Source organism: Mangrovicoccus sp. HB161399 (assembly GCF_013184745.1).
GTDB lineage: Bacteria > Pseudomonadota > Alphaproteobacteria > Rhodobacterales > Rhodobacteraceae > Mangrovicoccus.
This window is the reverse complement of record NZ_JAATVU010000048.1, coordinates 1-45,646: the sequence shown is the minus strand read 5'-3', so window position 1 is coordinate 45,646 and position 45,646 is coordinate 1. Positions and strand designations below refer to the sequence as shown.

Below are 45,646 nucleotides of genomic sequence, written 5' to 3'. Positions count from 1 at the left end.
GTAGACCTGGACCGGAAGGCCCACGGCCGGATCGAGGATGCCCTCGGGAAATTCGCGCACGAAGGCCACCATCCCGATCAGCAGCAGCGGCGCGGTCTCGCCGAGCGCCTGCGCGAGGCCGATGATCGTGCCCGTCAGGATGCCCGGCATCGCCAGCGGCAGAACGTGGTGGAACACCGCCTGCATCTTCGAGGCGCCGACGCCGAGGGCCGCGTCGCGGATCGAGGGCGGGATGGATTTCAGCGCGGCACGGGTCGCGATGATGATCGTGGGCAGCGTCATCAGCGTCAGCACCAGGCCGCCCACCAGCGGCGAGGAGATCGGCAGGTGCATGAAGTTGATGAAGACCGCGAGGCCGAGGATGCCGAAGACGATCGACGGGACAGCCGCGAGGTTCGAGATGTTCACCTCGATGATGTCGGTCAGCCAGTTCTTCTTCGCGAATTCCTCGAGATAGATCGAGGCGCCGACGCCGATCGGGACGGCGACGAAGAGCACGATCAGCATCATGTAGGCCGAGCCGATCAGCGCGACGCCGATGCCTGCGGCCTCGGGGCGGTTCTCGGAGGCGTCCGGTCCCAAGATGAAGTCCCAGTTGAACCGCTTCTCCATCTGGCCGAGCGCGACCAGCTCGTCCGCGGCGTTCAGCTGGGCGATGTCCACGCGGCTGTCGAGCGCGGCGGATTCGCGGGTGACCTTGCCCTTGAGATATTGGTCGATCCGGGCATTGGCGAGGAAGTTGAACTCGATGGTTTCGCCCACCTGGTCCGGATTGGCCAGCACGTAGTCGCGCAGCGTCGCGGGCGCCGCGGAGGATACCATCGCGGCCAGGAGCTGCGGGGTGATTTCCGGCGCCGGACCGGCAGCCAGTTCCTCGGCCTGTGCCTGCAGCGAGCCCTGGATCAGCGGCTGGTAGCCGAAGGTGAAGACCTTGGCCATTTCCTCGGGGTCGCGGTTGCCCTGCGGGTCCACCACGGCCGGGTCGAGGTAGATCTCGGCGGTCAGGTAGGTCTGCTTGAACGCGCTGAGGCCGCTCGTCAGGATCGAAGCCAGAAGGCAGACCAGCGCGACGACGCCGACGCCGACGGCCAGCATGCCGTAGATCTTGAAGCGCTTCTCGGCGGCGTTGCGGCTCTTGGTGCGCTCGCTTTCGGTGTAGAGCGAGCTCTTGCCGGGCACGCCTGCGGGGGATGCGGAGATATCGGCCATTAGTCGTACTGCTCCCGGTACTTGCGCACGATGTAGAGCGCCAGGATGTTGAGGCACAGCGTCAGCACGAAGAGCGTGATGCCGAGCGCGAAGGCGACGAGCGTCTCGGGCGAGGCGAAGTCGGTGTCGCCGGTCAGCTGCGAGACGATCTTGACGGTGATGGTGGTCATGGCCTCGAACGGGTTGAGGCTGAGCTGGGCCGCGGCCCCTGCTCCGAGCACCACGATCATTGTCTCGCCGATGGCGCGCGATGCCGCCAGCAGCACGGCGCCGACGATGCCGGGCAGCGCGGCGGGAACGATCACCTGCTTGATGGTTTCGGACCGCGTGGCACCCAGCCCGTAGGAGCCGTCGCGCAAGCTTTGCGGCACTGCGTTGATGATGTCGTCGCTGAGCGAGGAGACGAAGGGGATCAGCATGATGCCCATGACCAGACCGGCCGTCATCACCGAGCGCGAGCTGTCGCCGATGCCCAGCGGCCCGGCGAAGTAGTCGCGCAGCAGCGGGCCGACGGTGATCAGCGCGAAGAGGCCGTAGACGATGGTCGGGATGCCTGCCAGCACCTCGATCGCGGGCTTGGCGACCGCGCGGATGCCGGGGCTGGCGTATTCGGACAGGTAGATCGCCGCGAAGAGCCCGATCGGAACCGAAACGCAGAGCGCGATGAAGGAGACGTAGAGCGTGCCCCAGAGGAGCGGCAGCATCCCCAGTTCGGAATTGCCGGAAAAGCGCGGCGTCCATTCGGTGCCGAAGAAGAAGTGGCTCCAGGAATACTGCGAGAAGAAGGTGCCGGTTTCGAACAGCATCGACAGCACGATGCCGAGCGTCGTCAGGATCGCCACCGAGGAGCAGAAGATCAGGATGCCCTTGACCTTGGCCTCGACGCTGTTGCGCGCGCGGAAATCGGGTGCGATGGCGGCGAAGGCTGCGAAGGCGCTAGCAGCAGCCCCGGCAAGGGCGAGCACCCCGCCGAGCCAGGACAGGCCGCCCGCCAGCGAGCTTCCGAACAGGCCCCAGAGAGCGAGAATGACGATGCCCGGCAGGAAGGCGGCAAGCGCGACGTTCCAGCCGTAGAAGGACAGGAGGGAATGGAGGGCCCGGGTCTCGCCGCCGGCAGCGGCCAGCGCCTTCCGGCGCCCCAGGACGTAACCCGCGGCCGAGAGAGCCAGGAGAAGTATCACGAAATACGAAAGAGCCATATGCCTACCGTCTGGACTGTCATGGACCCGGAAAAGGAAGCGGCCGCGCTGGTTCGCGGCCGCTCCGTCATGTCATGGCTGCCGCGCGATTACGAGCCGGAGCCCATGGTCACTTCGTCGGCGACCGCCTTCTGGGTACCGGACAGCTCGGGGTCGGAGACCAGGCCGTAGGCCGCCAGCGGGCCCTGCGGACCGGCAACCATGTCGGAGACGAAGAACTCGGCGTATTCCTTCAGGCCGGGGATCTCGCCGATATGCTGCTTCTTGACGTAGAAGAACAGCGGGCGGGACACCGGGTATTCGCCCGAAGCGATGGTCTCGGTCGAGGGTGCGATGCCGGACATGGTCGCAACCTTGATGATGTTGGTGTTGTTCTCGTAGAACGCCAGGCCGAACACGCCGAAGGCACCTTCTTCGCCCTGGATCGAAGTCAGGGTCTCGGTGTAGTCGCCGTCGATGTCGACCGCGGCGCCGTCGGTGCGGATGTTCATGCAGGCCTCTTCGGCCGCCTTCTCGTCGCCGCCGTTGATGCCCATGATGGCTTCCATCGCGCCGGACTCTTCGCAGCCTGCGAGGATCACCTTCTCTTCGAAGACTTCGCGGGTGCCGTGCTTGGTGCCCGGGATGAAGGCCTTGATCGCCAGATCGGCGAAGTCGGGGTTCACGGTGTTCCAGGAGGTGTTCGGGTTGGCGACCATTGCGCCGTCGACCGGCAGCTCGGCTGCCAGCGCCTTGTACCAGTCGGCCGGGGCGAAGGCGAATTCCGGATCGGAGATCTCGTTGGCGAAGACGATGCCGTCATAGCCGATGCGGACTTCCATGATCTCGGTCACGCCGTTGTCGGCGCAGGTCTTGATCTCTTTTTCGCGGATGGCGCGCGAGGCGTTCGCGATGTCGATGGTGTTCTCGCCCACGCCTTCGCAGAACTGCTTCAGGCCGGCCGAGGAGCCGCCGGACTGCACGACCGGAGTCGGGAAACCCATGTTCTCGCCGAAGGCCTCGGCAACGATGGAGGCGTAAGGCAGAACGGTCGACGAACCGGCAATCTGCACGGTGTCGCGTGCGGCAGCGGCGGTTGCGGACACGGCAGCGATCGCCAGGATGGAGGCGCTCAGCTTCACGGTTTTCATGTGGATGCTCCAGCTAGGAAGTATGGCACGCTCCCGCAGGAAACGCGTGACCGCCCTTAAAGGCGCCCGATATCCCTTTTGTGACACTTTTGTAACCGTTTTATGACAGCCGCCGGTTCCGTCGCGGAAATCCGCCACGACGGCTCAGCCGGCGGGAAGGAGCACCGAGAAGCAGCTGCCCTTGCCGATTTCGCTTTCGATTCTGAGCCGTCCCTTGTGGCGGTTCACGATATGCTTGACGATGGCCAGGCCAAGTCCGGTTCCCCCCACCGCGCGCGAGCGGTGGCTGTCGACCCGGTAGAACCGCTCGGTCAGCCGGTGGGTGTGCATCTCGTCGAATCCCTGGCCGAAATCGCGCACGTCGACGCGCACCGCGCCGCGCCCGAGGATCGGGTCCCGCGCCACGTCATGGACCGACAGCACCACCTTGCCGCCGTCGCCGCCGTACTTGACCGCGTTCTCGGCGAGGTTGGTGAAGACCTGCACCAGCTGGTCGGGATCGCCGCGCAGCCACAGTTCCTCCGTCCCGCCCTCGATTGCCATCTCCACGCCTGCGGCATCGGCCACTGGGCCGAGCGAGCGGATGACGGATTTCAGGATGCCGTGCAGCTCGACCCGTTCGGTCGGTCGGATGCGTTCCTCGCCCTCGACCTGGCTGAGCGAGAGCAGGTCGCTGACCAGCCGGATCATCCGCTCGGCCTCCTTCGCCATGGTCGCCAGGAACCGCTCCGCCGCTGCCGCGTCGCCGCGGGCCGGGCCCTGCAGCGTCTCGATGAAGCCCTGGATCGAGGTCAGCGGCGTGCGAAGCTCGTGGCTGACGTTGGCGACGAAATCCCGACGCATCTGCCCGGCGGTCTCCTGCGAGGTGACATCCTGGAAGCTCACCAGCACGCCGCCGCCCTCGACCGGCGTGCAGATCACCCGGTAGAGCGTCTCGTGCACATGGTCCTTCTGGACATAGCGCGCCTCGGTCTGCAGCCCCTGCCCCAGGCATTCGCTGATCGCGTGCAGGACGGGCGGCTGGCGGATCACCGTCACGACATGGTGGCCGACCTGGTTCTTCCCCAGAAGCTCGGTTGCGGGCGGGTTCACCGCGAGCACGCGTTCGCGCGCGTCGGTGACGACGATCGGCATCGGCACGGCCGAGAGGATGGCGAAAGGCGGCTGGGCGGTCATGGGCGGTCCCGTCTGTTGTCCCCGCCGGACTTAGCCGAGCCGCGCCCGCGGGACCAGTGCGACACGCGCCGCGGCCATGGCGGCCGGGTCCCCAGGTGCGAAACGAACATATATATTGTATATGTTTCGCATTTGCGCGACAATGTGTCCTCTCACCCTGCCCGCTGTTTCGCGGGGCCGGTTGCGGAGGGTCCGGGAGCCGCCCCGGGAATGCACTGCTTGGAGCCGCAAATCATGGTCAGGACTGCGAAAATTGTTGCCTTTGTCCGGCCTGCGGAAATCGACCCAGAGGCGGGACTCCCGCCCCGCGGCATCCTCGTCGGCGACCCGGCGCTCTCCGAGGAACTGGCGCAGCTGCGCCCCGAAGTAACTGGCCTGCGTGAAATTCCCTTCGCGGCGCTGACGCCTGCGCTGCTGAAGGCGCTGCGGCCGCCGATCCTCATCTGCCGCCCGATGGCCGAGGACCACGATTGCTACGATCTGGCCCGGATGATCCGCATGGCGGGACTGAAGACGACGCTGTGCCTGATGGCGGCGGATCTGCCCGATCCGGAGGTCGTTCGCCGCGAGATGGCCAGCGCCTTCCCGAAGCAGGCGCTGCAGCTGTGGATCCTGCCCTGCCTGGGTCAGAGCGGGCGTAGCCCGTCGCGGTAGACCCGCATCCTCGCGGCATAGCTCTCGGCGGATTTCAGCAGGCCCGCGATCTGCACGGGCGTCAGGTCCCGCACGACCTTGCCCGGCATGCCCATCACCAGCGAGCCGTCCGGGATTTCCTTGCCCTCGCCGATCAGCGCGCCTGCGCCGATCAGGCAGTTCCGGCCGATCTTCGCGCCGTTGAGGATCGTCGCCCCCATGCCGATCAGCGACTGCTCGCCGATGGTGCAGCCATGCAGCATCGCCTTGTGGCCGATCGTGCAGTTCGCCCCGATTGTCAGCGGATAGCCCATGTCGGTATGCATCACGCAGTTTTCCTGCACGTTGCTGCCGCGGCCCACCGTGATCGTCTCGTTGTCGCCCCTGAGCGTGCAGCCGAACCACACCGAGGCGCCCTCTTCCAGCACGACCTTGCCGATCAGGTTGGCATCGGGCGCGACCCAGAAATCGCCGTTTTCCGGAAAGCGCGGTGCGTGGTCGCCAAGGGCGTAGAGCGTCATAGGCTGGCCTCGAATTCCTCGTTCAGCGCGCGCACGCGGTGGATCAGGTCGGGCTGGCGCGACCGGCGCAGCCGCTCGGCGGTGACGATGGCGCGCAGTTCCATCTCCGCCTTGTCGATGTCGTTATTGATGAGCACGTAATCGTATTCGGCCCAATGGCTGATTTCGTCGCGGGAGCGCGCCATGCGCTTGGCGATGGTCTCGGCGCTGTCCTGGGCGCGCGCCTCCAGGCGCCGGTGGAGCTCGGCGATCGAGGGCGGCAGCACGAAGATCGACACCACGTCCTCGGCGCGGGCCGAGTTGCGCACCTGCTGTCCGCCCTGCCAGTCGATGTCGAAGAGCACGTCATGGCCTTCGTTCATCGCGTCGAAGACCGGCCCGGCTGGCGAGCCGTAGAGATTGCCGAAGACCTCTGCATGCTCCAGCATCTCGTTCCTGTCGACCATATCGCGGAATTCCTCGCGCGAGCGGAAATGGTAGTCGACGCCGTCGGTCTCGCCCGGGCGCGGCGCGCGGGTGGTCGCCGAGACCGAGAATCCGATATTGGCGTCCCAGGCCCTCAGCCTGCGGGCCAGCGTCGATTTCCCCGCGCCCGAGGGCGAGGAGAGGATGATCAGAAGGCCGCGGCGAATGGGGCTTGGCATCGGTCCGGTCTACTCCACGTTGTCTATGTGGACGCGCAATTGGTCTATGGCCGTCTTGAGGTCAAGCCCGAGCCGGGTCAGTTCGGCGAAATGGGCCTTCTCCCGCAGGCGGTCTGCCTCGCGGTCGAGCTCCTCCGCGACCAGCTGCAGCCGCCGCCCGGCGGGACCGGCCTGCCCCGCCAGCCCGCGCGCCTCCAGCGCATGCGCCTCGAGCCGCCCCAGCTCCTCGCGGATGTCGGCGCGGGCGGCCAGCGCGGCCAGCTCGTGCTCCAGCCGTCCCGGATCGGCTTCGGACGCTTGCTGCAGCACCCGCCGGACGGCGGCGGCGAACTGGTCGGCCAAGTGCAGCCCGCGTTCCTTGTCCAGCACGCGGGCGCGCTGCAGCAGCGCGTCGAGATGGTCGAGCTGGATCGCCAGCTTGCGCGCCAGTCCCCGTCCCTCGGCGCGGCGCATCCGCCCCAGCGCGGCCAGCGCGGATTCGAGCCCGCCCAGCAGCGCCTCCTCGGCCGCGCCGCCGGGGGACAGCCGCGGCCGCCTGCGGCCCGCCGTGCAGTTGAACAGCAGGTCCGAGGCGCTGGCGCGCGACAGCTTCACCCCGGCCTTGAGCGCGGCCATCTCCAGGGCGGCGATGTCCGAGAGCATCCGCGACAGTTCCTGCGCCTCCGGCATCCGTGCCGCGGCGGCCGGAGGCGGGCGCAGCGCGATGTCGACATGGCCGCGCTGCAGTGCGGCCGCGGCCAGGCTGCGCACCGCCGGTTCCAGCGACTCGCAGCCCTCCGCCAGGCGCAGCTCCAGCGAGATGCCGCGCCCGGCCGCGGAGCGCAGGCTCCAGCTCCAGATCTCGTCGCCGATCGCAACGTCCTGAACCGCAAAGCCGGTCATCGAGGAGAGGGTCATTGATTAACCAATCCTTAGGATAGCAAGGGCAATTGTCTCAAATTCATGCCATATTCGGTTCAACCTGATGCGTCGCGCCGCAACCGCGCAAATCTCCTTAGGCGTCGCATCGCATATGTGTTAAATTCAAGCGGAACGGGCAGGACATGGCGAACGACGGGACCCAGGATCAAGACATCGTATCTCTGAAATCCTACAAAACTACGATGCAGCACAGCGCAATCTCACAACTCGAAGCCTACTGGCACGGCCTGCGCAACGGCCGAGTAGTTCCCAACCGCTCGGATGTGGATCCCCGCGGCATCGACCGTGCGCTGGAATACGCCTTCATCCTCGAGCGGATCGCCCCCGGAATGGCCCGCTTCCGCCTGGCCGGCATGCATCTCAACGACCTGATGGGCATGGAAGTCCGCGGCATGCCGCTGACCAGCTTCTTCGTACCTGATGCGCGCCGGCAGGTATCCGACGCGCTGGAACACGTATTCGAGGAGCCGTCCATTGCACGGTTCGACCTTCTTGCCGAGCGTGGCATCGGCAAGCCGCAGAACGAAGCCCAGCTTCTGATCCTGCCCCTGAAATCCGATCTCGGCGATGTCAGCCGCGCCCTTGGCTGCCTGGTCTATGACGGCGAAATCGGACGCACCCCCCGCCGCTTCTCCGTTACCGAAATGAGCGTCGAGCCCCTGATCGCAGGCATCGAGCCCGCCAGCGCTCCGCTCCTGAAAACCGGCCTCACGCTGAAGAACCGCCGCGCCGAGGACGCGCCGAAACCGGCCCTTCCGCTCAGCGGCTTCGCCGAGGACAAGGCTCCCTTCGGAAATTCCGCCACCGGCAGCGACGGCAAGCCGGGCAAGCCGACCCGCGTGCCGTGGCTGCGCGTGGTGACGTCCGAAGACTGATCTTCCCTTCCGCGCCGCCATGCGGCGGCCGTTCCCGCAGGCTGCTGTCCTTCACCTGGGCGGCCCGAGGACGGTTGCCCGGACGGCGCGCCTCCGGAGCCGTGCAGGCAGGCTCCGGCCGCGCCCTCCGCCCCGTGACGGAGGGCGCCGCTGTTTCCGCAGCAGCCCAGAAACGCAAGGCGCCGCCCCCGAAGGGACGGCGCCTGCATGTTTCGGTGCTGCGGTCCCGGGATCAGGACACGGCGGCAGTGCGGTGGCGCTCCTGGTGGAGCGTGTTCAGCTCCTCGGCGACGAGGAAGGCCAGCTCCAGCGACTGGCTCGCGTTCAGGCGCGGGTCGCAGGCGGTGTGGTAGCGGCTAGACAGGTCCGCATCGGTCACGGCGCGCACGCCGCCGGTGCATTCGGTCACGTCCTTGCCGGTCATCTCGAAATGCACGCCGCCCGGGATGGTGCCCATCTCGCGGTGCACGCGGAAGAAGTCCTGCACCTCGCCCAGCACCGCCTCGAAGGGACGGGTCTTGTAGCCGGAGGCCGACTTGACCGTGTTGCCGTGCATCGGGTCGCAGGACCAGACGACATTGGCGCCCTCGGCGCGGACGGTCTCGATCAGCCGCGGCAGGTGGTCGTCCACCTTGCCCGCCCCGAAGCGCGCGATCAGGGTCAGGCGGCCCGGATCGTTCAGCGGGTTCAGCTTCTCCATCAGGACCTTCAGATCCTCGGAGGTGGTGGTGGGCCCGCATTTCAGGCCGATCGGGTTGATCACGCCCTGGCAGAACTTGACATGCGCGCCGTCCGGCTGGCGGGTGCGGTCGCCGATCCAGATCATGTGGCCCGAGCCTGCCACCGGCTTGCCCGAGGTAGAGTCGATCCGGCAGAGCGCCTCTTCGTATTCCAGCAGCAGCGCCTCGTGGCTGGTGAAGAAATCCACCGTGCCGACGGCCTGGGTGGCTTCCTTGGTGACGCCGGCCGCGTCCATGAAGGCCAGCGCCTCGGAGATGCGCTCCGCCATGGCGCGGTACTTCTCGGCCTTCTCGCCGTCGGTGAAGCCCAGCGTCCAGGTGTGGACCTGGTGCATGTCGGCATAGCCGCCCTGGGAGAAGGCGCGCAGCAGGTTCAGCGAGGCCGCGGCCTGGGTGTAGGCCTGCAGCATCCGCTGCGGATCGGGAATGCGCGCTTCCGGCGTGAAGTCGATGTCGTTGATGATGTCGCCGCGGTAGCTCGGCAGCTCGACGCCGTCCACGGTCTCCATCGGAGCAGAACGCGGCTTGGCGAACTGGCCCGCGACGCGGCCGACCTTGATCACCGGCACCTTGGCGCCGAAGGTCAGCACCATCGCCATCTGCAGCATCACCTTGAAGGTGTCGCGGATCGAATCCGCGCCGAACTCCTGGAAGCTCTCGGCGCAGTCGCCGCCCTGGAGCAGGAACGCCTCGCCCTTCGCGGCCAGGCCCAGCTTCTGGCGCAGCGTGCGCGCCTCGCCGGCAAAGACCAGGGGCGGATACTTGGCGAGCCGGGCCTCCACGGCCTCCAGCGCGGCCGCGTCGGGATAGTCCGGCATCTGCACCCGCGGCAATGCTCTCCAGTCCGACTTGTTCCAACCCTTGGTCATGGTTCTCTCCCTTTGTCCATGGCCTGCGCGGGTCACGCAGGGTCCGCATCCTCTGCGGGCAGATGCCCCCAGTGTCAACCAAAACATGGCCGTGCCAGGCGTGCCGCGTGCCGCTGGATCTTGCGCCGCCGCGGCAAACCTGCTTCGCTGCCGCATCGTTTTTCCCACCGGCATCAGACCCATGGCGCGCACCCCCCCTTCCCGCCCCGCACCTGCGCAGGACAGCCCGCAGCGCATCGTCTTCGTGCTGGTGCCCGAGTTCACCCTGATCAGCCATGCCGGCGCGCTCGAATGCCTGCGCATCGCCAACATGGTGGCGGGCGAAACGCTCTACAGCTGGACCATGGTCTCCTGCGGCGGGGCGGACACGGCCTGTTCGGCGGGCGCGGTCTTCCGGGTGGACGGCCCCCTGCCCGAAACCCGCCACGGCGACATGATCGTGATCTGCGGCGGGCTGGACATCCGCGAGCATGCGCCGCCCGCGCTGATCTCGTGGCTGCGCCGCGAGGCGCGCCGCGGCGGCACGATCGCGGGCATCTGCACCGGCGCCTACGCGCTGGCGCGCGCGGGGCTGCTCGACAACCGCCGCGCGACCATCCACTGGGAGAACAACGAGAGCTTCGCCGAGGAATTCGCCGACGTCCTGCTGTCGAAGGCGGTCTTCGCCCATGACGGCAACCGGCTGACCTGCGCGGGCGGGACCGCCGTCATCGACATGATGCTGAGCCTGATCGCCCGCGACCACGGGCCCGAAACCGCCGCGGCGGTCGCCGACCAGATGATCTATTCCGCGATCCGCACCGACCAGGACGTGCAGCGCCTGTCTGTGCCCTCGCGGATCGGCGTGCGCCATGCCAAGCTCTCCGAGGTCATCCAGCGGATGGAGGCCAATATCGAGGAGCCGGTCAGCCCAACCATCCTCGCCCGCGACGCCGGGCTCTCCACCCGCCAGCTGGAACGGCTGTTCCGCCGCTATCTCGCCCGCTCGCCCAAGCGCTACTACATGGAGCTGCGCCTGCAGAAGGCGCGCAACCTGCTCCTGCAGACCGACATGAGCGTGATCAACGTGGCGCTGGCCTCGGGCTTCGCCTCGCCCTCGCATTTCTCCAAGTGCTACCGTGCCCAATACGGCGCCACCCCCTACCGCGAGCGCGGCGCCCATGGCGCGGCCCGCGACGCCGAGGCGCCGGAAGGGGCCGAGGACTGGGAGGCGGGCGCCGAGGGCCTGCCCGACTGAGCGCGCCCATTCTGCCGCATGTCCGGCCGCAGCGGCATCCGCGCGAAAGCCTTTTCTTCGCGCAGGCTTGGGTCTAGCCTCCGGCCAAACATGCTGAAAACAGGGAGTCAGCCATGAAATCGCTTCTGTCCGCCAGCGCCATGCTCGCGCTGCTTGCCGGAGCCGCCCATGCCGAGGTCAAGATCGGCGTGCTGCTGGGCTTCACCGGCCCGCTGGAATCCGTTGCAGGCCCGATCGCGAGCGGCGCGGAGATGGCCCTTTCCGAGGCGTCGGACAGCGGCAAGCTCCTCGGCGGCGAGACCGTGACCCCGGTGCGCGGCGACTCCACCTGCGTCGACGCCTCCGCCGCCACCGCCGCGGGCGAACGGCTGGTGACCGCCGAGGGCGTGGCCGGCATCGTCGGCGCGATGTGCTCGGGCGCGACCGGCGCGGTCCTGGCCAACGTCGCCATCCCCAACGGCGTCGTGATGATCTCTCCCTCCGCGACCTCGCCGGGCCTGTCGACGGTCGAGGACAACGGCCTGTTCTTCCGCACCGCGCCCTCGGATGCGCGCCAGTCTGTGGTGATGGCCGACATCATCAAGGAACACGGCCTGACCGAGGTCGCCGTGACCTATACCAACAACGACTACGGCAAGGGCCTGGCCGACAGCTTCCAGTCCGCCTTCGAGGCGGCCGGCGGCACCGTGACCATCGTCGCGCCGCATGACGACGGCAAGGGCGACTATTCCGCGGAGGTCGGCGCGCTGGCCTCGGCCGGCGGCGAGGCGCTGGTCGTGGCGGGCTATGTCGACGAGGGCGGCTCGGGCATCATCCAGTCGGCGCTCGACACCGGCGCCTTCGACACCTTCGTGCTGCCCGACGGCATGGTCGCCCCCTCCCTGACCGAGAAATTCGGCAGCGACATCGACGGCTCCTTCGGCCAGCTGCCGGGCTCGGACTCCGAAGGCGGCGCGACCTTCGACAGCCTAGCCGAGGCGGCAGGATTCGACGGCTCGCAGGTCTATGCCAAGGAAGGCTATGACGCCGCCGCGCTGATCATGCTGGCGATGCAGGCCGCGGGGTCCGCGGACGCCTCGGCCTACAAGGAAAAGGTCATGGAAGTCGCCAACGCGCCGGGCGAGAAGATCTATCCCGGCGAGCTTGCCAAGGGCCTGGAGATCCTCGCGGGCGGCGGCGACATCGACTATGTCGGCGCCTCCGACGTCGAGCTGATCGGCCCGGGCGAAGCCTCCGGCCGCTTCCGCGAGGTCACCATCGAAGGCGGCGAGATCGTCACCGTCGGCTACCGCTGACGCCACGTTCCGGGGTCCGGGCACCTTGCCCGGGCTCCGGACTGCTGCTAGCGGCCAGCGATCACGCGTTCCGGGATGGGGCCCGCACATGATATCCGTCGACAATCTCGTCATGCGCTTCGGCGGCTTCCATGCCGTCAACGGCGCATCCCTGACCATACGGGAGGGCTCGATCACCGGTCTGATCGGCCCGAACGGCGCAGGAAAGACAACGCTTTTCAACTGCATAGCGGGCGTTCTTAAGCCAACCTCGGGCACCGTCTCCATGGGCGGCGAGGACATTACCGGACTTGCCCCGCACCAGCTGTTCCACAAGGGGCTGCTGCGGACCTTCCAGATCGCGCATGAATTCTCCTCCCTGACCGTGCGGGAAAACCTGATGATGGTCCCGGCGGAACAGTCGGGCGAGACGCTCTGGAACACCTGGGCAAACCGCCGCCGCATCGCCGCGGAAGAGCGGGCTAACATGAAGAAGGCCGACGAAGTCCTTGAATTCCTGACAATCGACCATCTCGCAGATGAGAAGGCCGGCAATCTCTCCGGCGGCCAGAAGAAGCTTCTGGAACTCGGCCGCACCATGATGGTCGATGCCAGGATCGTCTTTCTCGACGAGGTCGGCGCCGGGGTGAACCGCACGTTGCTGAACACCATCGGCGACGCCATCCTCCGCCTCAACCAGGAGCGCGGCTACACGTTCTGCATGATCGAGCACGACATGGATTTCATCGGCCGCCTCTGCGACCCGGTCATCTGCATGGCCGAGGGCACGGTGCTGGCGGAGGGCACGATCGCCGAGATCAAGGCCAATCCGGACGTGATCGAGGCCTATCTCGGCACCGGGCTCAAGAACAAGGTTGCCGCCTCATGAGCGAACCCTTCCTGAACGCCGCCGGCATGCGCGGCGGCTACGGTTCGGCCGACATCCTGCACGGCTGCAACCTGTCGGTGGACAAGGGCCGGATCGCGGTGATCGTCGGCCCGAACGGCGCCGGGAAATCGACCGCGATGAAGGCGGTCTTCGGCATGCTGCCACTGCGCGAGGGCCGGGTCACGCTGGGCGGCCGGGACATCACTGCCCTCAGCCCGCAGGCCCGCGTTGCCGCCGGCATGGGCTTCGTCCCCCAGACCCACAACATCTTCCCGTCGATGACGGTCGAAGAGAACCTGGAGATGGGCGGCTTCCTGCGCCGCGACGACATCCGCCCGACCATCGAGCAGGTCTACGACCTGTTTCCGATCCTCCGCGACAAGCGCTACCAGGCCGCGGGCGAACTCTCGGGCGGCCAGCGCCAGCAGGTCGCCGTCGGCCGCGCGCTGATGACGAAGCCGCAGCTGCTGATGCTCGACGAGCCCACGGCCGGGGTCAGCCCGATCGTCATGGACGAGCTTTTCGACCGGATCATCGAGGTTGCCCGCACCGGCATCTCGATCCTGATGGTCGAGCAGAACGCGCGGCAAGCGCTCGAAATCGCGGATACCGGCTTTGTCCTCGTGCAGGGCGCGAACCGCTTCACCGATACCGGCGCGGCACTGCTGGCGGACAGCCATGTCCGGCAGAGCTTCCTCGGGGGCTGAGATGGACGTGCTCTCCGCCCTTGCCGCCTCCGGCATCGCCTGTTCCTTCGTCACTGCCTCGGTCGACGGCCGCAACCCCTTCGACAGCCGACTCGACCTGGAGCTGACCGCGGCCGCGGTCGACGGCTTCGCCCTGATGCGCTCCGACAGCGAACGCGACGCGCCCTTCCGGATAGAGAGGCGTGGTGTCTGGACCAGCTTCTCCAGCGACGAGATCTTCGAATTCGGCCGAAACGCGATCATCGACATCGGCCCGGACGGCAAGGCCGTGATGGTCGTGAACCAGCCCGAGATGGCGGCGCAGGTGCTATCGCGCGAGGGCCGGTGCCGCCCTGCCGAGGCAAGGTGATTGCACATGAAAACCGTCTGGCAGCCTTCTGATTTCATTCTATTCACGCGGAAAGGACCATTCGGATGGACCTTCTGAACGCGCTGGTGGCGCTGACCAATTTCGTGATCGTCCCGGCCACGGCCTATGGCGCGCAGCTGGCGCTCGGCGCGCTCGGCGTGACCTTGACCGTCGCCGTGCTGCGCTTCACCAACGTGGCCCATGGCGACACGATGGCCTTCGGCACGATGGTCACGATCCTCGCCACCTGGGGGCTGCAATCGATCGGCATCACCGGCGGCCCGGTGCCGACCGCGCTGATCGCCCTGCCCGCCGGCATCGCCGCCACCGCCGCGCTGCTTCTCGCGACCGACCGGCTGGTCTACCGCTTCTACCGGCAGCAGCGCGCCAGTTCCGCCATCCTGCTGATCGTCTCGATCGGCGTGATGTTCGTGATGAACGGGCTCGTTCGCTTCATCATCGGCGTCGATGACCAGCGCTTCGACGACGGCGCACGATTCCTGGTGTCGGCCCGCGACTTCAAGGCCTGGAGCGGCCTCGACGAGGGCCTCGCCATCAAGACCAGCCAGGGCATCACCGTGCTGACTGCGGCGGTGGTGATGGCAGCGCTCTTCTGGTTCCTCAACCGCACGCGCACCGGCAAGTCGATGCGCGCCTTCGCCGACAACCGCGACCTGGCGCTGCTCTCCGGCATCGACCCCGAGCGCGTCGTCGCCATCACCTGGATCCTCGTCGCCGCACTCGCCACCATCGCGGGCACGCTTTACGGGCTCGACAAGTCCTTCAAGCCCTTCACCTATTTCCAGCTGCTCCTGCCGATCTTCGCCGCAGCCATCGTCGGCGGCCTTGGCTCGCCGGTCGGTGCGATCGTCGGCGGTTTCATCGTCGCCTTCTCAGAGGTCGGCCTGACCTATGCCTGGAAGAAGGTCTTCTCCTATCTGCTGCCGATGGGGCTCGCGCCCGACGGGCTCGCGCAGCTCCTGGGCACCGAATACAAGAACGCCGTCAGCTTCCTGATCCTCGTCCTCGTCCTGCTCATCAAGCCCACCGGCCTCTTCAAGGGGACCTCGACATGACCCTGCGCACCATCTTCCTGTTCCTTCTGGTAGCCCTGCTCATCGTCCTGACCGGCGTCCTCCAAAGCTGGAACACCGCGCTCTACATCCTCAACATGGGGCTGGTCTCGGCCATCATGGCGTTGGGGCTGAACACCCAATGGGGCTTTGCCGGGCTCTTCAATGTCGGGATCATGGGGTTCGTCGCACTCGGCGGGCTGGCCGCCGTTCTGGTCTCCGAACCACCCGTGCAGGAGGCCTGGGCCGCGGGCGGTACCCGACTGATCTTCGCGCTTCTGGTCGGGATCGGCGCAATTGCCGCGGTGGTTGCAATCCGCAAGCGCCTGCACGCAGGATGGTTGCGCGCTGCAACCACGGCCGTTCTGGCCATCGCTGGATTCGCGCTCTACCGCACGCTTTTCGATCCGGCCCGCGACGCCGTGGAGGCCGTGAATCCGGCTTCCACCGGTTTTCTCGGCGGTCTCGGACTGCCCGTGCTCCTCGCCTGGCCGGTCGGCGGATTGCTCGCGGCGGGCGCTGCCTGGGTGATCGGCAAGACCGCGCTGGGGTTGCGCAGCGACTATCTCGCCGTGGCGACGCTGGGCATCTCGGAAATCATCATCAGCATCCTGAAGAACGAGGACTGGCTGGCGCGGGGCGTGAAGAACGTCGTCGGCATCCCCCGGCCGGTTCCCTACGAGATCGACCTGCAGCAGGATCCGGGCTTCGTCGAGGCCGCCTCCGGCCTGGGACTCGACCCGGTTACAGCCTCCACGCTCTACGTGAAGCTGCTCTATACCGGCCTCTTCGCAACGGTGCTGGTCGTTCTCGTGGTTCTGACGCAGCTGGCGCTGAATGCGCCTTGGGGCCGGATGATGCGGGCCATCCGCGACAACGAGGTCGCCGCCGCGGCCATGGGCAAGGACGTGACCCGGCGCCATCTGCAGGTGTTCATCCTCGGCTCCGCGATCTGCGGGATCGCCGGCGCAATGATGACGACGCTCGACAGCCAGCTGACCCCGGGCACCTACCAGCCGCTGCGCTTTACCTTCCTGATCTGGGTGATGGTGATCGTCGGCGGCTCCGGCAACACGCTTGGCGGCGTGCTGGGCGGCTTCCTGATCTTTTTCCTCTGGGTGGAGGTCGAGCCTTTGGGCCAGATGCTGCTGAACGTCGTCACCATGCCCCTGCCGGACGGTGCCCTGAAGACGCACCTGCTGGACAGCGCCGCACATATGCGCCTGCTGACCATGGGCGTTGTGCTGCTCCTCGTGCTTCGCTTCTCGCCTCGGGGACTGCTCCCCGAGCGTTGACAGCAAAGGGCGGTTGCAAGCCGCAACCGCCTCATTCCTGCCGGAAAACGTAGCGCAACGACTGGCTGTAGGTCTCGCTGGGACGGAGGATTGCGTTGGGTGCCGCGGCCATGTTCGGCGCGTCCGGCCAAGCTTGCGCCTCGAGCGCGACGCCGCTTTTCGTGCCGTATGACCGGCCGTTGAGGCCGTCGCGTACATCCAGAAGTGCCCCGTCGTAGAATTGTAGCCCTGGCTCGGTGCTCTCGACCGTCAGGCTGATGCCGCTGGCCGGGCTCGACAGGACAGCCACCGGCCGGATGGGCATGCGGTCCCGCGCGGTGCAGAAATTATGATCGTAGCCAGTGTTTCCGATCGCCCGCGACCTGCGGAAATCGAAACGCGTCCCTTCGACCGGAGCAATTTCGCCGGTCGGGATCATCTCCTCGTCGACGGGAAGGTAGCTGTCGCCGAGGATCTGCAGATGGTGCCCGGCAATGCCTGCGGCGTCGTCCAGATTGAAGTAGCTGTGCTGGGCGAAATTGCAGGGCGTGGACCGGTTGCATTGTGCAACCACCTCCATTGCAAGCACGCCGTCGCCGGGAAGGGAAAATTCCGCCTGAACCGCCAGGTCTCCGGGAAAACCCATATGTTTGTCGGGCAGTTCCAAGGCAAAGCTCACGCGATCCGCGGCATGGTCCTGCAAGCTCCAGAGCATCTCTCCGGTGCCGCCCGACCCGCCATGCAGCGTGTGGCGGCGCAGGAAATTCCGGTCGGCCTGGAAACTCTGCCCGTCGATCGAGAAGCGCCCGCCAGCGATGCGGTTGGCGAAGCGGCCGACCAGCGCGCCGGAATAGAGAAGGCTGCCGAGATACGGATCGAACCGGTCGCTGCCGAGCACCAGCGGGAAAGTCACGCCCTCGATGCGCAGGTCCTGAAGAGTTGCGCCCCAAGTCAGGAAGGAGGCGGTCAACCCGCCCCCCGTGATGCCGATCCGCTCGACGGTGCGTCCGTCCGGAGTCCGGCCGAAAACGGCGCGGGTCACGCGATCACCCGGTGCTCGTCCTGTCCTGCCACTCCGGCATCGCCGATGGCATAGGTCAGGCCCTGGGCCGCGTCGGGCGATGCGATGGCCTGCAGCGCGGAGGTGCAGAACATCGTCCTCCTGTCCGGCCCGCCGAAGGCCGGACAGGAGGAATGCAGGCCCGGCACCTCGATGGCGCGGTCGAATGCGCCATCCGGCGTGTAGCGGGCCACGCGGCCCGAGCCCCATTGCGCCGTCCAGAAATGGTTCTCCGAATCCACGACCGCCCCGTCGGCCTTGTGGCCCGTGCCGGCGAGATCGAGAAACAGCTCCGGCTTGCCCTCGGGCCAGCCCTCGGCGTCGAGACCGACGCGCATGACCTTCAGTGTAGGCGTGTCGGTGAAATAGGCCGTGCGCCCGTCCGTGCCGAAACAGATTGCGTTGGTGATCGCGATGTCGGGAAAAATCTTCTCCAGCGCGCCCTTGTGGTACCGCCAGATTGCCCCGACCGGCGCGCCGCCCTTCTTGGCCATGGTGCCGATCCAGAAGCCGCCCATCGGATCCGCTCGGCCGTCATTGGAACGGTTCTCCGGCAGGTCGGCCTCCAGCGCGCAGACCAGTTCATGTTCGCCGGTTTCGATGTCGAACCGCCTCAGCGCCGTCTCGGTGGCAACCAACAACCGCCTCTCGTCGATCCAGCCAGCGGCCGATGAATTCTCGCCCAGGTTCCACTCTTGCGGGCCGTCTGCGGTCCGGGTCAACAGGCGGTTGCCGGTGATGTCGAACCAGAACAGTTGGTTGCGCAGCGGGTGCCAGAGCGGCCCCTCGCCGAGGGCGCAGGCGCGGGGGTCGAAGACCTCCATCTTCATTCAATGTCCTCCCAAAGGGTCGTGTCCGGGCGCGGCCGCCGGGCGCCGCGCCCCGCGCAGGATCAGCCGAGGCCCTGCAGATCGGCCGGAAGCAGTGCTTCGGGCAGGTTCTGGTAGCAGACCGGACGCAGGAAGCGGCGGATCGCCATCGTGCCCACGGACGTGGCGCCGAAATTGGTCGACGCCGGGAAGGGCCCGCCATGCACCATCGCATCGGCCACCTCGACACCGGTCGGGAAGGCGTTCGCGAGCACCCTGCCCGCCTTGCTTTCCAGAACCGGGATCAAGGGCTTGGCAGCGTCGATATCGGCATCGTCCATCAGCAGCGTCGCGGTCAGCTGGCCGTGGAACCCCTTGGCCACCTTGAGCATTTCCTCGGGCGAAGAGGTCCGGATCAGGATGCCCGCGGGACCGAAGACCTCGCGCGCCAGTTCCGGCCGTGCCAGCCAGTCGGCGGCCTTGACCTGGAAAACTGCCGGGGCGCCTTCGCGGATCGAGCAGGTCTGCGCGCCGGTCAGCCGGTCGAGACCTGCGCCCGAGAGCATCTCCACCCCCTTGGCATAGGCCGAGGCCGTGCCGGCCGTCAGCATCGGCTGCGGGGCGGTTTCATTCAGCAACCGCAGGGCCGCCTCGGCGAAGGCGTCGCCCTCAGGCCCTTCGGGCAGCAGCACCAGGGCCGGGTTGGTGCAGAACTGGCCGACGCCCATGGTCAGCGACTGCGCCCAGCCCTCGCCCATGGCGGCTCCGCGGGCCGCGAGCGCGGCGGGCATCACGAAGACCGGGTTGAGCGAACCCAGCTCGCCGAAGAACGGGATCGGCTCCGGGCGCGCCATGGCGAGATCGAACAGAGCCTTGCCGCCGCCGAAGCTGCCGGTGAAGCCGACCGCCTTGATCTCTGGGTGCTGGACCAGCGCGCCGCCGGCCTCGTTGGTGTTCGACTGCACCATGGAAAAGGTGCCCTTCGGCATGCCTGTCGCCTCGATGGCGGCGGCGATCGCCTGGGCGACGATCTCGCAGGTGCCGGGATGGCCGGGATGGCCCTTGTAGACCACCGGACAGCCCGCCGCCAGGGCCGAGGCCGTGTCGCCGCCGGCCGTCGAGAAGGCCAGCGGAAAGTTGGAGGCACCGAAGACGCCGACCGGGCCCACGGGGCGCTGCATCAGCCGCAGGTCGGGACGCGGCAGCGGCGCGCGGTCGGGCAGCGCCGAATCGTGGCGGATGTCGAGATACTTGCCGTCGCGGATATGCGCGGCAAAGAGGCGGAGCTGTCCGCAGGTGCGGCCGCGCTCGCCTTCGAGCCGGGCCGCGGGCAGGCCGGTCTCGGCCATGGCGATCTGGGTCAGGGCCGGGCCGCGGGCCTCGATCTCCCCGGCGATCTTCTCGAGAAAGGCAGCGCGGGCCTCGCGCGTGGTCCAGCCATACTCGGCGAAGGCCGCCGCAGCGGCGGTTGCCGCCTCGTTGATCTCGTCGGCACCGCCTGCATAGAACGACTCCGCCTCGCCGGTGACCGGATCGGAGTCGAAGAAGTTCTCGGAGGTGACCCAGGTTCCGGCAATCAGGTGCTGGCCGGTGATGAGCGGGGCGTCGAGCATGGGCAGGGCTCCTTGCTGGTCATTCTGGTCAATCGTGAAACGGCTCGGTGGCCAGGCGGCGCCCCGTCAGGAAGGCATCCGCCACGTGGAGAAGCGGCGCGACATCCACGTCGCTTTCGCCTTGCGCGATCAGCTCGGCAAAGCGGCGGTAGAGGTCGGGATACTCGCCCAAACCTGCAACCCGTTGCGGCGCATCGTCAATCGCAAGTTTCGCGCCACCTTCGGAAAGCCGGAGCGTGCCGGCATCGGTTTCGGCGGTAATGTCCCAGGTCTGCGGGCCGGTCTGGCGCCAGTCGAACTCGGCCTCGACGGCGAGCCCGTCCGCCCCGGCAAAGCGCAGGTCGGCGGCGATCGGCTGGGCGCGGTTTTCCGGGAAGGTCAGGTCGGCGGAGGTCAGGCGCACCGGCGCAGGCAGGATTTCCGTCAGGATCGAGAGCGCGTTGATGCCCGGGTCGAAGACGCCGAGCCCGCCGGGTTCCCAGATCCAGTCCTGGCCGGGATGCCAGTGGCGGACGTCTTCCTTCCAGTCGATGCGGACGCGGGCGATCGCCTTGTCCGCGAGCCAGGCCTTGGCGGCGGCAACGCCCGCGGCATGGCGCGAATGCCAGGTCGCGAAGAGCGTGACGCCCTTCTCCGCGGCCAGGTCCTTCAGCGCCAGGACCTCCGACACCGTGGCGCCGGGGGGTTTCTCCAGCATGACATGGCGCCCGGCGAGGATCGCCTCGGCGGCATAGACGTAGCGCGCCTGCGGCGGCATGCAGAGCGAGACCGCCGAGATGTCCGGACGGGCATGTAGCAGCATCGGCAGCGAGGCGTGGTTCTCCACGCCCTCGATGCCGCCCGTGCGGCTGACCGTTGCCGCGACGCGCATCGCACCGTTTGCGGCAATGGCCGGGATGTGCTGGTCGCGGGCGATCTTGCCGACGCCGACCAGCGCTATTTCGAGCATGTCCAGATCAGTGACTGTCACGGGGCACCTCCCTGCCGCGGCAACCTTTCAGGAAATCAAGATCGGCGCCGGTATCCGCCCCTTCGACATGGGTGCGGAACAGCCAGTCGTAACCGCCCTTGGGCGCATCCGCCGCAGGAGACCAGGCGGCCAGCCGCGCGGCCAGTTCTGCCTCCGGGATGTCGAGATGGATGCGGCGGGCCTCCACGTCGAGCTCGATCATGTCGCCCGACTGCACCACCGCGAGCGGTCCGCCGACGGCAGCCTCGGGCGAGGTGTGCAAGATGACGGTGCCGTAGGCGGTGCCGGACATGCGCGCATCCGAGATGCGGACCATGTCGGTGATCCCCTTCTTCAGCACCTTCGGCGGCAGCCCCATGTTGCCGACCTCGGACATGCCGGGATAGCCCTTCGGCCCGCAGTTCTTCAGCACCATGATGCAGGTCTCGTCGATATCGAGGGCCTCGTCGGCGATCTTCGCCTTGTAGTCGTCGATATCCTCGAAGACCACGGCGCGGCCGCGATGCTTCATCAGATGCGGGCTGGCCGCCGAGGGCTTCAGCACGGCGCCCTTGGGGGCGAGGTTGCCCTTCAGCACCGCGATGCCGCCCGAGGCGGTCAGCGCCTTGTCGACGGGCAGGATCACGTCCTCGTTCCAGTTTACAGCGTCCTTGACCTCGTCCCAGACGGTGCCGCCCGAGACGGTGAGCGCGTCCTTGTGGAGCATCCCGGCCTCGCCCAGCCGCTTCAGCACGACGGGCAGCCCGCCGGCATAGAAGAACTCCTCCATCAGGTACTTGCCCGAGGGCATCAGGTTGACCACGGTCGGCACGTCGCGGCCCAGCCGGTCCCAGTCGTCCAGCGTCAGGTCGACGCCGCAGCGTCCGGCCATGGCCAGCAGGTGGATCACCGCATTGGTCGAGCCGCCGATGGCGCCGTTGCAGCGGATGGCGTTCTCGAAGGCCTGCTTGGTCATGATGTCCGACGGCTTCAGGTCGTCCTTGACCATCTGCACGATGCGCCGCCCGGTCATCTGCGCCATGACGCGGCGCCGCGCATCGACCGCGGGGATCGCGGCATTGCCCGACAGCGCCATGCCCAGGGCCTCGGCCATAGAGGCCATGGTCGACGCGGTGCCCATCGTGTTGCAGGTCCCCGAGGAGCGGCTCATCGCCTGCTCGGCCTCGAGGAAGTCCTCCTGGCTCATCTTCCCGGCCTTGATGTCCTCGGACATCTGCCACAGCGCAGTGCCCGATCCGACGCGCTCGCCGCGGAACCAGCCGTTGAGCATCGGGCCGCCGGTGACGACGATGCTGGGCAGGTCGGTCGAGGCCGCGCCCATCAGCAAGGAAGGCGTGGTCTTGTCGCAGCCGACCAGCAGCACGGCGCCGTCGATCGGCTGGGCGCGCATCACCTCCTCCACCGCCATGGCGGCGAGGTTGCGGTACATCATCGCCGTCGGCCGGAAGGTGTTTTCGGATGCCGAGAACACCGGAACCTCCAGCGGAAAGCCCCCGGCCTCCCAGACGCCGGCCTTCACCTTCTCGGCCAGTTCGCGCAGATGGCCGTTGCAGGGGGTCAGATCCGACCAGGTGTTGAGGATGCCGATGACCGGCCGCCCGTCGAACAGGTCATGCGGGTAGCCCTGGTTCTTCAGCCAGCCGCGGTGGTAGATATTGTCGCGCGAGGTGCCGCCATACCATTCCTGGGATCTCAGGCGGCGCGGCCATTCGGCCTTCTTGAAGGTCATCTCAGCCTCACAGGGTCCTGACTTCTGCCCGTCCCGTTTCCGGGGCGGTTTGCTTCAGCGGGTTGCGCAGCGGCAGGCCGAAGGGCGCTGCCTCGATCTCGAACAGGTCGCCGTCCCGCGTGCGGACGCCGTCGCCGAAGCTGAGCGTCGCGGTGCCGAACATGTGGACATGCACGTCGCCCGGCTGGCGGAACAGGCCGTACTTGAAATGGTGGTGCTCCAGGTTCGCCAGGCTGTGGCTCATGTTGGCTTCGCCCGACAGGAACGGCTTCTCGAAGACGATCTCGTTGCCGCGGCGGATGCGCGACATGCCCTCGACGCTCTCGGGCAGCTCGCCGATCAGCAGCTCGGGGCCGATGGCGGCGGGGCGCAGCTTGGAATGCGCCAGCCACAGGTAGTTCACCCGCTCGGTCACGTGGTCGGAGAACTCGTTGGCCAGCGCGAAGCCGATGCGGAAGGGCGTGCCGTCCGGGCCGATGACATAGACGCCGGCGATCTCTGGCTCCTCCCCGCCGTCCTCGGCGAAGGAGGGCGAGACCAGCGCCTGGCCGGGCGCGACCAGCGCCACGCCGTTGCCCTTGTAGAACCACTCGGGCTGGGCGCCGGGATGGCCGTTGCCGGGCTTGCCGCCCTCGATCCCCATGCGGAACATCCGCATCGAGTCTGTCTCGGTCTCGGCGGCGGCCTTGGCATGCATCGCCGCGCGGGTGGAGGCGGAGCCCAGATGCGTCAGCCCGGTGCCGGTCAGGTGCAGATGCGCCGGATCGGGATGCGACAGCGGCGGCAGCAGCAGCCCCTCGTCATAGAGCTTGGCCAGGTCCACCGCGGCGCCGAGCCCCAGCGCGGCGATGCGGTCCTTCAGGCTCTCGCCATGGGCGATGCAGTCCATCGCCAGTTCGTAGAGGCTTGCCTCGGTCTGCAGCTCGTAGGCCTCGGTTCCGTCGCGGGCGACGATCTGCGGCCGCCCGTCCTTGAGATATTGCGACAGGAGCATGGGCTCAGCCTTTCTTCTTGTTCATGACGTCGAAGATCACGGCGGCAAGCAGGACCAGGCCCTTGATGCATTGCTGCCAGTCGATCCCGATGCCGAGGATGGACATGCCGTTGTTCATGACGCCCATGATGAAGGCGCCGATCACCGCGCCGACCACGGTGCCCACGCCGCCCGACATCGAGGCCCCGCCGATGAAGACGGCGGCGATCACGTCGAGCTCGAAGCCGAGCCCCGCCTTGGGCGTCGCGGTGTTGAGGCGCGCGGCGAAGACGATGCCGGCGAGGCCTGCCAGCAGGCCCATGTTGGCGAAGGTCAGGAAGGTCAGGCGCTGGGAATTGATGCCCGAGAGGGCGGCGGCCTTCTCGTTGCCGCCGATGGCGTAGATGCGGCGGCCGATGGTGGTCTTGGAGGTGATGAAGGAATAGATCCCGATCAGCAGCGCCATGACGATGAACACGTTCGGCAGGCCGCGGAAATCCGCCATCAGGAAGGCCATCCAGACGAGCGCGGCGAAGATCAGCCCGTTCTTGGCGGCGAAGAAGGCGAAGGGTTCGTCCTCGACCCCCGCGGCCTCGTGCTGGCGGCGTGTGCGGACCGCCATGAAGAGCAGCCCCGAGGCCACGGCGATGCCGATCAGCAGCGACAGCATGTTGAACCCGTCGACGCCGAAGGGATCCGCGATGAAGCCCGAGGCGATCAGTCGGAAGGCGGGCGGGAACGGCCCGACCGACTGGCCTTCGAGCAGCGCCAGCGTCAGGCCCTTGAAGACCAGCATGCCCGCCAGCGTCACGATGAAGGAGGGAATGCGGTAATACGCGACCCAGAAGCCCTGGGCCATGCCGATCACGGCGCCGACGCCCAGGCACAGCAGCCCGGCAATCGGCCACGGAATGCCCCAGTTGACGATCATCACCGCCGCGACCGCGCCGACGAAGCCCATCACCGAGCCGACCGACAGGTCGATATGGCCCGCGACGATGACCAGCAGCATGCCGATCGCCATGATGACGATGTAGCTGTTCTGCAGGATCAGGTTGGTCAGGTTCACCGGCTTCAGCAGGATGCCGCCGGTGGCGATCTGGAAGAAGGCCATGATCACGACGAGCGCGATCAGGATGCCGTATTCGCGCATGTGTTTCTTGAGATAGCCCATTACGTCGGCCTTGTGGCTGTCGCCGCCCATGCCCGGGCCCGTGGCAGTATCGGTCATGTGCGATCTCCTGCGGATTTGATGATGGTCGCCATGATGCGTTCCTGGCTGGCTTCGGCGGTGGGCATCTCGCCCACGAAGCGGCCTTCGTTCATGACGTAGAGACGGTCGGTGACGCCCAGCAGCTCGGGCATTTCCGACGAGATGACGATGACGGCCTTGCCGGCCGCGGCGAGTTCGCGGATCACGCAGTAGATCTCGTATTTCGCGCCGACGTCGATGCCGCGGGTCGGCTCGTCGAGGATCAGCACGTCGGGATCGGCAAAGAGCCACTTGGACAGCACGACCTTCTGCTGGTTGCCGCCCGACAGGTTCACCGTCTCCTGCTCGATCGAGCTGGACTTGATGTTCAGCCGCTTGCGGTAGGTCTCGGCGACCTCCGCCTCGCGGTGGCTGTCGACGACCAGGCCGTTTGAGATCTTCTCCAGCTTGGCCAGCGGCACGTTCCGGCGGATCGTGTCGTCGAGCACCAGGCCATAGCCCTTGCGGTCCTCGGTGGCATAGGCGAGCCCTGCATTGATTGCCTGGCGGACGGTCTTCATCTCGGCCGGGCGGCCGTCGATCTCGACCTCGCCCGAGATGCCGCGGCCCCAACTATGGCCGAAGAGGCTCATCGCCAGTTCCGTGCGCCCTGCCCCCATCAGCCCGGCAATGCCCAGAACCTCGCCCTTACGGACATGGAAGCTGACATTGTCGACCACCTTTCGGTCGGCATGCAGCGGATGGTGCACGGTCCAGTTGCGGACCTCCATCGCGGTCTCGGCCAGCGAATGGTCGGTCTTCGGCGGGTAGCGGTCGTCGAGCGAGCGGCCCACCATGTCGCGGATGATCTCGTCCTCGCTGACGCCGCCCTTGCAGTCGATCCGGGCGACGGCGGCGCCGTCTCGCAGCACGGTGATGCTGTCGGCGACCTTCGACACCTCGTTCAGCTTGTGGCTGATCAGGATCGAGGTGATGCCCTTGGCCTTGAATTCCAGCATCAGCTCCAGGAGCTTCTCGCTGTCCTGCTCGTTGAGCGAGGAGGTCGGCTCGTCGAGGATCAGCAGGCGCACGTTCTTCGACAGCGCCTTGGCAATCTCCACCAGCTGCTGCTTGCCCAGGCCGAGGTCGTCGACCAGCGTCTCGGGATGCTCGCGGCCGAGGCCCACGCGCTCCAGCAGCTCGCCCGCGCGCCGGTTGGTCTCGTGCCAGTCGATGATGCCCCTGGTGGCGCGCTCGTTGCCGAGGAAGATGTTTTCCGCGATCGACAGCAGCGGGATCAGCGCCAGCTCCTGGTGGATGATGATGATGCCGATCTCTTCGCTGTCGCGGATCGACCCGAAGCTCTGCACCTTGCCGTCATAGACGATGTCGCCGGAGTAGGAGCCGTGCGGATAGACGCCCGAAAGCACCTTCATCAGCGTCGACTTGCCGGCGCCGTTCTCGCCGCAGAGCGCGTGGATCTCGCCCTCCTCGACTTCGAAGGTCACCTGGTCGAGCGCCTTCACGCCCGGGAATTCCTTGGTGATCCCGCGCATTTCCAGAATGTTGGCCATGATTGTCCCCTGTTTCCGGGAAAGGTCCCTGCAGGGACAGGCCCTGCAGGGAAGGTCCGGCGCCGACGGGATGTGGAGGATCCGGCGCCGGGGCGCGGGTCACTCGACCTGGTCGCGGGTGTAGTAGCCGGAGCCGATCACGACCTCTTCCCAGTTCTCCGCGGTCACGGGGACCGGCGAGAGCAGGTAGGAGGGCACGACCTTGACGCCGTTGTCGTAGGTGGTGGTGTCGTTGATCTCGGGCTCGCCGCCGCCCAGCAGCGCATCGACCATGCCCACGGTCACGCGCGCAAGCTCGCGGGTGTCCTTGAAGATGGTGGAATACTGGTCGCCGCGCAGGATCGCCTTGATCGACGGGATTTCCGCATCCTGGCCGGTGACGATCGGCATCGGCATGTCGTCGCCGGTGCCGTAGCCGACGCCAGAAAGCGAGGAGATGATGCCGATCGAGAGCCCGTCATAGGGGCTAAGCACGCCGTTGACGCGCGCGTCGGTGTAGTTGGCGCTCAGCAGGTTGTCCATGCGCGCCTGGGCGACCGAGCCGTCCCAGCGCAGCGTGCCGACGGTGTCCATGCCCATCTGGCCCGACGGGATCACGATGTCGCCCGAGTCGATCAGCGGCTGGATGACCGACATGGCGCCGTTGTAGAAGAAGTAGGCGTTGTTGTCGTCCGGCGAGCCGCCGAACAGCTCGACATTCCACGGATGGGTGTCGGGGAAGCGTTCCTTCATGCCGTCGACCATCGTCGTCGCCTGCTGCACGCCGACCTGGAAGTTGTCGAAGGTCGCGTAGTAGTCGACATCGCCGGAATCGCGGATCAGGCGGTCATAGGCGACGACCTGGATGTCGGACGCCGCGGCATTGGCCAGCGCATTCGACAGGGTGGTGCCGTCGATCGCCGCGATCACCAGAACGTCGACGCCCTTGGTGATCATGTTCTCGATCTGCGCCAGCTGGTTGGGAATATCGTCCTCGGCATATTGCAGGTCGGTCTTGTAGCCGGCCGCCTCGAACTGCTCGACCATGCTCTGGCCGTCGGAGATCCAGCGCGCCGAGGATTTCGTCGGCATGGCGATGCCGACATAGCCTTTGTCTGCTGCCATCGCGGTGCCGGCGACAAGCAGGGCGAGCGCGCTGGAAGCCAGCGCACGGGTGAATGATTTCATCTGTGTCTCCCTATGCCCGGCCCGACCCGTCGTGTTCCTCCCGGGGTCGTGCGGGCGTCTCTGTCCCGCCGGACGGCACTCCTGATGCATCCGGCCCGCATTGTTTAAGGTTGCGTTGACATCACATTCAAATCAGAAATCGGCCCACGGATATACCGGAAGGGATATATCGCAATGGATCAGGGCGAACGCACCGGAACGCGGGACGATTTCATCCGGCGCGGCCTGCGCTTCTCTCAGCTGCGGCTGCTGGTGGCGCTGAAGGAGACCGGCCAGGTCTCTGCCGCGGCCTCTCAGCTGGCGATCACCCAGCCCGCCGCCTCGCGGCTGATGGCCGAGCTGGAGCGCCTCTCGGAGGCACGGCTCTATGACCGCCATGCCCGCGGCGTGACGCTGACCGAGGCCGGGGAGCGGCTGGCCGGGCGCGCCCGAGCCGTGCTGAGCCAGCTCGACGACGCCCATGTCGAGATGCAGGATCTGGCCCGCGGCGCGCAGGGCGAGGTGCGCATCGGCGCGGTGACCGGTCCGGCGCTGGAACTGGTGCTGCCGGCCATCCGGGAGCTGCGCGTCACCTTCCCCGAGATCCGCATCTCGGTGCAGGTCGACACCTCGGACAAGCTGGCCGAGGGGCTGTCGGTGCGCGGGCTAGATTTCTACATCGGGCGGCTGCACGAGAACATCGACAGCCGGTTGGTGGAGATGCAGCTGATCGGCCCCGAGCCAGTCGCGCTGATCGTGCGGCGCCACCACCCGCTGACCCGCTCCGGGCCCGCGACGCTGGAGGATTGCCTGGCCTTCGACTGGGTGATGCAGCCGCCCGGCGGCATGCAGCGCCAGACGGTGGAGCAGTACCTGCTGGAACGCGGGCTGTCCCTGCCCGACCGGATCCTCGGCACGGCCTCCCTGCTGCTCACGCTGGCGCTGATCTCGGAAACCAACGCCATCGCGCCGGTCGCCCGCGCGGTGGCGCGGTTCTTCGCGGAAAGCCAGTCGCTGGGCGGCAACATCGCCATTCTCGACATCGACTCGGACATGTCGGTCGCGCCCTATTCGCTGATCCGGCGGCGGGACCGCGACCTGTCGGCGGCGGCGGAGCGGGTCTTCGCGCTGATCGGGCGCAAGATCTCCAACCTGCCCGGCAACCGTCCCAAAGCATAAGCGCGCGCTTATTTTCCATAAGCGCGCGCTTGAATCGGTGGAATCCGGACGGACGGATCAGGCCGAGTAGTTCGGGCTCTCGCGGGTGATCTGCACGTCATGGACATGGCTTTCCTTGAGCCCTGCCCCGGTGATCCGCACGAAGGTGCAGTTCTTGCGCATCTCCTCGATATTGGCGGAGCCGGTATAGCCCATCGCCGCGCGCAGGCCGCCGACCAGCTGGTGGATCACCGCACCGGCCGAGCCCTTGTAGGGCACCTGCCCCTCGATGCCTTCCGGCACCAGCTTGTCCGAGGCCGCGTCCTTCTGGAAGTAGCGGTCGGCCGAGCCGCGCGCCATCGCGCCCAGCGAGCCCATGCCACGGTAGGACTTGAAGCTGCGGCCCTGGTAGAGGATGACCTCGCCCGGGCTCTCGTCGGTGCCCGCGATCATGCTGCCGACCATGGCGCAGTTCGCGCCTGCCGCGATTGCCTTGGCGAAATCGCCCGAAAACTTGATGCCGCCATCGGCGATGATCGGCGTGCCGGAGGCCGCGGCCGCATTGGCGCAGTCCATGATCGCGGTCAGCTGCGGAACGCCGACGCCCGCCACGATCCGCGTGGTGCAGATCGAGCCCGGGCCGATCCCGACCTTGATCGCGTCCGCGCCCGCATCGATCAGCGCCTTCGTCGCGTCGCCGGTGGCCACGTTGCCCGCCACGACCTGCACCGAATTCGACAGGCCCTTGATGCGCTGCACCACCTCGCCGACGGCCCGGGAATGGCCATGCGCGGTGTCGACCACCACCATGTCGACGCCGGCATCGATCAGCGCCGCGGCGCGCTCGTAGCCCGCATCGCCGACAGTGGTCGCCGCGGCGACGCGCAGGCGGCCGAGCTCGTCCTTGCAGGCATGCGGGTTCAGCACTGCCTTCTCGGTGTCCTTCAGCGTCAGCAGGCCGGTGAGCTTGCCGTTGGCATCGACCACCAGCAGCTTCTCGATGCGCCGCGCCTTCATCAGGCTCTTGGCGGTCTCCAGATCTGCCGGTTCGCGCAGCATGGCCAGGTTGTCGGCGGTCATCATCGCCTTGACCGGCGTGCGCGCATCCTCGGCGAAGCGCATGTCGCGGTTGGTGACGATCCCGACCACGCGGCCTTCCGCGTCGACGACCGGGAAACCGGTGACCTTGTAGCGCTCGCACAGCGCGTTGGCATCCGCCAGGGTCTGGTCCGGCGACAGGGTGACGGGGTTGTAGACGACGCCGCTCTCGAAGCGCTTCACCCGGCGGACCTCGTCGGCCTGCTCCTGGATGGACAGGTTGCGGTGAATGACGCCCATGCCGCCGGTCTGGGCCATGGCGATGGCCATCCGTCCCTCGGTCACGGTGTCCATGGCGGAGCTCAGAAGCGGCACGTTGAGCCGGATCGACTTCGTCACGTAGGTGGTGGTGTCTGCCTCGGAAGGCAGCACCGAACTGGCGGCGGGTTGCAGCAGAACATCGTCGAAGGTCAGTGCCTCACGAATCTCCATGCTCGGTCTCCTGGAGCTTGCGTTTGGCACGTCCCTCTTGCATGGACCCGGGACCGGGGCAACCTGATAATCGCCCGTTTGCAAGAAACATCTCCGTGAACGGCGGTTGCGGATCGCAACCGCCCCCGATCGGCGCGGGCTCAGAGATAGAGCAGGGACGTGCCCTTGTGGAAGACATGGATCTTCTGCGGCGAGGCGGTCATCTGCAGCACGCTGCCCGGTTCCGCATTCACGATCCCCGGCTGCTTGGCGATCATCTGCCCGTCATTCTGCGATGGATCGCGGCTGTAGAGCACGGTCGTGTCGCCGAGCTTCTCGACGATGTCGGTGCGGAACTCGATGAAGGGCATGGCGCCGTTCTCGGCGATCACCAGATCCTCCGGACGTATGCCGAACTGCACCTTGGCGCCTGCAAGGCTTTCCGGCGAGGGCACGGCAGCGGCAATCTCCGTGCCGGTTTCAAGCCGCAACCGGGTCTCGGGTCCCGTGGCCGAGATCTCCGCCTCGAAGAGGTTCATCGCGGGCGAGCCGATGAACTGCGCCACGAAGGTGTTGGCCGGGCGTTCGTAGAGTTCCAGCGGCGCGCCGACCTGGGCGATGCCGCCGCCCGCGAGAACGACGATCCGGTCGGCGAGCGTCATCGCCTCCACCTGGTCGTGGGTGACGTAGATCATCGTGCTGCCGGGCATCGAGGCCTTGAGCTGGGCGATCTCGATCCGCGTGGCGACGCGCAGCGCCGCGTCGAGATTGGAGAGCGGTTCGTCGAATAGATACACCTTCGGATCGCGCACGATGGCGCGGCCGATCGCGACGCGCTGGCGCTGGCCGCCGGACAGCGCCTTGGGCAGGCGGTCGAGATAGTCGGTCAATTGCAGTTTCCGCGCCGCCTCGTCGACGGCACGGTTGATTTCTTCCTTCGACTTTCCAGCCAGTTGCAGAGAGAAGCTCATGTTGTCCCGCACGGTCATGTGCGGATAGAGCGCGTAGCTCTGGAACACCATGGCGATCCCGCGCTGCGCGGGAGGGACGTCGTTCATGACCTGGCCGCCGATCTCCAGCGTGCCGCCGGTGATCTGTTCCAGCCCGGCGATCATCCGCAGGAGCGTGGACTTCCCGCAGCCCGAGGGACCGACGAAGACGATCAGCTCGCCCGCGGCGATCTCAAGGTTGATGTTGCGCAGCACCTCGACCGCGCCATAGGCCTTTGCCACATCGGCCAGCTTCAGATCGGCCATCGACGTCTCCTCCCTCTCGCTGCTCAGACGGCCGCGAGGATGCAGGGCTGCCAGGGCCCCAGATGCAGCCACCCGTCAAGCGGAATGGCCCCGTTCACGTCCTGTCCCAGCGCCTGCCACTCGCCGCGCGGCACCTTGATGTCCACCGGTTCCTCCGAGAGGTTGAAGGCCAGGAACAGGCGTTCCTCGTTCTGTTCACGCTCGAACTGGATCACATGGCCCTCGGCCCTGACCGGGCTCTGCCGGCCGTTGCGCAGCGCCGGATGGTCATGGCGCAGCTGGATCACGCGGCGGTAATGGTGCAGCAGCGCGCCGGGATCGAGCTCCTGCTCCGCCACCGCGTAGCCATGGTGCTCGTAGGGCACCGGCAGCCAGGGCAGCACCGGCGAGAAGCCGGCATTCTGCAGCTTGCCGTCCCAGGGGAACGGCGTGCGGCAGCCGTCGCGGCCCTTGAATTCCGGCCAGAACTCGATGCCGTAGGGATCCTGCAGCGCCTCGAAGGGCACGTCGGCCTCGGGCAGGCCCAGCTCCTCGCCCTGGTAGATGCAGACCGAGCCGCGCAGGCACATCAGCAGCAGCGCATAGGCGCGCGAGGCGGCATGGTCGAGCCCCCAGCGGGTCGTGTGGCGCACCACGTCATGGTTGGAGAAGGCCCAGCAGGCCCAGCCCTGGGCGGCCACGCGGTCGACCAGGTCCATGACGTCCGCGACGCGGGCGGCGTCCGGAAAGTCGTTGGCCAGGAACTCGAAGGCATAGCACATGTGGGCGCGGTCGTTGCCCTTGGTGTACTCGCCGAGGATCTCCATCCCGCGCTGCGCATCGCCGACCTCGCCGACGATGGTCGCCGCCGGATAGGTGTCGAGCAGCGCGCGCAGCCGCGCCAGGAAGTCCAGGTTCTCGGGGCGGTTCTTGTCGTAGATGTGGTTCTGGTGGTTGTAGGGGTTCACCGCGGGCGCGATGGAGTCGTTGCGCTCTTCCGACGGCAGCGCCGGGTTGTTGCGCAGCTCCTTGTCGTGGAAGTAGAAATTGATCGTGTCGAGGCGGAAGCCGTCGACCCCGCGGTCCAGCCAGAACTGCGCCACGTCGAGCAGCGCCTGCTGCACATCCGGATTGTGCAGGTTCAGGTCCGGCTGCGAGGTCAGGAAATTGTGCATGTAGTACTGGCAGCGGCGCGCATCCCATTGCCAGCCCGGCCCGCCGAAGATCGACAGCCAGTTGTTGGGCGGCGTGCCGTCGGGCTTGGGATCGGCCCAGACGTACCAGTCGGCATGCGGGTTGGTGCGGCTGGAACGGCTCTCGACGAACCAGGGATGCAGATCCGAGGTATGGCTGAGCACGAGGTCGATGATGACCTTCACGCCCTGTTCATGCGCACGCTCCACCAGCCAGTCGAAATCTGCGAGCGTTCCGAAGAGCGGGTCGACATCGCAGTAGTTCGACACGTCATAGCCGAAATCCTTCATCGGCGAGGTGAAGAAGGGCGAGATCCAGATCGCGTCCACCCCGAGCGACGCGATATGCGGCATCCGCTCGGCGATGCCCAGGAGGTCGCCCACCCCGTCGCCGTTGCTGTCCTGGAAGCTGCGCGGATAGATCTGGTAGATCACCGCGCCGCGCCACCAATCCTTGTCGATGCTGAGGCCCGTGGCCACCGGGAGTGTGTTGCCTGTCACTGTGGTCTCCTGTCTTCGTTACTTCACCGAGCCGGCAAGCAGCCCACGGACGAGATATTTCTGCATGGCGAAGAAGACCACCAATGGAACCGCAATCGACAGGAATGCCGCGGCTGTCAGGATTTCCCAGTTCCCGCCGCGCGACCCCAGCAGCTCGACGATCCGGCCGGTCATGACCAGCTGGCTGTCGGAGGTTCCGAGGAAGACCTTGGCAACGAGAAGGTCGTTCCAGGTCCAGAGGAACTGGAAGATCGCGAAGCTCGCCAGCGCCGGAAAACTCAATGGAAGCACGATCTTGCGGAAGATCTGGAAGTCGGTGGCGCCGTCCACCCGCGCCCCCTCGATGATGTCCTTGGGCAAGCCGACCATGTAGTTCCGCAGCAGGTAGATCGCCAGCGGCAGGCCGAAGCCGGTATGGGCCAGCCAGATGCCGAAATAGCCCTTTCCCAGGCCGATCGCGTTGTGGAAGCGCAGCAGCGGGATCAAGGAAAGTTGAAGCGGCACCACCAGCAGCCCGACCACGCAGGCAATCAGCAGCGCCCGTCCGGGGAAGCGCATCCAGGCCAGCGCATAGGCGGCGAAGGCGGCCACGAGGATCGGGATCACGGTCGCCGGAATGGTGACGGTGAAGGTGTTCAGGAAGGCGCGGCCGATGCCCTCGGCGCCGATCACGGTGCCGTAGTTCTCGGTGGTGAAGCGCGGCGGCACCAGCGACTGGACGTAGATCCGCTGGCCGCGGCTGCCGGACATCTCGGACTGCGCGCTCAGCAGGTAGCTGCCGTCCTCCTCGACGGCCAGGGTTTCGCCGTCGCCCAGATCGGCGGTGTCGCCCGGCCCGTAGGCGGCGGGCTCGCGCGAGGACGTGCCCCAGGAGGCGACCTTGCCCTTGCCGCTTTCGAAGACATTGCCGCGGATCACCCAGAGGCCGCCCTCCTGCGCCTGCGCGTCGGGGCTGTCGGTGCGGGCGGCGACGGTCTGTTCGGAGGCGCTGAGCGCGGTCCACCAGCCGGAGACGGCCAGCTGGTCCTTGTCGCGGAACGACGAGACCAGCAGGCCGAAGGTCGGCACGGTCCAGAGGACCACCAGAACGGCGACGGCGATGTGCACGGCCCAGGTGAGCGAGGCCTTCTGCCCGGCATGGCCTTCCATCAGTTGCCCTCCTTGCGCGCGTTTCGGATGTTCCAGACCATGATCGGCGTGACGGCCAGCATCAGGATCACGGCGATGGCCGAGCCGCGGCCGAAATCGCCCGCGCGGAAGGACCAGTCATACATCATGTTGGCCAGCACCTGGCTGCCCCACTGGCCGTTGGTCATGGCGAAGACGATGTCGAAGATCTTCAGCACGAGGATGGTGATCGTGGTCCAGACCACCGCGATCGTGCCCCAGATCTGCGGGATCTTGATGCGCCAGAAGATCTGCAGCGGCGAGGCGCCGTCGAGGATCGCCGCCTCGATCGTCTCCTCGGGGATGCCGCGCAGGGCCGCCGAGAGGATCACCATGGCAAAGCCGGTCTGGATCCAGACGAGGATGACCATCAGGAAGAAGTTGTTCCAGAAGGGCACGGTGATCCAGGCCACCGGATCGCCGCCAAGCCCGACGACGATGGCGTTCAGCAGGCCGATCTGCTCCTGGTCCGCGCCGCGGTAGTCATAGACGAATTTCCAGATCACGGCGGCGCCGACGAAGCTGATCGCCATGGGCATGAAGATCAGCGACTTCGCGAAGTTGCCCCATTTGATCCGGTCGGTCAGCGCGGCGGCCACCAGCCCGAAGAAGGTCGCCATCGACGGCACGAATACCAGCCAGAGCAGGTTGTTGCGCACGCTTTCGAGGAATTTCGCGTCGCCGAAGAGCCAGACATAGTTGTCGAGCCCGACGAATTCCTGCCCGCCGCTGCCGTGGAGCGACAGCCAGATCGAGTTGAAGACCGGGTAGACCAGGTAGAGCGCAAGCACGAGGATCGAGGGACCGAGGAAGAGCCAGGGCCGGATCGCGTTGGCCTTCCGGACATTCGCCGCGGCCTGCGGCCCCTTCATCGGGAAGATGCGGTCGAGCACCGCGTTCGAGCCCCAGAAATAGGCGACGCACAGGAACACGCCAACGACGATGGTCGCGGCGGCATACAGGATCTGGCCCATGGCAGGCGCTCCGCTCCGGTGGCAGGGGGCGGCCCCGGATCATCTCCGGAGCCGGGACTGGATTACTTGATGCCGTCCCAGGTGGCCTGGATCGACGAGGCGACGTCCCCGGCGGAGGCGCCGCCGACATAGTCGACCATGCCGGTCCAGAACACGCCGGCGCCGATCGCGGCGGGCATGATGTCCGACCCGTCGAAGCGGAACGTGTCCGCGCCGCGCAGGATCTCGGCCATCTTCTTCATCGTCGGATCGCCGTAGAGATCGGAATTCGTGCCCAGATGCGCCGAGATGAAGGCGCGCTGCGCCATCCAGATTTCATGCGAGATCGGATTCTGGATGAACTCGACGAAGGCGCGAGCGCCGGGGGTGTCCTTGGTCATCGAGACCAGCGTGCCCGCGCCGAGCACCGGGTTGCCCAGATCCTTGTCGGCGTAGGACGGGAAGTAAAAGAAATCGGCATCCTCGCCGACCACCGTGCCTTCGGGGAAGAAGGACGGGATGAACGACGCCTGGCGGTGCAGGTAGCATTGCGGCGGCACGGAGAAGAGACCCTTGGGGCTGTCGCGGAAATCGGTCGAGGCCACCGCGCCGGTGCCCCCAGCGACGAAATCGTCGTTGCGCGCGAACCAGCCGAATTCGTCGATCACGTCGATGACGCGCGGATCGTCGAACTTCATCTCGTTGGTGACCCATTCGTCGTAGACCTCCGGCGGGTACATCCGCAGCATGAGGTCCTCGACCCAGTCGGTCGCGGGCCAGCCGGTCGCGCCGCCCGAGCCGAGCCCGATGCACCAGGGCGTTTCGCCCTCGTCGACGATCTCCTGGGTCATTGCCTTGAGGTCTTCCATGGTCTCGGGGATCTCCAGGCCCAGATCCTCGAAATTCTCGGGCACGTACCAGACCAGCGACTTCAGGTCGACGCGGTAGAAGATGCCGTAGAGCGACTCGGTGCCGTCCTTGCCGGGGAAGGTCGCGAGATCGACCCAGCTCTGCCCGGCGGCATAGTTGCCGGCCACCCAGTCGGCTGTCTCCTGCGGCAGCGGCACGAGGAAGCCCTTGGCGGCCAGATCCGCGGCCAGGCCCGGCTGCGGGAAGATGGCGATGTCGGGCGGCGAGCCCGCGGCGGTGTCGATGACGATCTGCTGCTCGAAGCTGTCGGAGCCGTTGTACTGGACATCCGCGCCGGTGGCCGCCTCGAAATACGCCACGACGGATTCGAAATAGTCCCGTTCCTGCGACAGCCAGGGCCCGGCGACGGTGATCACCTGCCCGCTCAGATCGGTGGATTTCAGGTCTTCGTAGGCATCCCAGTGAAACGCGCCTTCGCCCGGCGGGAAGACGAGATCCTGCGCATTGGCAAAGGACGTCAGGCACACCAGCGCAAGCGCGCTGCTGCCGAGAAAGCGTGTCATATGGCGACCCTCCCAAGTCGGTTTTCCGCAGCTGCGATCCTCTCCGCTCCCCGCGCCGCGATTTTCCAAAGGCTTTTCAAAACGCCTTGGCTGATGCAACACTTAGACGAGTCGCCCGGCATGTCAAACCGCGCTTGCGGGATGCGGGCATTTTTTTTACCTTCCGAAGAAATGGACTCGGAGAGGTGGAGCCGCCGGGCCGGGACTTGCGCTCTTTGGGAGGAGAGACGCGGACATGAGCATATCCCTCAAGCAGCTGTCGCTGCTCCTGGGGCTGTCGCAGACGACGGTCAGCCGGGCCCTGAACGGCTATCCGGAGGTCAGCGAGGCAACGCGCAACCGTGTCATCGAGGCTGCGCAGCGCCATGCCTACATGCCGAATCCCCGCGCCCGCAGCCTTGCGACCGGCCGCGCCATGGCGGTGGGCCATGTCCTGCCGATCTCGGGCCATTCCGACATGGTGAACCCGATCTTCGCGGATTTCCTCGCGGGCGCAGGCGCGGTCTACACCCGCCGCGGCTACGGCGTGCACCTGTCCTTCGCCGAGCCGGGACACGAGGCGGAGCACTACCGCTGGCTGACCCGCCAGCGCATGGTCGACGCGGTGGTGCTGCATTCGCCGCGCGAGGACGACGAACGCGCCCGCGCCCTGGCGGAGCTGGACCTCGTCTACGGCGTGCACGGGCTGCTCGGCAGCCGCCGCGACGGCTACAACTATGTCGAGATGGACAACCGCGCCGCGCTGGAGCAGGCCACCCGCCATCTCGCGAAGCTGGGCCATGCCCGCATCGCCTTCCTCAACGGGCCCGCCGGGCTCAACTTCGCCCGCCTGCGCGAGGCGGGATTCCTGTCGGTGATGGAGGAGCACGGGCTGGTTCCGAACCGGCTGTGGATGCTCAACGACGAGATGACGGAGGAATACGGCTACCGTGCGGCGCGGCGGCTCTGCGCCCAGCCTGCCCGGCCGACCGCCTTCCTGACCGGCTCCATGCTGGTCGCGATCGGCGTCCACCGCGCCGTTCTGGAGGCCGGGCTGTCCGTGCCCGCGGATGTCTCCATCGTCACCCATGACGACGTGCTGTCCTTCGTGCCGAACGGCCTTCCGCCGCGGCTGACGGCAACCCGGTCGCCGGTGCGCGAGGCCGGACAGCTGCTGGCCGACATCGTGATCGACCAGATCGAGAATCCCGACCGGCCGCCGCGCGGGCTGGTCCTGCAACCCGAGCTGGTGATCGGTGCCTCCACCGGCCCGGCCGCAGCGGAGGCGCCTGCATGAGCGATCCCCTTCCCCGTTCCGCCTTTCCCGAGGATTTCCTCTTCGGCGCGGCGACCTCGTCCTACCAGATCGAGGGCCACGGTTTCGGCGGCGCGGGTCCCACCCATTGGGACAGCTTCGCCGCCACCCCGGGCAATGTCGTGCGCCAGGAGGACGGGCGCGTCGCCTGCGACCATTACCACCGCTTCCCCGGGGATCTCGGGCTGGCGGCGGGAATGGGGCTGGACGCCTACCGGTTCTCCACCTCGTGGGCTCGGATCCTGCCCGAGGGCCGCGGCACGCCCAATCCCGAAGGGCTGGATTTCTACGACCGGCTGATCGACTGCATGCTGGAGAACGGGCTGAAGCCGGCGGTGACGCTCTACCACTGGGAACTGCCGTCGGCGCTGGCGGATCTGGGCGGCTGGCGCAACCGGGACATTGCCGCCTGGTTCGGCGATTTCGCGCAGCTCGTGGCGCGGCGCTACGGCGACCGCCTGTGGTCGGCGGCGCCGGTGAACGAGCCTTGGTGCGTGTCCTGGCTGTCGCATTTCGAGGGCGCCCAGGCGCCGGGCCTGCGCGACATCCGCGCCACCGCGCGCGCCATGCACCACGTGCTGCTGGCCCATGGCACCGCGATCAATGCCATGCGCGCCGAAGGCATGGGCAATCTGGGGGCGGTCTGCAATTTCGAGGACTCGATTCCCGCCAGCGACGCGCCCGCCGACCATCTTGCCGCCGAGCGGCAGGCAGCGATCTACAACCGGTTCTTCCTCTCCGGCCTGTTCCGCGGCGCGTATCCCGAACGCGTCATGGAGGGGCTGGGGCCGCATCTGCCTGCGGGATGGCAGGACGATTTCGCGGTGATCCGCACGCCGATCGACTGGATCGGCGCGAATTTCTACACCTGCAACCGCGCGCAATGGGCCGAGGGCGCCTGGCCGAACATCCGCCTGGTCGAGGGACCGCTGGAAAAGACCGCGATGGGCTGGGAGATCCGGCCGGAGTCGCTGGGCGCCATGCTCCGGCTGGTGACGGAATACTGCCCCGGCCTGCCCGTCTACGTCACCGAGAACGGCATGGCCGGGCACGACGTGCCGGCCGGGGGCGAAGTGCCCGATCCGCAGCGCATCGCCTATCTGCGCGACCATCTGGCCGTGGCGGCCCGGGCCATCGCCGACGGGATCCCGCTCAAGGGCTATTTCCTGTGGTCGCTGCTCGACAATTACGAGTGGTCTCTGGGCTACGAAAAGCGCTTCGGCCTGGTGCATGTGGATTTTGACACACTGGCCAGGACGCCGAAACACTCCTATCACGCAGTGAAAGCGTTTCTGCGAGGATCGGACCTGTGACTACTATCGTGGCGGATGTCGGCGGCACCAATACCAGGGTGGGCCTGTCGGAGGGCGGCGCCGTGGACCGCTCCCGGGTCTCGCGCTACCGCAATGCCGAATTCGCCTCGCTCGGCGACGTGCTCGCAAGCTATATCGCCGAACAGAGGCTTGCCGCTCCGGACTGCGTCTGCGTTGCCGTGGCGGGTCCGGTGCGCCACGGCATCGGCCGGCTGACCAACCGCGACTGGATCGTTTCCGAGGACGAGCTGTGCCGCGTCGCGGGCGCCGCCAAGGGGCTGGTGCTGAACGACCTTTCCGCCCAGGGCTACGCGCTCGACATGGTGCCGGTGGCGCCGCTGCTCGAGCGCTGCGCCGGCAAGGTGCCCGACCCGGAGGAAACCCGGCTGGTGATCGGCGTCGGCACCGGATTCAACGCCGCGCCGGTCTACCGCCGCCCCGGCGGGCTGCTGGTCACGCCCTCCGAATGCGGCCACGTGACCCTGCCGGTCTGGAACGAGGACGGCGCGCGCCTGGCGCAGGAACTGCGGCGCCATCACGGCTTCGCCTCGGTCGAGGACCTGCTGTCGGGCCGCGGCTTCCCGATGAGCTACCAGCTGCTGACCGGCAGCGCCCCGGCCGATCCGGGCGAGATCGTGACCCGCGCCGCAGAGGCGCCCGGCAGTCCCGAGGCGCGGTTCCTGGCGCTGATGGTCGGCACGCTCGGCAGGGTCGCGGGCGATCTGGCACTGACCCACCTGCCCTTCGGCGGAATCGTGTTCATCGGCGGCATGGCGCGTGCGCTGGAGCCGTTCTTCGACGTGCACGGCTTCGATGCCGCGCTGTGCGACAAGGGCAGGTTCTCGGAATTTCTCGCGCAGTTTCCGGTCTTTGCGATGACCGACGACTATGCCGCGCTGGACGGCTGCGCGATCTACGCCCGCCAGGACGCCGCATAGGCCAGCCGCTAATCTGATCTTAAGGCATCGCGCCCTACTCCTGATCCCGTAATGGATCGAGGGAGGCCCAGGTTGCGTTTAGCCAGGATCAGTTCGTCGGGAGCAGGCAGATGACGCGGGAACTCGTTCTTCCCGCGCGCATGGATTACGCCGGCGTCGAGGCGCTCTATGCCGAAATCAAGGAGGCGCGCGGCGAGGACGTCGCGCTGGACGGCTCGCAGGTCAAGCATCTCGGTGCCGCCGGGCTGCAGCTGCTGCTGTCTGCCTGGAAATCCTGGGACCGCGACGGCCATTCGCTGAGCGTCGCCTCGCCTTCGGCGAAATTCTCCGAGCATCTCGAAATGCTCGGCCTAGACAAGGACCATTTCAGCAAACCGGGAGCCGTGCAATGACCCTGACCGTCCTGGCCGTTGACGACAGCCGCACCATGCGGGACATGCTCCGCCTGGCCCTGACAGGCGCCGGCTTCGAGACCCATCTCGCCGAAGACGGGGTGCACGGGCTGGAAGTGCTGGAAGGCCTGTCGCCCGACGCCATCATCACCGACATCAACATGCCCAGGATGGACGGCTTCGGCTTCATCGATGCGGTGCGCCAGCAGGAACGGCACAACGGCGTGCCGATCCTCGTTCTCACCACCGAGAGCGCGGCCGAACTGAAGCAGCGCGCCCGCGAGGCCGGCGCCACCGGCTGGATCGTCAAGCCGTTCGATCCAACCAAGCTCGTGCGCGCGCTCCACATGGTAGCCGGTTAGGAGGAGTCCCGCGCATGTCCGAATCCAACGATCCGATGGCCGAAATCCGGGCCTCCTTCTTCATCGAGTGCGACGAGCTTCTCGAGGCCGCCCAGGAAGGCCTCCAGGCGATGGAGGATGGCAGCGCCAACTCGGACACGATCAACTCCGTGTTCAGGGCCGTCCATTCCATCAAGGGCGGCGCCGGTGCTTTCGGCCTCGACGATCTCGTCAAGTTCGCGCACAGCTTCGAGACCGTCCTCGACGAGGTCCGGTCCGGCAACTACCATCCGGACCAGGAAGCGATCCTGCTGTTCTTCTCCTGCGGCGACATCCTTTCGGACCTGGTGAAGGCCGCCCGCGACGACGCGCCCGTCGACCAGGAGATCATCGAGAAGACCCTCGCGAGCCTCCAGGCCATTGCCGGCGAGGAAGAGGAGGAGATCAGCGCGGAAGAATTCCAGCCGATGGGCCTGGCGATGGATCTCGGATTGCCCGACCTGCCCGCCGCAGAGCCGGAACCCTCCGGCTTCCAGATCACGTTCAAGCCAGACGAGAAGCTCTATGCCCTCGGCAACGAGCCGCTTTTCGTGCTGCGCGCGCTGTCGCAACTCGGCCAGATGCAGACCGAGATCGCCATCGCGGATGTTCCCGATCTGGACGAACTCAACCCGAAAGCAGCACATCTGGGATGGACCATCCAGCTGCAGACCGATGCGTCGCTCCCGGAGGTCGAAGAAGTCTTCGAATTCGTCGAAGGCCTCTGCGAGCTTTCCATCGCCGAAGCCGACGGAGCGGAGAGTTCCCCGCCCACGATGCCCGACTTCTCCGCACTCAATGCAGATGACGATCCTCCGGATGACGGTGACGGCCAGGATGCGCCACCGGCTTTTAGCGACGGGAACGAGAATGCTGCCGAAGCCACTCCGGCTCAGCGCAGCGAGCGTAATGTTCCCGTAAAGGCAGCGCCGAAAACCGGCGGCGCCGCCAGCGCTCCTGCCGCCGCCAATGCCACCGTGCGTGTCGATCTCGAACGCATCGACCGGCTGGTGAACCTCGTCGGCGAACTGGTCATCAACCAGGCGATGCTCTCCCAGAGCGTCACCGAGGCCGGGCTGCCGCCGAACTCTCCGGTTGTCAACGGCCTCGAAGAGTTCATGCAGCTGACCCGGGACATCCAGGACAGCGTGATGATGATCAGGGCCCAGCCCGTCAAATCCCTGTTCCAGCGCATGTCCCGCATCGTCCGGGAGTCTTCGGCAGCGATCGGCAAGACCGTCCGCCTGAAAACCGATGGCGACGCGACCGAAGTCGACAAGACCGTCATCGAGCGCCTTGCGGACCCCCTGACCCACATGATCCGAAACGCGGTCGACCACGGGCTGGAAAAGACCGAGGACAGGCTCGCAGCGGGCAAACCCGCGGAAGGTTTGGTCACCTTGTCCGCCGGACACCGATCGGGCCGTGTCGTCATCGAAGTCGGCGACGATGGCGGCGGCATTAACAGGGAGCGGGTCCTAAAGGTTGCCATACAGAAGGGCCTGATCCCGGAAGACAGCAATCTCACCGATTCTGAAATTGACAACCTCCTGTTCCTCCCGGGATTTTCAACCGCGGCCGAAGTCTCCAGCCTTTCCGGGCGCGGTGTGGGCATGGATGTCGTGAAGAGTTCCATTCAAGGACTCGGCGGACGGATTACCATAAATTCCGAAAAAGGAGTCGGCACGACATTTTCTATTAGCCTGCCGCTCACACTGGCGGTCCTCGACGGCATGGTTGTGCATGTTGCCGGCGAAACATTGGTTGTCCCCCTCAATGCCATCGTGGAAACCTTGACCCTTTCCGAAGGTGACATCCGGAAATTGGGTCCTGAAACAAACGTCGTCCAAATAAGGGGCGAATTCGTCCCGCTTCTCGACCTGGGAACGGAACTCGGCTATCGCGAACCACTGAAAGACTACTGCGGCGGCATCATTTTGCTGATTGCCCATGAGGATGGCAGCCGGGCGGCCTTGGTCGTCGACTCCATTCATGATCAGCGCCAAGTCGTTATCAAGGGACTTCAAGACAGTTATGGACATGTGCCTGGCGTCGCAGCCGCCACCATCCTCGGCGACGGCCAAATCGCGCTAATCTTGGATCCAATTGACATTACGGCCAATGCAAGTGGCCGAACCTGTCCCAGAAATACGCTAATCATGGAAGCTGGTTGAAATGAGCGAAGACGAAGCGAAAACCGATGGCGGTGAAATTGAACTCCTGTCCTTCCGCGTGGGAGAACAGGAATACTCGGTTGACATAATGTCGGTCAGAGAGATACGAGGCTGGACTAAAGCGACCCCGTTACCCCATGCGCCCAGCTTTGTGCGTGGGGTCATAAACCTTCGGGGAACGGTACTTCCGATAGTCGATTTGGCTTCCAGGTTGGGGCTGCCTTCCGGGGAGGATAGTTCAAGAAATGTCATCATAGTTGTACATGTCGACGGCCAGACTTTGGGGCTATTGGTGAACGCTGTCTCTGACATACTTTCGATCCCGCAAGATGACATGCAGGTGCCGCCCGAGCTAGCAGCGGATGTTTCACATACTTTTATACGGGCATTGACCATATATGAAGGTCGAATGATCCGAGTGCTCAACTTGGAAGCAGTAATGCCGAACAGAGAGGGTATGGCAGCATAAGATGAGCGAGTTTTTGACCAGCCAAAGCACTCTTTCCCAAGCACAATTCAAGCTGGTTTCAACGATCGCATACAGAGAGGCTGGGTTGGTGCTCGTAGAGAGCAAATCTTCCATGATATCGGCAAGGCTGACAAAGAGAGTTCGCGCACTGGGGCTAAACAGCTTGGATGAATATCTCTCTCTACTGACGTCAGAAAAGTCCGACACTGAACTAATTAACTTCCTGTCGGCACTAACTACCAACGTTAGTCATTTTTTCCGAGAAGAGCACCATTTCAATGCCTTCAGAGATAAGGTAATTCCCGAGATAAGAGAAAAAGTCACGGCTGGCGAAAAGTATCGCGTATGGTCTGCAGGTTGTTCGACAGGTCAAGAGATTTACTCGCTCTTGATAACACTAGCGGAAAACTTTCGCGAGTTCGAAAAATATGACATCAAGTTCTTGGCCACGGATATTGACCCAAATGTCCTTGATTTCGCCGAGAAGGGAAAGTACTCGGAGGCTCAGACAAAAGGAATTGCAAAGGATATTAGAAATGAATATTTCTCAATCGAACCAGATGGCAGCATTAAGATATCCGATAAAATAAAACGTCGCGTTCTGTTTCGTCGCTTGAATCTCCTTTCAGATTGGCCGATGAAGTCTAGGTTTGACGTAATTTTTTGTCGAAATGTAGTAATATACTTCGACGAAGCCACCCAAAACAAGCTGTGGAGCAAATTCCAGGAAAAGCTGAACTCCGGAGGCTGGCTGTTCATTGGGCACTCGGAAAGAATTCAAGATTCGGGAAGATTCTGTCTGCGCCCTAATGGAATAACGACTTACAGGAAATTAAGTTGAGGAGAAGGTTTTCAAAATGGCACTTAGAGATCAGTTAAGAGTCATGGTTGTGGATGACATGTCTACGTCGAGAGGTTTGCTTGTTCAAGCGCTCGAAAGTTTTGGGATTAAATCTGTTTCACATGCTCCGGATGGACCCACGGCGTTGAAAATCATATCCAAGTCTCCAGTTCACTTGATTATCTCCGACTTCAACATGCCGGGCATGGACGGGCTTCAACTTTTGCATTCTCTTCGAACCGACGCTAAAACGCGAGGAATTGGATTCATTCTCATTACCGGGAGGGCCGAAAGGCAGATCATCGAAAACGGCAAAAAACTTGGGATGAACAATTTCATAAAAAAGCCATTTCAGCCTTTGGAATTGAAGAATTGTATTGAGGCTGTAGTTGGTAGATTGTAGCCGAACGATGAAAACGACAACACGCTCTGATGCTCTATCGGCATCGATTTCTCTTATGCTAGAAGATCTGGGCAAGACCTGCTTGCACCTTCAAGATTCATTGTCTGATTCCCTCCTCAAAATCAGCTCAAAAGATCACGAACTGATTCTCGAATTGCAAAGTCTTGATAGGATGAGTCAACATTTGTTAGCACTGTCGAATGTAATGAAGGTTATTGAGAAAAATTCCAAAGGAGACCCAATTTTCTTTTTTAAGACAATGGAAAGAAATATTCACTTGGTCGAGATCAGAGACTTGATTGGCGGGCTTTCATTGGGAACACATGCAGGGGACAAAAATACAGAAATTGAATTCTTTTGATGGAATATGTTTTTCTTAAGCCTTGAGACCGCCTTGTTGCGCAAATGCAGCATCCGGTGGTTTTCAAGGTTGTTGTCACCGGTGTCTATTTTCAGGCTGCGCACTCTCCCGTCCCGGCCATGGGGCCGCCGCGGACTGCTTCCCTG

43 protein-coding genes are annotated in these 45,646 nt (G+C 65.7%); 19 read left to right on the top strand and 24 right to left on the bottom strand.

All coding sequences use genetic code 11. The annotated features are described in order from the left end of the window. The 4 genes from HCC78_RS22075 to HCC78_RS22060 all read right to left on the bottom strand — a co-directional run. A partial coding sequence (locus HCC78_RS22075; RefSeq protein ID WP_172330958.1) for a PstA family ABC transporter permease occupies positions 1-1,209 on the bottom strand: 1,209 nt, incomplete at its 3' end. Continuing rightward, positions 1,209-2,408, bottom strand: a complete 1,200-nt coding sequence (gene pstC / locus HCC78_RS22070) for a phosphate ABC transporter permease subunit PstC (RefSeq protein WP_172330957.1) — start codon at positions 2,406-2,408, stop codon at positions 1,209-1,211. The genes HCC78_RS22075 and pstC, both read right to left, overlap by 1 nt. Before the next feature lie 89 nt (positions 2,409-2,497). Then, positions 2,498-3,538, bottom strand: a complete 1,041-nt coding sequence (locus HCC78_RS22065) for a substrate-binding domain-containing protein (protein WP_172330956.1) — start codon at positions 3,536-3,538, stop codon at positions 2,498-2,500. A 144-nt stretch (positions 3,539-3,682) separates the two neighbouring features. After that, on the bottom strand, positions 3,683-4,714 hold the full coding sequence (locus HCC78_RS22060) for an ATP-binding protein (protein ID WP_172330955.1): 1,032 nt from the start codon (positions 4,712-4,714) through the stop codon (positions 3,683-3,685). Between the two features lie 234 nt (positions 4,715-4,948). Between HCC78_RS22060 and HCC78_RS22055 the strand changes: the two genes are divergently transcribed. Then, positions 4,949-5,368 (top strand): hypothetical protein, encoded by a 420-nt coding sequence (locus HCC78_RS22055; protein WP_172330954.1) that lies wholly within the window; start codon positions 4,949-4,951, stop codon positions 5,366-5,368. Here HCC78_RS22055 and HCC78_RS22050 read toward each other — a convergent pair. The 3 genes from HCC78_RS22050 to HCC78_RS22040 are packed head-to-tail and all read right to left on the bottom strand — an operon-like array spanning position 5,341 to position 7,409. Then, positions 5,341-5,868, bottom strand: coding sequence for a gamma carbonic anhydrase family protein (locus tag HCC78_RS22050; RefSeq protein WP_172330953.1), 528 nt, complete (start codon positions 5,866-5,868; stop codon positions 5,341-5,343). The two genes, HCC78_RS22055 and HCC78_RS22050, sit on opposite strands and share 28 nt — an antisense overlap. Continuing rightward, positions 5,865-6,512, bottom strand: a complete 648-nt coding sequence (gene gmk, locus HCC78_RS22045) for a guanylate kinase (protein ID WP_172330952.1) — start codon at positions 6,510-6,512, stop codon at positions 5,865-5,867. The genes HCC78_RS22050 and gmk overlap by 4 nt, the downstream gene beginning before the upstream one ends. A gap of 9 nt (positions 6,513-6,521) precedes the next feature. After that, complete coding sequence (locus HCC78_RS22040) at positions 6,522-7,409, bottom strand: endoribonuclease YicC domain-containing protein (protein WP_172330951.1); 888 nt, start codon at positions 7,407-7,409, stop codon at positions 6,522-6,524. Positions 7,410-7,555: 146 nt separating this feature from the next. Between HCC78_RS22040 and HCC78_RS22035 the strand changes: the two genes are divergently transcribed. Continuing rightward, on the top strand, positions 7,556-8,308 hold the full coding sequence (locus tag HCC78_RS22035) for a PAS domain-containing protein (RefSeq protein ID WP_253949300.1): 753 nt from the start codon (positions 7,556-7,558) through the stop codon (positions 8,306-8,308). A gap of 232 nt (positions 8,309-8,540) precedes the next feature. On the opposite strand, the gene HCC78_RS22030 is transcribed toward HCC78_RS22035, so the two are convergent. After that, the gene (locus tag HCC78_RS22030; protein WP_172330950.1) at positions 8,541-9,917 is read right to left on the bottom strand and encodes a class II 3-deoxy-7-phosphoheptulonate synthase; all 1,377 of its coding nucleotides are present in this window, start codon (positions 9,915-9,917) and stop codon (positions 8,541-8,543) included. A gap of 181 nt (positions 9,918-10,098) precedes the next feature. Between HCC78_RS22030 and HCC78_RS22025 the strand changes: the two genes are divergently transcribed. The 7 genes from HCC78_RS22025 (at position 10,099) to HCC78_RS21995 (ending at position 16,741) form a co-directional block, all read left to right on the top strand. Beyond that, on the top strand, positions 10,099-11,154 hold the full coding sequence (locus tag HCC78_RS22025) for a GlxA family transcriptional regulator (protein WP_172330949.1): 1,056 nt from the start codon (positions 10,099-10,101) through the stop codon (positions 11,152-11,154). Positions 11,155-11,267: 113 nt separating this feature from the next. Beyond that, positions 11,268-12,449 carry an ABC transporter substrate-binding protein gene (locus HCC78_RS22020; protein ID WP_172330948.1) on the top strand — a complete coding sequence of 394 codons (1,182 nt, stop codon included), beginning with the start codon at positions 11,268-11,270 and terminating at the stop codon, positions 12,447-12,449. An 88-nt stretch (positions 12,450-12,537) separates the two neighbouring features. After that, the gene (locus tag HCC78_RS22015; protein WP_172330947.1) at positions 12,538-13,317 is read left to right on the top strand and encodes an ABC transporter ATP-binding protein; all 780 of its coding nucleotides are present in this window, start codon (positions 12,538-12,540) and stop codon (positions 13,315-13,317) included. Beyond that, a complete protein-coding gene (locus HCC78_RS22010; protein ID WP_172330946.1) occupies positions 13,314-14,024 on the top strand; it encodes an ABC transporter ATP-binding protein in 711 nt (236 codons plus the stop codon). Before HCC78_RS22015 ends, HCC78_RS22010 begins: the two co-directional genes overlap by 4 nt. A 1-nt stretch (position 14,025) precedes the next feature. Then, positions 14,026-14,373 carry a hypothetical protein gene (locus HCC78_RS22005; RefSeq protein ID WP_172330945.1) on the top strand — a complete coding sequence of 116 codons (348 nt, stop codon included), beginning with the start codon at positions 14,026-14,028 and terminating at the stop codon, positions 14,371-14,373. Positions 14,374-14,438: 65 nt separating this feature from the next. Beyond that, positions 14,439-15,449: a branched-chain amino acid ABC transporter permease gene (locus HCC78_RS22000; RefSeq protein WP_172330944.1), complete on the top strand. Its 1,011-nt coding sequence runs from the start codon at positions 14,439-14,441 to the stop codon at positions 15,447-15,449. Continuing rightward, positions 15,446-16,741, top strand: a complete 1,296-nt coding sequence (locus tag HCC78_RS21995) for a branched-chain amino acid ABC transporter permease (protein WP_172330943.1) — start codon at positions 15,446-15,448, stop codon at positions 16,739-16,741. Before HCC78_RS22000 ends, HCC78_RS21995 begins: the two co-directional genes overlap by 4 nt. 31 nt (positions 16,742-16,772) lie before the next feature. Here HCC78_RS21995 and HCC78_RS21990 read toward each other — a convergent pair whose 3' ends face one another. From HCC78_RS21990 to chvE, 9 genes are all read right to left on the bottom strand, one after another. Beyond that, positions 16,773-17,762: a galactose mutarotase gene (locus HCC78_RS21990; protein WP_172330942.1), complete on the bottom strand. Its 990-nt coding sequence runs from the start codon at positions 17,760-17,762 to the stop codon at positions 16,773-16,775. Further along, positions 17,759-18,610 carry an SMP-30/gluconolactonase/LRE family protein gene (locus tag HCC78_RS21985; protein ID WP_172330941.1) on the bottom strand — a complete coding sequence of 284 codons (852 nt, stop codon included), beginning with the start codon at positions 18,608-18,610 and terminating at the stop codon, positions 17,759-17,761. The genes HCC78_RS21990 and HCC78_RS21985 overlap by 4 nt, the downstream gene beginning before the upstream one ends. A 62-nt stretch (positions 18,611-18,672) precedes the next feature. After that, the gene (locus tag HCC78_RS21980; RefSeq protein WP_172330940.1) at positions 18,673-20,202 is read right to left on the bottom strand and encodes an aldehyde dehydrogenase (NADP(+)); all 1,530 of its coding nucleotides are present in this window, start codon (positions 20,200-20,202) and stop codon (positions 18,673-18,675) included. A 28-nt stretch (positions 20,203-20,230) separates the two neighbouring features. Next, positions 20,231-21,151 carry a Gfo/Idh/MocA family protein gene (locus HCC78_RS21975; protein ID WP_253949301.1) on the bottom strand — a complete coding sequence of 307 codons (921 nt, stop codon included), beginning with the start codon at positions 21,149-21,151 and terminating at the stop codon, positions 20,231-20,233. Between the two features lie 7 nt (positions 21,152-21,158). Continuing rightward, the gene (gene araD / locus HCC78_RS21970; RefSeq protein WP_172330939.1) at positions 21,159-22,901 is read right to left on the bottom strand and encodes an L-arabinonate dehydratase; all 1,743 of its coding nucleotides are present in this window, start codon (positions 22,899-22,901) and stop codon (positions 21,159-21,161) included. A gap of 7 nt (positions 22,902-22,908) precedes the next feature. Continuing rightward, entirely contained in the window at positions 22,909-23,895 is a 987-nt protein-coding gene (gene araD1 / locus HCC78_RS21965) for an AraD1 family protein (RefSeq protein WP_172330938.1), read from the bottom strand. Between the two features lie 4 nt (positions 23,896-23,899). Further along, positions 23,900-25,105, bottom strand: coding sequence for a multiple monosaccharide ABC transporter permease (mmsB, locus tag HCC78_RS21960; RefSeq protein WP_371743900.1), 1,206 nt, complete (start codon positions 25,103-25,105; stop codon positions 23,900-23,902). After that, on the bottom strand, positions 25,102-26,640 hold the full coding sequence (gene mmsA, locus HCC78_RS21955) for a multiple monosaccharide ABC transporter ATP-binding protein (protein WP_172330937.1): 1,539 nt from the start codon (positions 26,638-26,640) through the stop codon (positions 25,102-25,104). Before mmsA ends, mmsB begins: the two co-directional genes overlap by 4 nt. Positions 26,641-26,739: 99 nt before the next feature. Beyond that, positions 26,740-27,807 carry a multiple monosaccharide ABC transporter substrate-binding protein gene (gene chvE / locus HCC78_RS21950; RefSeq protein WP_172330936.1) on the bottom strand — a complete coding sequence of 356 codons (1,068 nt, stop codon included), beginning with the start codon at positions 27,805-27,807 and terminating at the stop codon, positions 26,740-26,742. A gap of 174 nt (positions 27,808-27,981) precedes the next feature. Here chvE and HCC78_RS21945 point away from each other — a divergent pair, with 174 nt between their 5' ends. Further along, on the top strand, positions 27,982-28,965 hold the full coding sequence (locus HCC78_RS21945; RefSeq protein ID WP_172330935.1) for a LysR family transcriptional regulator: 984 nt from the start codon (positions 27,982-27,984) through the stop codon (positions 28,963-28,965). A gap of 57 nt (positions 28,966-29,022) precedes the next feature. Here the strand turns inward: HCC78_RS21945 and guaB are convergent, their stop codons facing one another. From guaB to HCC78_RS21915, 6 genes are all read right to left on the bottom strand, one after another. Continuing rightward, a complete protein-coding gene (guaB, locus tag HCC78_RS21940; protein WP_172330934.1) occupies positions 29,023-30,474 on the bottom strand; it encodes an IMP dehydrogenase in 1,452 nt (483 codons plus the stop codon). A gap of 140 nt (positions 30,475-30,614) precedes the next feature. Next, on the bottom strand, positions 30,615-31,709 hold the full coding sequence (locus HCC78_RS21935) for an ABC transporter ATP-binding protein (protein ID WP_172330933.1): 1,095 nt from the start codon (positions 31,707-31,709) through the stop codon (positions 30,615-30,617). A gap of 23 nt (positions 31,710-31,732) precedes the next feature. After that, positions 31,733-33,382, bottom strand: a complete 1,650-nt coding sequence (locus tag HCC78_RS21930; RefSeq protein ID WP_172330932.1) for an alpha-amylase family glycosyl hydrolase — start codon at positions 33,380-33,382, stop codon at positions 31,733-31,735. 18 nt (positions 33,383-33,400) lie between these two features. Continuing rightward, positions 33,401-34,531, bottom strand: coding sequence for a carbohydrate ABC transporter permease (locus HCC78_RS21925; RefSeq protein ID WP_172330931.1), 1,131 nt, complete (start codon positions 34,529-34,531; stop codon positions 33,401-33,403). Continuing rightward, on the bottom strand, positions 34,531-35,523 hold the full coding sequence (locus tag HCC78_RS21920) for a carbohydrate ABC transporter permease (RefSeq protein ID WP_172330930.1): 993 nt from the start codon (positions 35,521-35,523) through the stop codon (positions 34,531-34,533). The genes HCC78_RS21925 and HCC78_RS21920 overlap by 1 nt, the downstream gene beginning before the upstream one ends. A gap of 62 nt (positions 35,524-35,585) precedes the next feature. Beyond that, positions 35,586-36,935 carry an ABC transporter substrate-binding protein gene (locus HCC78_RS21915; protein ID WP_172330929.1) on the bottom strand — a complete coding sequence of 450 codons (1,350 nt, stop codon included), beginning with the start codon at positions 36,933-36,935 and terminating at the stop codon, positions 35,586-35,588. A gap of 235 nt (positions 36,936-37,170) precedes the next feature. On the opposite strand from HCC78_RS21915, the gene HCC78_RS21910 reads away from it, so the two are divergent. From HCC78_RS21910 to HCC78_RS21870, 9 genes are all read left to right on the top strand, one after another. Then, complete coding sequence (locus tag HCC78_RS21910; protein WP_216671258.1) at positions 37,171-38,211, top strand: LacI family DNA-binding transcriptional regulator; 1,041 nt, start codon at positions 37,171-37,173, stop codon at positions 38,209-38,211. Then, the gene (locus HCC78_RS21905) at positions 38,208-39,542 is read left to right on the top strand and encodes a GH1 family beta-glucosidase (protein ID WP_172330928.1); all 1,335 of its coding nucleotides are present in this window, start codon (positions 38,208-38,210) and stop codon (positions 39,540-39,542) included. Before HCC78_RS21910 ends, HCC78_RS21905 begins: the two co-directional genes overlap by 4 nt. Then, a complete protein-coding gene (locus HCC78_RS21900; RefSeq protein ID WP_371743896.1) occupies positions 39,539-40,480 on the top strand; it encodes a glucokinase in 942 nt (313 codons plus the stop codon). Before HCC78_RS21905 ends, HCC78_RS21900 begins: the two co-directional genes overlap by 4 nt. A 110-nt stretch (positions 40,481-40,590) precedes the next feature. After that, a complete protein-coding gene (locus tag HCC78_RS21895) occupies positions 40,591-40,872 on the top strand; it encodes an STAS domain-containing protein (RefSeq protein ID WP_172330927.1) in 282 nt (93 codons plus the stop codon). Further along, positions 40,869-41,234 (top strand): response regulator, encoded by a 366-nt coding sequence (locus tag HCC78_RS21890; protein WP_172330926.1) that lies wholly within the window; start codon positions 40,869-40,871, stop codon positions 41,232-41,234. The genes HCC78_RS21895 and HCC78_RS21890 overlap by 4 nt, the downstream gene beginning before the upstream one ends. A 14-nt stretch (positions 41,235-41,248) precedes the next feature. Next, a complete protein-coding gene (locus tag HCC78_RS21885; protein WP_172330925.1) occupies positions 41,249-43,426 on the top strand; it encodes a chemotaxis protein CheA in 2,178 nt (725 codons plus the stop codon). Between the two features lies 1 nt (position 43,427). Next, entirely contained in the window at positions 43,428-43,895 is a 468-nt protein-coding gene (locus HCC78_RS21880; protein ID WP_172330924.1) for a chemotaxis protein CheW, read from the top strand. Between the two features lies 1 nt (position 43,896). Then, positions 43,897-44,736, top strand: coding sequence for a protein-glutamate O-methyltransferase CheR (locus tag HCC78_RS21875; protein WP_172330923.1), 840 nt, complete (start codon positions 43,897-43,899; stop codon positions 44,734-44,736). A 16-nt stretch (positions 44,737-44,752) separates the two neighbouring features. Then, positions 44,753-45,139 (top strand): response regulator, encoded by a 387-nt coding sequence (locus tag HCC78_RS21870; protein WP_172330922.1) that lies wholly within the window; start codon positions 44,753-44,755, stop codon positions 45,137-45,139. Positions 45,140-45,412: 273 nt separating this feature from the next. On the opposite strand, the gene HCC78_RS33250 is transcribed toward HCC78_RS21870, so the two are convergent. Continuing rightward, positions 45,413-45,646, bottom strand: a 234-nt coding sequence (locus HCC78_RS33250) for a hypothetical protein (RefSeq protein WP_216671257.1), incomplete at its 5' end; no start/stop codon positions are given.

Bases quoted from the DNA above. Each gene is read 5' to 3' on its own strand.
- pstC (WP_172330957.1), bottom strand. From the start codon at position 2,408: ATGGCTCTTTCGTATTTCGTGATACTTCTCCTGGCTCTCTCGGCCGCG.
- HCC78_RS22065 (WP_172330956.1), bottom strand. From the start codon at position 3,538: ATGAAAACCGTGAAGCTGAGCGCCTCCATCCTGGCGATCGCTGCCGTG.
- HCC78_RS22060 (WP_172330955.1), bottom strand. From the start codon at position 4,714: ATGACCGCCCAGCCGCCTTTCGCCATCCTCTCGGCCGTGCCGATGCCG.
- HCC78_RS22055 (WP_172330954.1), top strand. From the start codon at position 4,949: ATGGTCAGGACTGCGAAAATTGTTGCCTTTGTCCGGCCTGCGGAAATC.
- HCC78_RS22050 (WP_172330953.1), bottom strand. From the start codon at position 5,868: ATGACGCTCTACGCCCTTGGCGACCACGCACCGCGCTTTCCGGAAAAC.
- gmk (WP_172330952.1), bottom strand. From the start codon at position 6,512: ATGCCAAGCCCCATTCGCCGCGGCCTTCTGATCATCCTCTCCTCGCCC.
- HCC78_RS22040 (WP_172330951.1), bottom strand. From the start codon at position 7,409: ATGACCCTCTCCTCGATGACCGGCTTTGCGGTTCAGGACGTTGCGATC.
- HCC78_RS22035 (WP_253949300.1), top strand. From the start codon at position 7,556: ATGGCGAACGACGGGACCCAGGATCAAGACATCGTATCTCTGAAATCC.
- HCC78_RS22030 (WP_172330950.1), bottom strand. From the start codon at position 9,917: ATGACCAAGGGTTGGAACAAGTCGGACTGGAGAGCATTGCCGCGGGTG.
- HCC78_RS22025 (WP_172330949.1), top strand. From the start codon at position 10,099: ATGGCGCGCACCCCCCCTTCCCGCCCCGCACCTGCGCAGGACAGCCCG.
- HCC78_RS22020 (WP_172330948.1), top strand. From the start codon at position 11,268: ATGAAATCGCTTCTGTCCGCCAGCGCCATGCTCGCGCTGCTTGCCGGA.
- HCC78_RS22015 (WP_172330947.1), top strand. From the start codon at position 12,538: ATGATATCCGTCGACAATCTCGTCATGCGCTTCGGCGGCTTCCATGCC.
- HCC78_RS22010 (WP_172330946.1), top strand. From the start codon at position 13,314: ATGAGCGAACCCTTCCTGAACGCCGCCGGCATGCGCGGCGGCTACGGT.
- HCC78_RS22005 (WP_172330945.1), top strand. From the start codon at position 14,026: ATGGACGTGCTCTCCGCCCTTGCCGCCTCCGGCATCGCCTGTTCCTTC.
- HCC78_RS22000 (WP_172330944.1), top strand. From the start codon at position 14,439: ATGGACCTTCTGAACGCGCTGGTGGCGCTGACCAATTTCGTGATCGTC.
- HCC78_RS21995 (WP_172330943.1), top strand. From the start codon at position 15,446: ATGACCCTGCGCACCATCTTCCTGTTCCTTCTGGTAGCCCTGCTCATC.
- HCC78_RS21985 (WP_172330941.1), bottom strand. From the start codon at position 18,610: ATGAAGATGGAGGTCTTCGACCCCCGCGCCTGCGCCCTCGGCGAGGGG.
- HCC78_RS21980 (WP_172330940.1), bottom strand. From the start codon at position 20,202: ATGCTCGACGCCCCGCTCATCACCGGCCAGCACCTGATTGCCGGAACC.
- HCC78_RS21975 (WP_253949301.1), bottom strand. From the start codon at position 21,151: ATGCTCGAAATAGCGCTGGTCGGCGTCGGCAAGATCGCCCGCGACCAG.
- araD (WP_172330939.1), bottom strand. From the start codon at position 22,901: ATGACCTTCAAGAAGGCCGAATGGCCGCGCCGCCTGAGATCCCAGGAA.
- araD1 (WP_172330938.1), bottom strand. From the start codon at position 23,895: ATGCTCCTGTCGCAATATCTCAAGGACGGGCGGCCGCAGATCGTCGCC.
- mmsB (WP_371743900.1), bottom strand. From the start codon at position 25,105: ATGACCGATACTGCCACGGGCCCGGGCATGGGCGGCGACAGCCACAAG.
- mmsA (WP_172330937.1), bottom strand. From the start codon at position 26,640: ATGGCCAACATTCTGGAAATGCGCGGGATCACCAAGGAATTCCCGGGC.
- chvE (WP_172330936.1), bottom strand. From the start codon at position 27,807: ATGAAATCATTCACCCGTGCGCTGGCTTCCAGCGCGCTCGCCCTGCTT.
- HCC78_RS21945 (WP_172330935.1), top strand. From the start codon at position 27,982: ATGGATCAGGGCGAACGCACCGGAACGCGGGACGATTTCATCCGGCGC.
- guaB (WP_172330934.1), bottom strand. From the start codon at position 30,474: ATGGAGATTCGTGAGGCACTGACCTTCGACGATGTTCTGCTGCAACCC.
- HCC78_RS21935 (WP_172330933.1), bottom strand. From the start codon at position 31,709: ATGGCCGATCTGAAGCTGGCCGATGTGGCAAAGGCCTATGGCGCGGTC.
- HCC78_RS21925 (WP_172330931.1), bottom strand. From the start codon at position 34,531: ATGGAAGGCCATGCCGGGCAGAAGGCCTCGCTCACCTGGGCCGTGCAC.
- HCC78_RS21920 (WP_172330930.1), bottom strand. From the start codon at position 35,523: ATGGGCCAGATCCTGTATGCCGCCGCGACCATCGTCGTTGGCGTGTTC.
- HCC78_RS21915 (WP_172330929.1), bottom strand. From the start codon at position 36,935: ATGACACGCTTTCTCGGCAGCAGCGCGCTTGCGCTGGTGTGCCTGACG.
- HCC78_RS21910 (WP_216671258.1), top strand. From the start codon at position 37,171: ATGAGCATATCCCTCAAGCAGCTGTCGCTGCTCCTGGGGCTGTCGCAG.
- HCC78_RS21905 (WP_172330928.1), top strand. From the start codon at position 38,208: ATGAGCGATCCCCTTCCCCGTTCCGCCTTTCCCGAGGATTTCCTCTTC.
- HCC78_RS21895 (WP_172330927.1), top strand. From the start codon at position 40,591: ATGACGCGGGAACTCGTTCTTCCCGCGCGCATGGATTACGCCGGCGTC.
- HCC78_RS21890 (WP_172330926.1), top strand. From the start codon at position 40,869: ATGACCCTGACCGTCCTGGCCGTTGACGACAGCCGCACCATGCGGGAC.
- HCC78_RS21885 (WP_172330925.1), top strand. From the start codon at position 41,249: ATGTCCGAATCCAACGATCCGATGGCCGAAATCCGGGCCTCCTTCTTC.
- HCC78_RS21880 (WP_172330924.1), top strand. From the start codon at position 43,428: ATGAGCGAAGACGAAGCGAAAACCGATGGCGGTGAAATTGAACTCCTG.
- HCC78_RS21875 (WP_172330923.1), top strand. From the start codon at position 43,897: ATGAGCGAGTTTTTGACCAGCCAAAGCACTCTTTCCCAAGCACAATTC.
- HCC78_RS21870 (WP_172330922.1), top strand. From the start codon at position 44,753: ATGGCACTTAGAGATCAGTTAAGAGTCATGGTTGTGGATGACATGTCT.